Origin of the sequence: Micromonospora sp. NPDC023814 (genome assembly GCF_040639595.1) — a bacterium.
Lineage (GTDB): Bacteria > Actinomycetota > Actinomycetes > Mycobacteriales > Micromonosporaceae > Micromonospora.
On sequence record NZ_JBFAAF010000035.1, the window covers coordinates 1 to 56628 of the forward strand.

Consider the following 56628-nt stretch of genomic DNA (forward strand, 5'->3'; position numbering starts at 1 on the left):
CGGCGGCCTGGACGCCTTCGGTGTCCGTGCCCCGGGCGGGTACGGCGGGGGCCGGCGTGCTCACGCGACCTCACCCCGCTCGACGCCACCGTTCCTGGGGGAGACCGATCGACCGTGGACGTCACGCAACTGCTGACCCGTCTCTACAGCGACGAGGGCCGGCAGGACCCGTATCCCTGCTACGCCGGGCTGCACGAGCTGGGGCCGGTCAGCCCGGTGCCGGCGCGCGCCGAGCACCGGTCGGTCGCCGCCGTCGCCGTCGGCTACGACCTGGTCAGCCAGGTGCTGCGCGACCCGGAGTGGTACAAGCAGCCGCCGCCGGGCTGGCAGGAGCAGGAGGTGCTGCGCACCCTCCAGACCTCGATGATGTTCGTCAACCCGCCCGACCACACCCGGATGCGGGCGGTCTTCGCGAAGACCTTCACGCCGCGCCGGCTGGGCGCGCTGGAACCGGCCGTGCACCGGGTCGTGGACGGACTGCTGGACCGGATGGCCGACGCCGGGGAGACCGGGTTCGACTTCGTGGCGGAGTTCGCGTACCCGATGCCGGCTCTGGTGATGGCCGAGTTCATCGGCATCCCCGCCGGTGAGCTGGACTTCTACCGGCAGCGGGTGGAGCGGATCGACGAGTTCCTGGACGTGGCGGGCAAGACCCCGAAGCGGCTCGCCGCCGCCAACACCGCCGCCGCCGAGCTGCGCGACTTCTACGCCGACCTGATCGCCCACCGGCGCCGCCAGCCGGGCGAGGACCTGATCAGCGGGCTGGTGGAGGCGGCCGACTCCGGCGACGTGGGGCTCAGCGCCGACGAGCTGGTCAGCAACCTGATCGTGCTGTTCAACGCCGCCTTCGTCACCACCGTCTACATGTTCAGCAACGGCCTGCCGCTGCTGCTGGCGCACCCCGACGTGGCCGCCGCGCTGCCCGGCGACGACGCGCTGGCCCGGGGCGCCGTCGACGAGATCCTGCGGCTGGAGGCCCCGGTGCACTTCCTGGCCCGGGCCGCGCCCCGGGACACCGAGCTGGGCGGGGTGCCGGTCGCGCGGGACGAGAACGTCCTGCTGATCATCGCCGCCGCCAACCGCGATCCGGCCCGGTTCCCCGAGCCGGACCGCTTCGACCCGCGTCGGCCCGGCCCGCCGTCGCTCGCCTTCGGCGTCGGCCTGCACTTCTGCCTCGGCGCGGCGGTGTCCCGGCTGGAGGGGCGGCTCGCGCTGCCGAAGCTGCTGGCCCGCTTCCCCCGGCTCGCGGTCGCCGAGCCGCCCACGTACAGCGGCAGCCTGTTCCTGCGCGGCATCGACAAGCTGCTGGTCCACACCGGAGGGGAGGCCGCGTGAGCGCCCACCCGCAGGTGGCGGCGTACCGGGCCGCCCGCGAGGCGGCCGGCACACCGCCGCTGTACACGCAGACCCTCGCCGAGGCCCGCGCCGCCGACCTCGCCGCGATCCGCGCCGGCGGCGGCGCGGTCGAGCCGGTGCACGAGGTACGCGACACGCACGTGCCCGGCCCGGCCGGCGACCTGCCGGTGCGGATCCACCGGCCGGCGGGGGAGGGCCCCCTGCCCACCCTGGTCTACTTCTTCGGCGGCGGCTGGACGCTGGGCAGCGTCGACACCGCCGACGGCATCTGCCGGCGGCTGGCCAACGCGGTGCCCTGCCAGGTGGTCACCGTCGGCTACCGGCTGGCCCCGGAGCACCCGTTCCCGGCCGCCGTGCACGACTGCCACGCGGCGGCCCGGTGGATCGCCACGCATCCCGAGGAGTTCGGCGTCGACCCGCAGCGGCTGGCGGTCGGTGGGGACAGCGCCGGGGGCAACCTCGCGGCGGCCGTCACCCTGCTGGCCCGCTACGGCGGCGGGCCCACGCTCGCCGCCCAGTTGCTGGTGTACCCGAACACCGACCAGACCGGGGAGCCCGGCGGCGACGGCGAGGACCCGCTGCTGTTCAACCGCCGCTCGGTCGCCTGGTACCGCGGCCACTACTTCGCCGACCCCGCCGACGCGCGGCACCCGCTGGCCTCGCCGCTGCTGGCCGAGGACCTGAGTGGCCTGCCGCCGGCGCTGGTGATCACCGCCGAGCACGACCCGCTGTGCGAGGAGGGGGAGCGGTACGCCCACCGGCTGCGCGACGCGGGCGTGCCCACCACCCTCGCCCGGTACGCCGGCATGATCCACGGCTTCTTCGCCATGCCCGGGGCGTTCGACGACGGCCGCCACGCCCAGGACCGGGCCGCCGAATTCCTGCGGGCGCGGTTCGGCCTCCCGACCGGCGATGCCGGCCCGGGAACGGTGGCGGCGGCTGCGGGTTCCCGCCCGGCGTCGACCCGGCCGGCGGCGGGGACGGGGGCGAGCGATGGCTGAGACGATGCTGCCCCGGCAGGACGTGCCGCCCGGCGAGCCGCCCGCGCCCGCCGGCCTGACCGACTTCGCCGAGCGGGCCCGGGCGGTGCTTCCGCCCGAGGTGTGGGACTTCGTCGACGGCGGCAGCGGCACGGAGACCACGCTCGCCGCCAACCGGCGCGCCCTCGACCGGGTGGCCGTGCTGCCCCGCGTGCTGCGCGGCGTGGCCGCCCCGCGTACCGACGCGCGGCTGCTCGGCGCCCCCTGCGCCCTGCCGGTGGCGGTGGCGCCGATGGCGTACCAGCGGCTGGTGCACCCCGACGGGGAGACGGCGCTCGCGGCGGCGGCCGGCGCGGCCGGTGTGCCGTACGCGGCCAGCACGCTGAGCAGCGTGCCGATCGAGGAGATCGCGGCGACCGGCGCGGCCGTCTGGTTCCAGCTCTACTGGCTGCGGGACCGGGCCCTCGTCGCGGATCTGCTGGACCGGGCGCACGCGGCCGGGTGCAGCGCGCTGATGGTCACCGTGGACGTGCCGATCCTGGGCCGGCGGCTGCGCGACGTCCGCAACTCCTTCGCCATCCCGCCGCACGTCGTCGCCGCCAACCTGCCGGCCGGGCGGGACGCGCTCGCGCACGCCGCCACCCCGGGCGTCTCGGCCGTCGCGGCGCACACCGGCGAGGTCTTCGCGCCCGCGCTGAGCTGGGCCGACCTGGACTGGCTGCGGGGCCGTACCGCCCTGCCGCTGGTGGTGAAGGGCATCCTGGACCCGCGCGACGCGGAGCTGGCGGCGGCCGCCGGGGCGGACGCGGTGGTGGTCTCCAACCACGGCGGCCGGCAGCTCGACGGCGCACCGGCCACCGCCACCGTGCTGCCCGAGGTGGTGACGGCGGTGGCCGACCGGTGCGAGGTGCTGCTGGACAGCGGCGTGCGCGGCGGCGTGGACGTGCTGCGCGCGCTCGCCCTCGGCGCGCGGGGGGTGCTGGTCGGCCGGCCGTTGCTGTGGGCGCTCGCCGCCGGGGGCCGGGCGGGGGCGGAGACGGCGCTGGAGTTGCTGGCCGGGGAGTTCCGCGACGCGCTGGCGCTGGCCGGCTGTGCCGACCCGGCGGCCGTCCGCGAGCTGCGCGTGCTGAGGGAGGGCTGAGCGGTGGCCGAACCGGTGGACCTGCACGTCGGCGACCTGCATCCGGCGGTCGACGACCCGGCGCTGAACTCGATGAACTTCCTCAACGAGGTGGCCCAGCACTATCCCGACGCGGTGTCGCTGGCGGCCGGCCGGCCGTACGAGGAGTTCTTCGACGTCGCCGCGCCGCACCGGCACCTGGAGACGTTCCGCCGGCACCTGGCCGACGACCTCGGGCAGAGCCCCGCGCAGGTGCACCGGACCCTGTTCCAGTACGGCCGCACCAAGGGCATCGTGCACCACCTCGTCGCCCGCAACCTCGCCGTCGACGAGAACATCACGGTCGACCCGGAGGCGGTCGTGGTGACCGTCGGCTGCCAGGAGGCGATGTTCCTGGTGCTGCGGGCGCTGCGGGCCGACCCCCGCGACGTGCTGCTCGCCGTCGCCCCGACGTACGTCGGGCTGACCGGCGCCGCGCGGCTGCTGGACCTGCCGGTGCGGCCGGTGGCCGGCGGCCCGGCCGGGGTGGACCTGGCCGACCTGCGGGAGCAGGTGCGCCGGGCCCGGGCGGCGGGGCGGCGCCCGCGCGCCTGTTACGTGATGCCGGACTTCGCCAACCCGTCGGGCACGAGCATCGGGCTGGCCGACCGGAGGCGGCTGCTCGACCTCGCCGCCGAGGAGGACCTGCTGCTGCTGGAGGACAACCCGTACGGTCTCTTCCCGGCCGGGGACGCGGGGCGGCTGCCGACGCTCAAGGCGCTGGACACCGCGCGGCGGGTGGTCTACCTGGGTTCGTTCGCCAAGACGGTGCTGCCCGGCGCGCGAGTGGGCTACGTGGTCGCCGACCAGCGCGTCGCCGGCTCCGACGGCTCGGTGGGCCTGTTCGCCGACCAGCTCGCCAAGATCAAGAGCATGGTCACGGTGAACACCTCGGCGATCGCCCAGGCGGTGGTCGGCGGCGCGCTGCTGGAGCACGGGTGCAGCCTGGTGGCCGCCACCGCCCGGGAGCGGGCCGCGTACGGCCGGAACCTGCGCCACCTCGTCGACGGCCTGGCGCGGCGCTTCCCGCCGGGCGCGTCGCCGGTGCGCTGGAACGTGCCGGCCGGCGGGTTCTTCGTGGTGGTCACGGTGCCGTTCGCGGTCGACGACGCGTTGCTGCACCGCTCCGCCCGCGAGTACGGGCTGCTCTGGACGCCGATGGCGCACTTCTACGACGACGGCGCCCCGGTCGACGCGCTGCGGCTGTCGGTCAGCGCGGTCACCCCGGAGCAGATCGACCTGGGTCTGGACCGGCTGGCGGCGCTGGTCGCCGACGAGACGGCCGCGCGGTCGCGGGCGCTCGCCGTCACCCCGCAACCGGCCCGGTGATCTCGCCGGAGCCGCGCGGGATCAACCGGATCGCGACCACGGACCGGTGGGCGCCCGTGGGGGAGGGTGTCCACAGTCGGCGGTGGCGGCGCGCCGTCTCGGCGCTGACACACCGCGTTCACCGCATGGCAAAGCGCGACTGCCCGTGTTTCGCCGTCCTTCGTGGACACCCATAATGGACGTCATGATCGCTTGGGAGTACGCGTTGCTGGTCCGCCGCTATCAGGGGCAGGGCCGCAACTTCCATGTCAGCTTCATCTGGTACGGCCCGGACGGGACGCGCCGGGACATCACCGCGTACGGCGACACCGCGATCGCGCACCTCAACCGGGCCGGCCGGGAAGGCTGGGAGCTGGTCTCCGCCGCCGAGGACGTGAACAACATCCAGGGCAGCACCGAGGTGCACCGCTACCACCTGAAACGGCCCATCGCCTGACCCGGCGGGGAACGGACGGTCAATCCCAGCGGTCCTCATCCGTGGGGTGACGACCGGGTGGCGGGGTGCGAGACGACGTGGATCCACGAATGGGGATCAATGGCTGCGGTAGCGTTGCCTCCCGCCGCCGCCGACCGGCCGCCCCGCCCGGGCGCCGGAGCGGCGCGGCCGGAGGAGGAGCGGTGACGCAGCCGGCAGCCGGGGCGCCCCGGCACGTCGTCGGGGTCGACTTCGGCACCCTCTCCGGCCGGGCAGTCGTGGTGGACGTCGCCGACGGCGTCGTGCGCGGCGAGGCCGTGCACGCGTACCGGCACGGAGTGATCACGGAGCGGCTGCCCGACGGGACGCCGCTGCCGCCGGACTGGGCGTTGCAGCACGCGGACGACCACCGCGAGGTGCTCCGGGTCGCGGTGCCCGCCGCGCTGCGGGCCGCCGGCGTACGCCCCGAGGACGTTGGCGGCATCGGCGTCGACGCCACCTCCTGCACGATGCTGCCCACCCGCGCCGACGGCACCCCGCTCTGCGAGCTGCCCGAGCTGGCCGGTCGGCCGCACGCGTACCCGAAGCTGTGGCGGCACCACGCGGCCCAGCGGCAGGCCGCCCGGATCAACGACGTCGCCGCCGCGCGCGGCGAGACCTGGCTGCCCCGCTACGGCGGGCGGGTCTCCGCCGAGTGGCAGCTCGCCAAGGCGCTGGAGGTGCTGGAGGAGGACCCGGCGGTCTTCGACCGCGCGGAGCGCTTCATCGAGACGGCGGACTGGCTGGTCTGGCAGCTCTGCGGGCGGGAGACCCGCAACGTCTCCGCCGCCGGCTTCAAGGGGCTGCGGCAGGACGGGCGGTACCCGTCGGCGGAGTTCCTGCGCGCCGTGCACCCCCGCCTCGACGGGCTGCTGCCCCGGATCGACGGCCCGCTCGCGCCGCTGGGCGCCCGGGCGGGCGGGCTGACCGCCGAGGCGGCCCGGTGGACCGGGCTGCCGGTGGGCACCGCCGTCGCGGTCGGGTCCATCGACGCGCACGTCACCGCCGCGGCTGCCCGCGCGGTCGAGCCGGGCCGGATGCTCGCCGTCCTCGGCACCTCCACCTGCCTGATCATGAACGCGGCGGCGTACCACGAGGTGCCCGGGGTCTGCGGCGTGGTCGACGGCGGCGTCACCACCGGTTCCTGGGGCTACGAGGCGGGGCAGAGTGGCGTCGGGGACATCTTCGCCTGGTACGTCCGCACCGGCCTGCCGGCCGACTACGCCGACGAGGCGCGCCGCCGCGGGCTGAGCCCGTACGAGCTGCTGGACGCCCTCGCCGCCGAGCAGCCGGTGGGCGGGCACGGGCTGCTGGCGCTGGACTGGCACAGCGGCAACCGGTCGGTGCTCATGGACCACGAGCTGAGCGGGGTGCTGGTGGGGCTGACCCTGGCCACCCGGCCGGAGGAGATCTGGCGGGCGCTGCTGGAGGCCACCGCGTTCGGCGCCCGGACGGTGGTCGACGCGTTCACCGCCGCCGGGGTGGCCGTCGACGAGCTGACCGTGGCCGGCGGGCTGACCCGCAACCGGCTGCTGCTGCGGATCTACGCCGACGTCATCGGCCGGCCGCTGCACGTGGTCGACTCCGCGCACCCGGCGGCGCTGGGCGCGGCGATCCACGCGGCGGTCGCCGCCGGGGCGTACCCGGACGTGCCGGCCGCCTCGGCGGCGATGGGCGCCGCCCGCCGCGAGACCTGGCACCCCGACCCGGCCCGGGCGGCCGCCTACGACGAGCTGTACGCGGACTACCGCGCGCTGCACGACCACTTCGGCCGGGGCGGCACCGACGTCCTGCACCGCCTCCGCGCCCGCCGCCACCGCACCCACCGCCCCTGACGCTCCCACCCCCGCGCGGCCGGACGGGGACGAGGGCGGGACGGGGACGAGGGCGGGACGGGGACGCCCCCGCGCGGCGGGGCCGGGCGGGGGCGTCGGGGCGGGTGCCCGGGTCAGCCGAGGTCGACGGCCGGGTAGAGCGGGAAGCCCGTGAGCAGGTCGCTGGCCTGCTTGCCGACCCGGTCGGCGACGGCCGGGTCGAGGACGTACTTGGCCTTCGACGGGGTGCCGTCCGGGTTCGCGCCCGGCCGGGTCTGGCTGAGCACGGTGTGGATCAGCTCGGCCGTCTCGTCCATCTGCGCCGGGCCCAGCCCCCGGGTGGTCAGCGCCGGGGTGCCGATGCGGATGCCGGAGGTGTACCAGGCGCCGTTCGGGTCCTGCGGGACGGAGTTGCGGTTGGTGACGATGCCCGAGTCGAGCAGGGCCTGCTCGGCCTGCCGGCCGGTCAGCCCGTAGCCGGTGACGTCGATGAGCACCAGGTGGTTGTCGGTGCCGCCGGTGACCAGCTTGCCGCCCCGGCGCAGCAGCCCCTCGGCGAGGGCCTGGGCGTTGGCGACGATCCGCTGGGCGTAGTCGGCGAAGTCGGGACGGCGGGCCTCGGCCAGGGCGACGGCCTTGGCGGCCATCACGTGCGGCAGCGGGCCGCCGAGCACCATCGGGCAGCCCCGGTCGACCTGGTCGGCCAGCTCGGGCTGGCAGAGCACCATGCCGCCGCGCGGGCCGCGCAGCGACTTGTGCGTGGTGGTGGTGACGATGTGCGCGTGCGGCACCGGGTCGAAGTCGCCGGTGAAGACCTTGCCGGCGACCAGGCCGGCGAAGTGCGCCATGTCGACCATGAAGGTGGCGCCGACCGAGTCGGCGATCTCCCGCATGATCCGGAAGTTGACCTTCCGGGGGTACGCCGAGTAGCCGGCGACCAGGATCAGCGGCTTGAACTCGCGGGCCGCCTCGGCGACCCTGTCGTAGTCGACCAGCCCGGTGGCCGGGTCGGTGCCGTAGCTGCGCTGGTCGAACATCTTGCCGGAGATGTTCGGGCGGAAACCGTGGGTGAGGTGGCCGCCCGCGTCCAGGGACATGCCGAGCATCCGCTGGTTGCCCAGCTCCCGGCGCAGCGCGAACCAGTCGGCCTCGGTGAGGTCGTTGACCTGCCGCACCTGGGCCTTCTTCAGCGCCGGGGACTCCACCCGGTCGGCCAGGATTGCCCAGAACGCGACCAGGTTGGCGTCGATGCCGGAGTGCGGCTGCACGTACGCGTGGGCGGCGCCGAACAGCTCCCGGGCGTGCTCGGCGGCGAGCGCCTCGACGGTGTCCACGTTCTGGCAGCCGGCGTAGAAGCGGCGGCCGACGGTGCCCTCGGCGTACTTGTCGCTGAACCAGTTGCCCATGGCCAGCAGGGTGGCCGGGGAGGCGTAGTTCTCGCTGGCGATGAGCTTGAGCGACTCGCGCTGGTCGGCGAGCTCGGCGCCGATGGCGTCGGCCACCCGCGGCTCGACGGCGCGGATCACCTCGAGGGCGCTGCGGAAGGCGGTGGATTCGGCGTTCGGCGACGACATGCGACCTCCAGTGACGTGCGGAAGGCCCAGGCGCTCGGCATGCGTCCTCATGACGGGACCGCTTCCCGATGGTTCTCCATCCCCACGCGCCAGTCACGGCCCACCGCCGATCCTACCGGGTCGGCCGGGCGCGCCCCGGCCCACCTGGGGACCGCCGCACCCGTGGTGCGGTACATCGATCGGCGCGCGCCCCGCGCGGTTCGCGGTCGTCCCCGGCGGCGCATAGGATCGCGGTCATGGCAGGGGAGGACGGCGGGGGCGGCAGCCTGCTCGCCATCAGCGACCTGCACGTGGGGCACCAGGGCAACCGGGCGGTGGTGGAGGGGCTGCGCCCGGGGTCGCCGGACGACTGGCTGATCGTCGCCGGGGACGTCGGCGACACCGTGGCCGACGTCGAGTGGGCCCTCGGGCTGCTCGGTGACCGCTTCGCGCGGGTGGTCTGGGCGCCGGGCAACCACGAGCTGTGGACCCCGCCGGCCGACCCGGTGGCGCTGCGCGGGGTCGCACGCTACCAGCACCTCGTCGACCTGTGCCGGCGCCTCGGCGTGCTGACCCCCGAGGATCCGTACCCGGTGTGGCGGGGGTCGGGCGGGCCGGTGCTGGTGGCGCCGCTGTTCCTGCTCTACGACCACAGCTGGCGCCCGGAGGGGTTCGACACTCCGGAGGCGGCGCTGGCCGAGGCGTACCGGACGGGGATCGTCTGCACCGACGAGTTCCTGCTGCACCCCGACCCGTACCCGAGCCGGTCGGCGTGGTCCGCCGCCCGGGTCGCCGAGACCGCCCGCCGGCTCGCCGCGCGGGAGCCGGGGCTGCCGACCGTGCTGGTCAACCACTGGCCGCTGCTGCGCGAGCCGACCCGGATCCTGCGTTATCCGATCTTCGCCCAGTGGTGCGGCACCGAGGCCACGGCCGACTGGCACCTGCGCTTCGACGCCGCCGCGGTGGTCTACGGCCACCTGCACATCCCGCGCACCACCTGGCACGACGGGGTGCGGTTCGAGGAGGTGTCGGTGGGCTACCCGAGGGAGTGGCGGTCCCGGGCCGTACCGCCGGCGCTGCGGCGGATCCTGCCCGCGTCCCCGGCGTGACGACGGGCCCCGGCGCACCGGGGCCCGTCGGAGGTGGTCGGCTCAGGCCGTGACGGCGTCGAGCGACTTCTTGATCGCCTTCGGGTCGGTCGGCTTGCGTGGCGCGTCCGCGCGCAGCTCGATCATCCGCTCGCCGATCTCCTGGAGCTGCTTACGGCCGAGCGCCTCGCGCACCTTCGGGAACCACTCCTGCTCCTCCTCCTCGACGTGGTGCAGGACGCTCTCGATCAGCACCGTGGTCTTGGCGTTGAAGCGCTCGTCGTCGGCGTCCATGGCGAACAGTTCGGCGCAGAGCACGTCGGCGACGTGGTGCTCCTCGTACGACTCGAGGATGTCGTCCTCCAGGTCGGGCAGGAGCTTGCGGACCTCCGGGTACATCACCTCGTTCTCCAGGTAGGTGTGCACCGTGAGGGCCTCCAGGATCTGGCTCACCAGCTTCTGCCGCTGCGCCGCCGGTCCCTCCTCGGCATCCTGGAACGCCTTGAACAGACGGCGCATCTCCTTGTGGTCCTCTTTCAACAGGACGATGGCATCGGTGGACACCGTTGACCTCCTCGGCTCGTCGGACGCCTCCTCCCGTACCCCGGCCGTGACCAGGAAAAACGGGTGGGGCCCGGCGGATCACCGCCGGGCCCCACCACGGGTCGTGCCGTGCTGCTACTTCACCACGTTGTACGCGTTGACCATGCCGGCGCCGTAGAACGAGTTGCGCTCGCCCCCGGTGCAGGTGGCCGGGTAGCCCGGCCGCGGCTCCCAGACGCCCTCCTCACAGGGGACCGACTCGGCGGTCCGCTCCAGGAAGGACGCCAGCTGGCCCGGCGTCAGGTCGGGGTGGGCCGACAGGGCCAGCGCCGCGACGCCGGCCGCGTGCGGGCTCGACATCGACGTGCCCTGCTTGTAACCCCAGCCGTTGGTCTTCGTCGCCGTGTTGAAGGTGGTCGACAGAATGCCGTCGGTCGGGGTCGAGCTGGCGCCGTTGGTGCGGAACCGGGTGTCGCCGCCCGGTGCGGTGACGTCCACGACGCCCAGGCCGTACGAGGAGTAGTAGCTCTTCTTGCCGGTCGGGGCGACCGCCGACACCGTCACCACACCCGGCGCCTCGCCCGGCAGGACGAGGCAGGAGTTGGTGAGGTCCTCGCGGTCCTCGGGCGTCCCGTTGTTCGGGCTGCCGGTGTCGGTGATCTTGTGGGCGAGGTCCCAGTTCGAGTTGCCCGCGGACGCGATGTTCAGCACGCCCTTGCTCTGCGAGTAGCGGATGGCCCGCTGGACGGCCTGCCACACCGGGCGCTGACGCGCGTCGTTGCGGCAGTTCAGCTCCCACGGGTCGATGAAGTAGCTGTTGTTGGTGACCCGAATGCCGTGGTCGGCCGCCCACATGAAGCCGCAGAGCGCGGCCTCGGGGTAGATGAACTGTTCGTCGTTGACGACCTTGACGGCGGCCACCTTGACACCCGGCGCCACACCGGTCACGCCGACGCCGTTGACGGCGGCGGCGATGGTGCCGGCCACGTGCGTGCCGTGGTCGGAGGTGGTCGGGTTCCAGGCGGACTCGGTGGTGTCCGCGACACCGCCGACGCAGGACGCGCTCTTGTCCTTCGCGATCTGGCTGGCCAGATCGGGGTGGCTGGAGGAGATGCCGCTGTCCAGCACGCCTACCACCACGCTGGCGCTGCCGGCGTTGACGGCGTGGGCCTGCGGGACGTCGATCATCGGCATGTCCCACTGCTGACCGAACATGGGTTCCTTGGTCGGGTCGGCGGTCGCGTTCGCCGCCACGGCCGCGGAGACCTCCAGGGTTTCGCCCTCCTCGAGGGCGGTGCCCAGGCCGGCGGTGGGTGCGGCCGACTCGACGCCCGCCCCCGCCACGTCCGTGACGAAGTCGGGGTTGGTCGACCGGACGACGAGTACGCCGATCTGGTCGTAGCTGGCCACCACGGTGCCCTTGGCGGCGGCCACGCGGGCGGCCGCCTTGTCGGTCTTCGCGCCCTGCGGGGCGAGGACCAGGAACGTGGTGTCCGGGCCGGCGGCCGACGCCGCCGGGGCGAGCCCGCCGGTGACGGCGAGGCCGACACCGAGTGTCACGGCGGACGCGGCAGCCAGTGTCTTGCGACGGAGGTTCTTCACACAGACTCCCAGGGGATGTTTCCAGCCGGGCACGCCCCCTGGCGGGGAGCGGACGGCGGGAGGCGGGCGGGGGTGCCCTCCTCCGACCCACCAGCGTAGGAGCCGAGTGTGGCGTTACACACAGCCGTTCGGTCAGACAAGGAAGTGTCAGACGGTGGCGAGGGTGTGCGGGATCTCGTCGAGCAGCTCCCGGGCGAGGAACCCGATCCGGCCGAACCGCGGCACCAGCCGCTGGCCGCTCACCGCGTGGGCGAACGCCGCCCAGCACGCGGCCTGGGCCGGCTCGGCGCCCCGGGACAGCAGCCCGGCCAGCAGTCCGGCGCGGACGTCCCCGCTGCCGGACGTGCCGAGCCCCGCGTCGCCGCTCTCCTCCCGCCAGCTCCGCCCGTCCGGTGTGGAGACGTGGCCGTAGAGCGAGACCACGGCGTCGTACCGGCCGGCCAGCTCGATGGCCTCGGCGTCCAGGTCGTCGCCGGGGTCCCGGCCGAGCAGGTGCCGCGCCTCGGTGAGGTTGGGGGTGAGCACCACCGGCCGTCCGGACCCGACCAGCAGGTCCGGGGCGTGGCTGAGCGCACCCAGGGCGTACGCGTCGAGCACCAGCGCCGTCTCCCGGGCGGCCGCGTCGAGCACCAGGCGCAGCAGCGCCGCCGTCTCGTCGATGTCCTTCAGGCCGGGGCCGAGGGCGACCACGTCCGCCTCGGCCACCAGGTCGCCCAGCAGCTCGCCGGGCCCGCCCGCGACCGCGCCGTCGGCGGTCTCGGGCAGGCCCACCACCAGCGCCTCGGGCACCTGGATGCTCAGCGCGGCGGCGGTGGACTCGGCGGCGGCGAGCTGGAGCACCCCGGCCCCGGCCCGCAGCGCGGCCACGCCGGCGAGCAGCACCGCCCCGGGGGTGAACCGGGAGCCGCCGACCACCAGCACCGTGCCCCGGGCCTGCTTGCCCCCGGTCGGCACCGGCAGCGCCCAGTCCCGCAGCAGCCTGGGGGTGATCACCAGCGTGTCAGACCGGTTCGGCATGGACCTCGTCCTCCCTGGTCGGCCGGGCGCCCTGGGCCCGCAGGTGGCCGACGTCGTTGAACACGTCCGGGCTCAGCCGGCCGTCGGCCCCGGCGGACCAGCCGGTGATCGAGCAGTTGGCGATGACGTGCTTCCGGGTCAGCGCCATCAGCTCCGCCTCGGTGAGCCCCTCCACCAGGTAACAGGTCAGGAAGACCAGGGCGTCGTGGCCGAACAGCAGCGCCCGCCGGCCCTCGTGGTCGCGGCGCAGGTCGCCGAGGAGGGCGCGCAGGCGCAGCGCCACGTCCGTCCAGGACTCGCCGCCCGGCGGCCGGTAGTAGAACTTGCCGAGCCGGTCCCGGCGCGCCGCCTCCTCCGGGTGGCGCCGGCGCGCCCCGTACCCGGTCAGCCCGTCCAGGATGCCGAGGTCCCGGTCGCGCAGCCGCTCGTCGCGGGTGAGCGGGATCCCGGTGCCGGCCAGGGCCAACTCGGCGGTCCGCACGGCCCGCAGGTACGGCGACACCACCGCGACGTCGGGCCGGCGGGCCTCGGGCAGCCCGGCCAACCAGCGCGCGGTGGCCCGGGCCTGCTCCTCCCCGGTCGGACTCAGCGGCACGTCCGCGTCCCGGTGGGTCAGGTCGATCAGCTCGGCGCCGGACGCCTCGGCCGCGGTGGCCGCCACGTTCGCCGTGCTCTCGCCGTGCCGGACGATCCAGAGCGCTGCCAGTTCCGCCATGCGGCAACCCCTACCCGAGGCCCGCCCCGGATAACCGCCCCCGGCACCCGCCCCAGGCGGCGGGACGCTCAGGCCGCCGGGCAGCGGGCGAAGAGGGTGGTGAAGCCCGACTCGACGCGCTCCACGCCGAGCATCAGGCCCGCGCCCTTCCCGGCGATCGTCAGCTCCAGATCCTCGTCCACCTGGACCGACTCGAAGGTCGCCCAGTCGAGCACGACGTGGTCGCGCCGGGCCTGGAACATGTCGCCGTGGTCCACGTGGACGCGCCACCGGCCGGCGCCGTGCCGCGGCACCGCACCCGCGTATTCGGTCTTCCGCCGGTAGCCCGGCACGAACTCCTCGTCATGCAGGACCTCGTCGATCAACGGGGTGGAGATGTCGGTGACGGTGAACCCGCCGGCGGCGTCGAGGGTGAGCACGTCCCGTTCCGGGCCGCACCAGACACCGGTGACGTCGGCGGCGGCGGTAGGCGGTGGCTCGCCCCCGCAGCCGGCGGCGAGGAGCACCAGCACCAGCGACGCGTACCCCGTCCGTCCGCGCACGATCGCCCCCTCCGCCCGGCATGGTAGTCCCGCCGCCGGGCGTGAACGGGACCAGGCCGGGTAAGCGCTGCTGCCACCGAACGGCGAAGAGCGAGATGGGGAGGTACGTCCGTGGCGACCATGACCAAGGAAATGATCAGCCCGGTCAAGGACCAGAACTACGACCTGATCCACGTCCTGCAGATGTCGTTGCAGCACATCTGGAAGCTGGACACCTACATCGCCGACGCGGAGTCGCGGGGCGACACGGAACTGGCCACCTGGTTCCGGAAGATGCAGGAGAACAACCGCAAGGCGGGTGAGCAGGGCAAGAAGATGCTCATGTCGCGCCTCCAGGAGGAGATGAGCTGAGTTCGGCCCGCGGTGGCCGGGCGGCCGGAGACGGGCCGCCCGGCCACCGCGCGTACGCCCGGCGCACGGGGCAGCGCGGACGGCCGCCGACCGGCAGAATGTCCATCCGGGTCGCACGGGATGGAGCCGCCGATGACGGTCGTCAGGGGTCTGCGGGAAGCACTGGTGCTGTTCGTGATCGCGCTCGTCGTGGTCGCGGCCGCTGCCGGGGTCTGGGTCGCCCTGGGCGGCGGCGACTTCGTCTACCGCTTCGGCATCTCCCTCGTGGTGGTCGGTGGGCTGCTCGGGATCACCGGTGACCTCACCCTGAGCCGAATCGGCATGATGGGGGCGCGCGCCACCTTCGGCGTGGCGCCCGAGCGCGAGGCCGCCGGCGAGGGGCGGGTGCTCACCGGGATCGGGATCTTCCTGTTCGTCGGTCTGCCGCTCATGGCCGTGGGCATCATGCTGATCGCCTGACCGGGCCCGACGGCCGCCGGCCGTGCCGGAGGCGCTTCGCCGGGGGCCGCGACGGGCCGTGCCGACCGGCCCGCCGGGTTACGGTGTGGAGCGTGGCGACGCCGGCCGAGGAGATCAAGGTGGGGGAGCGGCTGGTCCGCGTCTCCAGCCCCGACAAGCCGTACTTCCCCGAGCTGGGGCTGACCAAGCTGGACGTGGTGCGGTATTTCCTGGCCGTCGGCGACGGCGTCCTGCGCGCCCTGCGGGACCGGCCGACCATGTTGGAGCGGTGGCCGCGCGGCGTCTTCCCAGGGGCGAAGATCGGCACCCGGCAGGACAACCGGGGCGACGCCTTCTACCAGAAGCGGCTCCCGGCGGGGGCGCCCGAGTGGGTGCGCACCGCCCACATCACCTTTCCGAGCGGGCGCACGGCCGACGAGGTCGCGCCGAGCGAGCTGGCGGTGGTGATCTGGGCGGCGAATCTCGGCACGCTGCGGTTCCACCCGTGGCCGGTCTCCGCCGCCGACGTCGAGCGGCCCGACCAGCTCCGGATCGACCTCGACCCGATGCCGGGGGTGGGCTTCGACCAGGTGGTGCCGGTGGCCCACGAGGTGCGCGCGTTCCTCGACGAGCTGGGGCTGATGGGCTATCCGAAGACCACCGGCGGGCGGGGCCTGCACGTCTACCTGTCGATCGAGCCCCGGTGGAGCTTCGGCGAGTGCCGGCGGGCGGTGCTGGCGCTGGGCCGGGAGATGCAGCGCCGGCTGCCGGAGCTGGTCACCACCACCTGGTGGCGGGAGCAGCGGGACCGCCCGGTCTTCGTCGACTACAACCAGATGTCCCGGGACCACACGATGGCCTCGGCGTACTCCATCCGCCCCACCCCGCAGGCGCTGGTCTCCGCGCCCCTCGAATGGTCGGAGCTGGACGACGCGCGGCCGGAGGACTTCGACGTCACCACGATGCCGGCCCGGTTCGCCGAGCGCGGCGACCCGCACGCGGGCCTCGACGACCGGCGCTTCTCGCTCGAACCACTGCTGGAGTTGGCCGACCGGGAGGGGCTGGAGGCCCCGCCGGAGCGCTGAGCCCGCCGGCCACGGCGGACCGCGCCCGGAGTGCCGAGCCCGCCGGCGGCCGCGGGCCCGGCCGGCGGGCCGCCGGAGCGGTGCGCCTGCCCGGCCATCACGGCACGGCTCACTCCCACGGGCTGCGGTCGCCGTCGAACTCGTCGAAGACCAGCCAGGTGCGGGTGGACAGCACCCCGGCGATGCTCTGCACCCGGCCCAGCACCACGTCCCGCAGCGTGGCGTTGTCCGGCGCCCGGACCAGGGCCAGCACGTCGTGGTCGCCGCCGAGCAGCGCGGCGTGCTCGATGTAGCGCACCCGGGCCAGCTCCGCCGACACCTCCCGCCAGGTGTTCTGCTCGATCTTGAGCGCGACGTACGCCGAGGTGCCCAGCCCCGCTGCCTCGGGCGCGACCTGGGCCCGGAACCCGGTGATCACTCCGTCGCGCAGCAGCCGCTCCACCCGCGCGTACGCGTTGGTGCGGGAGATGTGGATCCGCTCGGCGAGGGTGCGCACGGAGGTGCGGCCGTCGCGGACCAGTTCGTCGAGGATCCGCCGGTCGACCTCGTCCAGGGGTCGGGCCGAACGTCCCGTTCCGGCGGCCGACTCCGCACTCGGCCCGGACTCCTGGCTCATCTCGATGCCTCCCGCATGCCACCCGTCCCGCGTTTGTCATGGATCTTGAGTCAATCATCCGACGGCAGGAGCATAGGCCCACCACACGTCCCAGGAGGTCCCGCCGTGACGACCACACCCGAGGCGGTCCGCAGGGCATCCCCGCGCAGGCGCCGGGCGGCCACCCCGCCCGACCCGGCCAAGCCGCTGCTGCCGGCCACCGAGCCGGTCCGCCTGCTCGATCCCGCCGGCACGCCGCTGCCCGCCCACGCCGACTACCCCGAGCCGCCCGTCGAGGCGCTCGCCGACATGTACCGGCGGATGGTCATCGGCCGCCGCTTCGACATCCAGGCCACCGCCCTGACCAAGCAGGGCCGGCTGGCGGTCTACCCGTCCTCGCGCGGTCAGGAGGCCTGCCAGGTCGGCGCGATCCTCGCCCTGCGCGAGGACGACTGGGTCTTCCCGACCTACCGGGAGTCGATGGCGCTGGTCTCCCGGGGCATCGACCCGGTCGAGGTGCTGACCCTGCTGCGCGGCGACTGGCACTGCGGGTACGACCCCGCGGCCCGGCACACCGCCCCGCAGTGCACCCCGCTGGCGACCCAGTGCGTGCACGCCGCCGGGCTGGCCTACGGCGAGGCGTACCAGGGGCGGGACACCGTCGCGCTGGCCTTCATCGGCGACGGGGCCACCAGCGAGGGCGACTTCCACGAGGGCGTGAACTTCGCCGCCGTGTTCAAGGCGCCGGTCGTCTACTTCGTGCAGAACAACAAGTACGCCATCAGCGTCCCGCTGTCCCGGCAGACCGCCGCCCCGTCGCTGGCCTACAAGGGCGTCGGCTACGGCGTGCCCAGCGAGCAGGTCGACGGCAACGACCCGGTCGCCGTCCTCGCGGTGCTCACCCGCGCGGTCGCGCACGCCCGCTCCGGCAAGGGGCCGTTCCTCGTCGAGGCGCACACCTACCGGATGGAGCCGCACACCAACGCCGACGACGCCACCCGCTACCGCGACGGCGCCGAGGTCGACGCCTGGCGGGACCGGGACCCGGTCGCCCGCCTGGAGACGTACCTGCGGGCGCGGGACGTGCTCGACGACGCGCGCGTCGCCGCCATCGCCGAGGAGGCCGAGGCGTACGCCGCCGACCTGCGCACCCGGATGAACGCGCAGCCGACGGTCGACCCGATGAGCCTCTTCGACCACGTCTACGCCGAGCCCACCCCGCAACTGGTCGAGCAGCGCGAGCAGGTCCGCGCCGAGCTGGCCGCCGCCCAGGACGAGGAGGGTGAGCGCTGATGGCCACCCTGACCATGGCGAAGGCGCTCAACGCCGCGCTCGCCGACGCGATGCTCGACGACGACCGGGTGGTCGTCTTCGGCGAGGACGTCGGGGCGCTCGGCGGCGTCTTCCGGATCACCGACGGCCTCCAGGCCCGCTTCGGCGACAAGCGCTGCTTCGACACGCCGCTCGCCGAGGCCGGCATCGTCGGCTTCGCCGTCGGCATGGCCATGTCCGGGTTGCGCCCGGTGGTGGAGATGCAGTTCGACGCGTTCGCGTACCCGGCGTTCGAGCAGATCGCCTCGCACGTGGCGAAGCTGCGCAACCGCACCCGGGGCGCGCTCAGCGTGCCGATCGTCATCCGGGTGCCGTACGCCGGCGGCATCGGCGGGGTCGAGCACCACTGCGACTCCAGCGAGGCGTACTACGCCCACACCCCCGGCCTGAAGGTGGTCACCCCGGCGACGGTCGAGGACGCGTACTCGCTGCTGCGCCAGGCGATCGACGACCCCGACCCGGTCGTGTTCATGGAGCCGAAGAAGCTCTACTTCTCCAGCGCCGACGCGGAGCTATCCGCAACCGCTCCGCCGATCGGCCGCGCGGTCGTGCGCCGCCCGGGCCGCGACGCCACCCTCGTCGCGTACGGGCCGGCGGTGCCGGTCGCGCTGGAGGCCGCCGAGGCCGCCCGCGAGGAGGGCTGGGACCTGGAGGTGGTGGACGTGCGCAGCATCGTGCCGTTCGACGACGAGACCGTCACCGCCTCGGTCCGCCGCACCGGCCGGTGCGTGGTGATCCAGGAGGCGCAGGGCTTCGCCGGGGTCGGCGCCGAGATCGCCGCCCGGGTGCAGGAACGCTGCTTCCACGCCCTGCACGCCCCGGTGCTGCGGGTGTCCGGCCTGGACATCCCCTACCCGGCGCCGATGCTGGAGCACACCCACCTGCCGTCGGTGGACCGGATCCTCGACACGGTGGCCCGACTCCAGTGGGACGACCAGCCGGACGGGCGCTGGCTGACCCGGGGGAGCGCGGCGTGACCACCGTGGACGGGGCGCTGGTCTTCCTCCTGCCCGACCTTGGGGAGGGGCTGAGCGAGGCCGAGATCGTCGAGTGGCGGGTCGCCGTGGGCGACGTGGTCACGGTGGACCAGACCGTCGTCGAGGTGGAGACCGCCAAGGCCGTCGTCGACGTGCCCTGCCCGTACGCCGGGCGGGTCGTCGCGCTGCACGGCGCGGCGGGTGAGGTCCGCCCGGTCGGCCAGCCGCTGGTCACCATCGCGCCGGTGGGCGGCGACGGCGGGGCCGGCGACGAGCCCGCCGGGCACGCCACCTACCGCGAGGAGGAGCGCGCCGGCTCCGGCAACGTCCTGATCGGGTACGGCACCGGCCACGGCGGATCGGGGCGGCGGCGTCGCCGGCCCCGCCTCGCGGTCGCCCCCGATCCCCGCCCGGCCGAGCCCCTGGCGGCGCCCGCCGCCCCGGCGGTGGCGGCGGACCGCCCGCACGACGCGGCGCCCCTGGTCATCTCGCCGATCGTGCGCCGGCTGGCCCGCGAGCACGGCCTCGACCTGGCCGCGCTGCGCGGCACCGGCCCCGGCGGGGTGGTGCGCCGCGCCGACGTGGAGGCCGCCGTGGCCGAGGCCGCCTCGCCGGCCGCCCGGCTCGCCGCGGTGCCGGACCAGCCCGCCGGGCCGGCCGCGCCGGACGCGGCGGACGTGGTCGTCCCGCTGACCGGCATCCGCAAGGCGATCGCCGACAAGCTCTCCCGCAGCCGGCGGGAGATCCCCGAGGTGACCATCTGGGTGGACGTCGACGCCACCGGGCTGCTGGAGACCCGGGCCGCGATCAACGCGGCGACCCCGGACGCGCCGGTGAGCATCCTGGCCCTGCTCGCCCGGATCTGCCTGTCCGGGCTGCGCCGGTTCCCACAGCTCAACGCCCGTGTCGACACCGAGGGCGAGCGGATCGTCCAGTCGGCCGGGGTGCACCTGGGCATCGCCGCCCAGACCGACCGGGGGCTGGTCGTGCCGGTGCTGCGGGACGCGCAGCGGCTCACCACCGCCGAGCTGGCGGCCGAGCTGACCGCGACCACCTCGGCGGCCCGGGCCGGCACGCTGCCCCCGGCCCGGCTCACCGGCGGCACCTTCACGCTGAACAACTACGGCGTCTTCGGCGTCGACGGATCCACGCCGATCATCAACCACCCCGAGGCGGCGCTGCTCGGGGTGGGGCGGATCGTGGACAAGCCGTGGGTGGTGGATGGGCAGCTCGCGGTGCGGAAGGTGACCCAGCTCAGCCTGACCTTCGACCACCGGGTCTGCGACGGCGGGGTGGCGGGCGGTTTCCTGCGGCACGTCGCCGACTGCGTCGAGCAGCCGGCGCTGCTGATCGCCAACGTCTGACCCGCCGCGACGGCCCCGGTTCCGCCTCGCGGCGGTGCCGGGGCCGTCGCCGTCGCGGCCGGCGTTTCCCCGAATGCGGTCCGGGAATGCGGGCCTGGCTGACCCGCCGAGGGGAGGACGAGGTGGCGTACCCGGACATGCCCTCCGCCGGCGGCGTGCGCCGCTACGCGGTCGCCGGTGCCCCGCTGCTCTGCGACGCCCGGGAGCACGGCCTGGTGGGCGACGGCGAGACCAACGACCAGCCGGCCCTGGCGGCGCTGGTGGACCGCCTCGGCGACGCGTACGCCGCCGACGGCCGGGTCCGGATCATCCACTGCCCGCCGGGGGTGTACTCGATGCGGGACTCGGGCACCGTCTGGCGTTCCGGGGTGTCGCTGATCGGGGCCGGCCCGGGGGCGACCCGCTTCGTGCTCAGCAACGCCGGCAACCGGGCCGATCCCGCGCCGCTGGCCTTCCACACCGCGCAGCAGCACGGGGCCGGCCGGGAGCGCCACCTGGCCGACTGCACGTTCGCCGACTTCGAGATCGACGGTTCGGGCGTGGCGTCGGCGGACTACAACCCGCTGGCCAAGGGTCTCGGCCTGCAGTACGTCGTCCGGGGCGTGTTCCGCAACCTGTACATCCACCACACCGCCGCCACCGGCCTGGGCTGCGACTTCCTCCAGGACTGCCTGATCGACGGGGTGCTGGTGGCGGGCTGCGGCCGGCTGGACAACGGCACCGAGATGGGCGGCGCGGGCATCGGCATCGGCGTCGGCGGCTGGGGCAGCGTCGAACGGTTCAACATCGTCAACTGCAGCGCGGTGGCCAACGCGACCAACGGGATCTTCCTGGAGTTGCAGGAGGCAGGTCACCTGCGTCCACGCGGGGTGCGGATCATCGGCTGCCACGCCCAGGGCAACCGGTTCGGCATCTCCGACTGGGGCGCGAACGGCCTGATCGTCTCCGCCTGCACGATGACCGGCAACCTGGAGGCGGGCTTCCACGTCTCGGCGAAGGGCACCACGCACACCGCCGGGCGGGGTGGCCTGCTCACCGACTGCGTGATCGACGGCAACCTGGGTGACGGGGTCAGCATCGGCAACACCCCGGGCCCCTACACGATCCGCGGCAACCGGATCAGCGGCAACGGCCGGTACGGCTACCACCAGCGCAACCTCGGCGGCGTGGAGGAGCGGATCGCCGAGGAGATCGTCATCGAGAGCAACGACTTCTACGGCAACAGCGCCGACGCCGTCCGCATCGACCGCCCGCTTCGCGACATGATCCTGGTCGGTAACCGGATCCGCAACAACGGGCGGCAGTGCGCGCCGGCGATGAGCGGGCACGGCGACTCGGTGCGCTACAGCGAGCGGAAGGTGGTGGACCGGCGGGCGACCTGGCCGAACGACGGTCACCGGGGCAAGGTGGTGCGTGTCGGCGATGGGATCGCCATGGTGGCCGCCAACGACGACACCGAGCTGACGCTCGCGCCGATCCGCCCCGACGCCTCCAGCGGGTGGAGCGGGGGCACGCCGCTGCCGGGAACGCCGTACGAGCTGCCGGCCGGCCCGCCGGTGCGGGCCGGCATCACGATCAACGCGGCGGTCGACTCGGCCACCATCCGGGGCAACCGGATCTGGGACAACAAGCACCCGAGCACCCAGAACCACGGCCTCTGGATCACCGACGAGGGCAGTTGCGTGGACTGCCGGGTGGAGGACAACGACCTCGCCGGCAACGCCGACTCCGCCATCCGCATGGACACCCCGCCGGTCGGCGGCCGGTGGGAACGCAACCACGGCGACGACGACTGGACCTGAGCCGGCGCCACGCGGGTGGCCGAGGTCGGCCCGGGCGTTGCCGTCGCCACCGGCACGAGGCCGGGGCGGGGCACCGGGGGTGGGTCGGGTGGGAACGGCGCGGGGCGGCGCAACCGGGACGCGGCGGCATGGCCGGGCTCCGGCGGTGCGGGTCCGGGCGATCCCGGACGGACCCGGAAACGAGGTCGCCCGGACTCATTCCGCACAGTCCGGCAAATGCCTCCCATAATTGCTTTTCCCTTTTCGCCGAAAATTGCGCGCCCATCCGGGGGGTATGGAGAGAATGTGGCGGAGGACGCCAATTAACGGGGGGACGCATCATGAAGTTGAGGCGGCGACTGACGGTTCTGGCCGTGACCATCGCGGCCACGCCGTTGGCCCTCGGCGGGTGCACCGCCGACCGCAAACCGGGTGCCGGGCCGGCCGAGGGCCGGGCGGCGGCCCCGGAGCTGGCCGTGACGCCCGCCGACCGCGCCCGCGAGGTGCCGGTCAGCGCCGAGGTGGGGACCGTCGTCAAGGGTGGACGGGTCACGTCGGTCCGGATCACCGACGACAAGGGCGCGCAGATCAAGGCGGAGCCCCGGGAGGACGGCTCGGGCTGGGTGCCGAGCCGGCCGTTGCAGCCGCGGCGCACCTACACCGCGGAGGTGACCGCCACGGGTGACTCGGGGAAGACCACCACCCGGAAGACCACCTTCACCACGATGCCGAAATCGTCGAAGCCGGAAATCACCAGCACGTTGTATTTCGCTGGCAACCGGACGTACGGCACCGCCATGCCGGTGACCGTCGCCTTCGACCCGCCCATTCCGAAAGAGGCCAGGGCGGACGTGCAGCGCCGATTGTTCGTGAAGACCGACCCGCCGCAGCCGGGCACCTGGTCGTGGGTGTCCGACGGCAGCCAGGTCTATTACCGGGCCCCCGATTTCTGGCGCCCGGGCACCACGATCAGCGTCCGGGCCGGGCTGGAGGGCCTGCCGATCGGCAAGGACCGGGTCGGCGACTCCGACCGGACCGCCACTTCCAAGATCGGCCGGCAGGTGGCTCTGGAGATCGACAACGCGACCAAGCAGATGTCCGTGGTGCGCGACGGCAAGGTCGTCCGCAAGATCCCGGTCAGCATGGGCAAGCCGAGCACGCCGACCTCCAGCGGCAAGATGGTGATCATGGAGAAGCACGAGCAGACGACGTTCGACACCCGGGGTTCGGCCGACCCCTACGTGGTCGATGTCGAGGACGCCCAGCGCCTCACCTGGGGCGGTGAGTTCATCCACGCGGCGCCGTGGTCGGTGGGGGACCAGGGCAACACGAACGTCTCGCACGGCTGCACCAACGTCTCCAACGAGGCCGCGGACTGGCTGATGGGCGTCACGCAGGTCGGCGACCTGGTCACCATCAAGGGCACCGAGGTCGAGTTGAACGAGGGCAACGGCTGGACCGCGTGGAACGTCGGCTGGGACGAGTTCGCCAAGGGCAGCGCGCTGCCGGTGCCGGCCGGGCTCCGGCCGGCCCCGTCGCAGGCCCCGCACCCGGGCGCCGTGGCCGGGGGCTCGCCGGTGCCGGCGCCGTCCGTCCGCGGCGGCTGACCCGGCCGTACGCACACCGGGGACCGGTCCGCCGCCAGGCGGGGCCGGTCCCCGACCTGCCGAGCCGGCGGGGCACCGTGTGGCACCCGTCGGCTCTCGACGCCGGGCGGCGGCGCGGGTGGGCCGGAGCTCATCGCGGCGGTGCGGTCCTCCTCCCTGAGGAGGATCAGGGAGGCCCTCGGGGGTGACCCTGGGTGGACCCGGATCCCGTCCCTGGGCAGGGCGGAAATGTCGGTGGTGGGGGCTAGATTCGTCGGCATGGGGCAGCGTGAGGACAGGTTCCACGTCGAGGTCAGCGTGGACGACTACGTGGTGGACGTGCGGGCGATCGGCGAGGTCGACATCGCCACGGTCGCCGCGTTCCGCTCCGCGCTCTGGGCGGCCCCCGCCCGGCCGGTGCTCCGGCTGGATCTCTCGGGCGTCCGCGTGCTCTCCGCCGCCGGGGTGCGGGCGCTGGTCGCCGCGCACCTGCGCATCCGCGCCCGGGGCGGCGAGTTGGTGCTGCTGCACCCCGGCCCGGTGGTCGCGCGGGTGTTGCGGGCCACCGGCCTGCACCGGGTCATCCCGATCGTCGACGCGTGCGCCGACCGGGAGCTCGTGGCCTGCTGACCACCCCCGGCCGATCGGGTGCGTGTGCGGCCCGGACCCCGGCCGATCGGGTGCGTGTGCGGCCCGGGACCGACCGTGCGTGCTGCGGGTCGGCCCCGGGCCCGTGCTCAACGGCTCAGCGCACGCCGACCAGGTCGACGACGAAGACCAGGGTCTCGCCCGGCTTGATGACGCCACCGGCGCCCCGGTTGCCGTAGCCCAGGTGCGGCGGGATGGTCAGCCGGCGCCGGCCGCCGACCCGCATGCCCACCACGCCCCGGTCCCAGCCGGCGATGACCTGCCCGGCGCCGAGCCCGAATTCGAACGTCTCGCCCCGGTTCCAGGAGGAGTCGAACTCGCGGCCGGTGGAGTGCGCGACCCCCACGTAGTGGACGTCGGCCAGCTGCCCCGGCTGGGCCTCCGGTCCCTCGCCGACGGTGATGTCCTCGATGACGAGATCGGCGGGCGGCGCGCCCTCGATCGGGCCCACCTCGGGCTTGCCGGAGCGGGCGCCTGCTGCCTGGTTCATACGGGAGTCTCCTGCCGTTTCGGTCCTGATGTCCCGGTCACCATCCTGCCGGATGGCGACCGGCCGGCGCGCGGCGGTCCCGGGGAGCCGCCCGCCCGCGTGCGTCGGCGTATCGGCGATGCGCGAGGCCTCGACGCCGCCGGGCGGGAAAGCCGGGGCCGGCCAGGCGCGACGACTTGGGCGTACGCACGGACCAGCGGGCGTCACCGGTGGTGACGCCGGCTGGGTGAGGTGCCGGACCAGGTCAGCGGAGCCAGGGGAGCCGCCGGACGAGGGGGAGCTTCGCCCAGGCCGCGCCCAGGCCCAGGGTGGCGCCGGCGTTGACCAGCGCGAGACCGACCAGCAGGGCCGCGTTGAGCAGGTGGTCGTCGATGAAGGGGTTGTTCTCGGGGGGCAGGACGACCGTCCACATCATCACGTAGAGCACCACGCCGGCGACGGCGGCGACGCGCATCCCGATGCCGAGCAGCAGCGCCACGCCGATCGCGGCCAGGCCGGCCATGAAGAGCACGTCCGCCCAGGCGGCCCCGGCGATGCCGTTGTAGAAGCCCTTGAAGGGGCCGGCCGCGCCGAAGGTCAGGAAGCCCTTGGTGGGGCTGCCGCCGTTGAGCCAGGCGTTCTTCGCCTCGGTGGCGTGCCCCAGGCCGAAGACCTTGTCCAGGAACGCCCAGAGGAAGGTCCAGCCGAGGGCGATTCGGATGCCGGCGAAGACGTACCGGGTCGCACGCTCCCGGGTGGTCTCGGCGGGGTGCCGGGTCCGTGTCGCAGGGGCGATGGTCCCGGCGGTGATCCGTTCGGTCGTGGTCATTGTCTCCACGTCCCTTCGTGTGCCTCGCACCGCGCTTCCCGGTGGCATCTTCATTGGACACCCGCCGACGCTCGCCGGGCAGGGCCGACCGGGCCCCGTCGGACCGGGACCTTGGGCCCCTTCCGCACCGGTCCACCCGGCCGTGCCGACCCGGTCTCGCGACCCTGACCCGGCGGGCGGTCGCGGCCATACCGTCGCAGGTGCCAACGGCAGGGAGGTCGTGATGAGGACGTGGCAGGTGGGCGACGTGATGACGCGGGACGTCGCGACGGTGGGGGAGGAGACCCCCTACCGCGAGATCGTCGACGCGCTGGTCCGGCGGGGCATCAGCGGCGTGCCCGTGGTGGACGGGTTCCGCCGGGTGCTCGGCGTGGTGTCCGAGTCGGATCTGCTGCACAAGGTGGAGCGGGCCGGGCACCCGGACGAGCGGCGGATCTTCGAGGGGCGGCGGCGCCGCAGCGCCCGGGAGAAGGCCGACGCGCTGCTGGCCCGCGAACTGATGACCGCGCCGCCGGTGACCACCTGGCCGGAGGCGACCATCTCCGCCGCCGCGCGGCAGATGGACCGGGAGTCGGTGAAGCGGCTGCCGGTGCTCGACGATCTGGGCCGGCTCGTCGGCATCGTCACCCGGGGCGACCTGCTGCGGGTGCACCTGCGTACGGACGCGGAGATCCGCGAGGACGTGGTGCAGGAGGTGCTGCGCCGGGTGCTCGCGGTGCGGGACGGCCTGGTCACCGTCCAGGTACGCGACGGTGAGGTGACGCTCGACGGCCGGCTGGACCGGCGCAGCGCGGTCGAGCTGGCGGGGCGGCTGGCCGGGCAGGTCAGCGGCGTGGTCCGGGTGACCAGCACCATCGCGTACGACGTCGACGACCGCACGCTCGTCGAGCGGGACGAGGGCCGGGCCACCCCGGTGGCCTGACCGGCGACGCCCGGGTCCCGCCGTCCGGGCGGGGCCCGTCGGCGTGCCGTCCGCCCGGGCCCGCGCTCCCCTCCGGCCGACGGCAGCCGGCACCTGAGGCCCGGGAGCCGGCGGGCAGCGGCGACCGGGCCTGGCCGGCGCCCGCCGACTTGCCCGGATGGCCGTCTGCCGGTGGGCGGCTCGCCTAGGCTCGGGGGCGGGCGCGGGGTGGCTCCGCCGCCGAGCCCCGCGTCGCGGGACCGCGCCCGCGCCGGAGCCGCCGGGCATGCGGCGCGCGCCGGGAGCGGAGCCGCCCTGTCCCGTCGCGGGTGGGGAGGGCGCCGGGTGGACGAGGCGACGTTCGCGGCGCCGCTGTGGGCCTGGGCGGCAGTGGGCGCGGTCATCGCCGTCATGCTGGCCGTGGACCTGCTCTCCCACCGCGACAACCACGTGATCGAGTTGCGCGAGGCGCTGGTGTGGAGCGGCGTCTGGATCACCGCCGGGCTCACCTTCGGCCTGCTGGTCTGGCTCTGGTGGGGCGGCGAGCCGGCCGTGGCGTACTTCTCCGGCTACCTGCTGGAGAAGGCGCTCTCGGTCGACAACGTCTTCGTCTTCGCGCTGCTGTTCGGCTACTTCCGGGTGCCCGCCGGTTACCAGCACAAGGTGCTCTTCTGGGGGGTCGTCGGGGCCCTCGCGTTCCGGCTGGCCTTCATCTTCGCCGGTGCCGCGCTGCTGGAGCGGCTGGCCTGGGCCGGGGTCGTGCTCGGCGCCTTCCTGGTCTGGACCGGGTGGCGGCTCGCGGTGCGCGGCGAGCCGGACGTCGAACCGGATCGCAACGTCGCGGTCCGGGTGTTCCGGCGGCTGGTCCCCACCGAGCCGCGCTACCACGGCGGCCGGTTCACCGTCCGGGCCGACGGCCGGCGCAGGGCCACCCTGCTGCTGGTCGCGCTGATCGCGATCGAGGCCACCGACGTGGTCTTCGCGATCGACTCGGTGGCGGCGATCCTGGCCATCACCACCGACACGTTCCTGGTCTGGACGGCGACGGCGTTCGCCGTGCTCGGGCTGCGCAGTCTCTACTTCTGCCTGGCCGGGCTGCTGCGGCACTTCGGCTACCTGCGGTACGGGCTGGCCGTGCTGCTGGCCTTCGCCGGGGCGAAGCTGATCCTGGCCGAGACGCCGGTGGGGAAGCTGCCGGTCTGGCTCACCCTCGCGGTGGTGGTGCTGACCCTGTCGGTCGCGATCGGCTGGAGCGTGCTCGCCGCCCGTCGGGAGCGCCGGCACGCGGGCGCCTGACCCGACCGGCGCGTCGACCGGCCGGGCGACGTGCCCGGGCGGTCAGCCCGGCCGGACGACCGGGGCGGCGAGCTGGGCGGACAGCAGGGCGGGCGCCGCGGCCAGGGACGGGCCGTACCAGGTGAGGTGCCGCCCGGAGAGCAGCGCGCACGGGACGCCGGGAAACGCCTCCGGCCCGTCGTCGGCGGTGAACCGGTACGGCTCGTCCGGCAGCACCACCAGCTCCGGCTCCCGGGCGCGCAGCTCGTCGAGGCTCGGTCGGGGATAACGTTCGGCGTCGTCGGCGTACAGGTTGGTGACGCCGAGTCGGCGCAGCACGTCCCCGGCGAACGTGTCGGCGCCCAGCACCACCCACGGGCGACGCCAGACCGGCACCACCGCCCGGCGGGGCGGCCCGGCCGTGGGCGGGGCGGCCCACGCCCGGCGGGCCGCCGCCAGCCACTCCGGCTCCGCCGGCGCGCCCAACTCGCGGAGCAGGTCGCCCAGCTCGGTCAGGGCCTCGTCGACGGTCCGCGGGTAGGTGACCCGCACCGGCACGCCGGCCGCGGCCAGGGCCTCGGCGTCGACGCGGCGGTTCTCCTCGACGTTGAGCAGCACCACGTCCGGTCGTAGCGCGAGCACCCGGTCCAGGTCGGGGTACTTGCTGCCGCCGACCCGCGCCACGTCCAGCCCCGCCGGGTGGGTGCACCAGTCGGTGGCCCCGACCAGCAGGTGGGGCAGGGTCAGCGCCACCGCCTCGGTCAGCGACGGCACCAGCGACACGACCCGCACCGCGCACCCCCTGTCGACAACCGGTTCCGCTCGATCATGCCCCGGCGCCGGGGGAAAGCCACTCCTGCCGGGTCAGCGCGTACTCGACCTCGCCGTGCTCCGCCCCGTCGATCATCTCCGGCCAGTCCCCGACGTACGTGCGCACGAAGCGCAGCCCGGACTTCTCCATCACCCGGCGGGAGGCCGCGTTGACGGTCATCGTGTTCGCGGTGACCCGTTCCACGCCCAGCTCGGTGAAGCCCTTGTCGACCAGCGCCCGGCAGCCCTCGGTGGCGAGGCCGCCGCCCCAGGCCGCCCGGCGCAGGCGGTAGCCCAGCTCCACCTCGCGGGCGTCGAGGTCGCGCGTCGGGCGGAACTCGAACCAGCCCAGGAACTCGCCCGACCCCCGGCCCAGGGCCGCCCACCAGCCCAGCCCCGGCGGCCGCCGGTAGTGGGCGAGGATCCGGGGCAGGGTGCGCTCCCGGACCACCTCCGGCGGGGTGGGACGCCCGCCGGTGAGGTATCGCATCACCTCGGGGTCGCCGTCCAGCTCGACGAGGAGTTCCGCGTCGTCGGGGGTGAACTCGCGCAGCACCAGCCGGTCGGTGCTCAGGAAGAGTGTCACCGGCCCATCCCATCGGGCGGCCCCGGCCGGCTCAACCGAATTCCCCGCCCGTGCCGCCCCGCCGCACCACCCCGGCTCCGGCCATGATCGACGGCCTAGACTCGCCCCGGGCCGACTCGTCGGCCCGGGGCGACGGCAGGACGGATCACACGCATGACGAGCACCGGTGGCGGGGACGGTTCCTGGCTGCGCGCGGTGACCGGGGACGGCGGTCGCGGCCCGCTGCTCACCCGGGCCGGCCAGCTCGTGTACGGCGCCCGCCGCCTCGGCGAACTCGCACACCGGCGTCCGACCGGCATCACCGGCCACCAGTGGAGCACGGCCACCCGGGAGGGCTACGACTTCGTCGTCTGCGCCGCCGACACGGCCCGGCCGGTCTTCGCCGTCGAGGTCGGCCCGGTCGCGCCCGCCGGCTCCGCCGGGCAGCGCGCCGAGCGGATGAAGAACGTGGTCGCCGAGGCGGTCGGCCTAGCGGTGCTGCGGATCGGGTCGCCCACGCTGCGCGCCGACGAGCACGGGCGGCGGATCGTGGCGTACGTGCTCGACGCCCGCGCCTACACGGCGCTCGGCGCGGGGGAGCCGGAGGCGGGGGACGTGCCCCCGCTCGGGTTCCGCGACATCTTCGGCCGGCTGCCCGACGGGCGGACGGGCCACGTCAACGACCTCGGCGCGTTGGCCCGGGCCGCGGCGGTCGACGCGTACGTGTCGCGGAGGCTGGTGGACCCGATCGTCCGGGGGCTGCACCTGACCTGGCGGGGCGGGCCGGCCGAGGGGTGGAGTTGGGTCGAGGTGCGTCCCGGTGCCTGTCTCGTGGAGCGGGTGACGGTGCACGAGCAGCGGGTCTCCGCCGGCGTGGACCCGGCCCGCCTGGCCGAGGACCTGGCGGCGATGGCCGTCGGCCAACGGCTGCGCGAGCTGGAGACGGCCGAGCCGGTCCTGACGCCCCGCGAGGAGCTGCTCGCCGACATCCGGCTGCTCGAATCGCGGCGCGACGAGATGGCGCACGGGTTCGCCTTCGCGCACCTCTGCGCGGACTGACCGCCCCCGCGCCGCACGGGCGTACCCCGGGTCCCCGGCCGTCGTCAGGCCAGCGCTGCCGCCGTCCGGCCGGGGGCGGCGGCCGAGGTGGCACCGGCCCGCAGGGCCTCGATCCGCCTGGCCCGGGGGCGGACCGCGAGGAGGTTGCCGGCGGCCACCAGCAGGGCCAGACCGAACAGGCCCAGCCAGAGGGCGTCGGTGGAGAACCGGGCGGCGACCAGCCCGCCGAGGGTCGGCCCGGCGAAGCTGGCGAAGGCGTAGCCGAGCGAGTAGACCCCCTGGTAACGGCCGCGCTGCGCCGCCGGCGACAGGTCCGCCGTCAGCGCCGAGTTCGCCGGGGTCATCAGCATCTCGCCGAGCGTCCAGACGGCGACCGTGAACGCGTAGAACCACACCGCGTCGGCCAGCGCGGTCAGCGCGAAGCCGGCGCCGACCACCACGACGGCGGCGGCGATGGTGCGGGACCGGTCGAAGCGGCCGACCAGCCGGGGCACGAAGAGTTGCCCCAGCACGATCATCAGCCCGTTGACCGCGATGACCGGCCCGTACGCCGACGCCGGCAGGCCGTCGGCCTGCAACGCGACGGGGAGCATCACGCTGCCCTGGATGCAGAGCCAGGCCAGCCCGGTGAGGGCGGTGAAGGTCAGGAAGACCCGGTCGCGCAGCACGGTGCCGAGCCCGCCGGAGTCGGCGCGGGTGAACTGCCCGACGGTGACCGGGGCGGGGCGCGACTCGGGCACCTTCAACCCGATCAGCGCGGCGGTGCCGAGCAGCACCGCCGCGTTGACCACGAACAGCAGCAGCGGATCGGCGCGGACCAGCAGGCCGGCGACGGTCGCGGCGACGGCGAACCCGATGTTGATCGCCCAGTAGTTGAGCGTCAGGGCGCGCAGCCGGTCCCGCTCGCCCACCACGTCGATGATGGTGGCGGTGAAGGCCGGCCGGGCGACGCCGAGGAAGAGCCCGAGCAGGAGGGTGAGCGCCGCGACCGCCGTGGGGTGGTTGCTCAGGCCCAGCGACACCGCCGCGGCGGCGGCGGCCACGTTGCCGACCAGCATCGCCGGCCGCCGCCCCCACCGGTCCGCGACGACCCCGCCGAGCACGCTCCCCGCTGCGCTGCCGGCCCCGTGCAACCCGATCACCACTCCGGCGTACGCGGGGCTGAAGCCCCGCACCGAGACCAGGTAGACGCCGAGGTAGATGGCGACGAAGCTACCCAGCCGGTTGATCAGCGTGGCCGTCCAGAGGTACCAGAACGTGCGGGGCAGCCCGCCGGCCGTCTGGCTCCACCAGCGCGTCATCCGCCACCCCCGAGATGCGTTTGCGTAATGCCCGACAAAGCTGTCGCTCATTACACTCCGGGGGTGCGACGGTCTCGGGTCGCGCGGGCACGAATCGTGGCGGTGATCACGCGCGGCCGGAGCCGCCCGGGTCACCACCGGCCGCTTCGCCGCCCGGGTGGGTTGCCGGTCCTCGGGCGGATCCCGTTTCCGTCCGACGCGGAATCCGCCCGGCGCGGCCACTCGGGGGTCGCCCGGCGACAGTCGGGGCCGCTCGGCGAATGCGCCGCCCGCGAATGCGTCCGCCGCCGGACGCGGGCCGTGCGAATGGGCGGCCGTGGGAAAAGACCGGCGGGGCCCCGCTGATTCCGCAGCGTGACCCCGCGTGGACGCGAGCGTGAACCCGGCGCCAGGTCAGCGGTTCTTGTACGCCTCGGCGACCTCGACCGGGATGCGGCCGCGCTCGGAAATCTTGTAGCCGTTCTTGACGGCCCATTCCCGGATGGCCCGGTTCTGCTCCCGGTCCATTCCCGCGCCGCCCGGGGTGCCCGCCCGGCGGGGCGCCCGCCCGACGTCGACGGTGCCGCGCCCGATCCGTCGGCCAGCGCTGATGTACGGGTCGAGAGCCTTGCGCAGCACGCCCGCGTTCTCGTCGGAGACGTCGATGGTGTACGCCACGCCGTCCAGACTGAACTCGACGGTCCGGTCGGCCTTTCCGCCGTCGAGGTCGTCGGTCAGAACAGTGATTACTTTTCTCGCCATCGCCAATTACTCCCTGTGTGGGGCGGGGTGTGGTCAAAGTTTGACCTATCGCACGGCAATTGCGCAACAATACGCGTCGTTTTCATTTCGGCGGGTCGCGTTATCGCGGGAAATCGGCGCGGCCGGCGCAAAGGCGGGGGAGTTCGGTCGCCCAGCATGCCGGCGTGGCGAGGCGGCCGGTGGCGCGGGGAAGTGGTCTGGGTCACAGTGCGGAACAAGGGGAACGCTTTGTTACTTGAGTTGGACACGCTCAACTCAACGCGATAGCAGGTGTTCGATGGCAACTCTTCCGGTACTGCCCCTGACCGACGCCGTGCTGCTGCCCGGCATGGTCATCCCGGTGACCCTCGACCCGACCACCCAGGCCGCCGTCGACGCGGCCCGCGCCACCGGCGAAGGCAAGCTGCTCGCCGTTCCCCGCCTCGACGGCGAGTACGGCCCGGTCGGCGCGGTCGCCACCATCGAGAAGGTGGGCCGGCTGCCCAGCGGCGAACCGGCCGCCGTCGTCCGCGGCCTCTCCCGCGCCCGCATCGGCTCCGGGGTCCCGGGACCCGGCGCCGCCCTCTGGGTCGAGGCGACCGAACTCGACGAGCCCGCCCCCGCCGGCCGCGCCCGCGAACTCGCCCGCGAGTACCGCGCCCTGATGACGTCCGTGCTCCAGCAGCGCGGCGCCTGGCAGGTCATCGACGCGATCGAGCGGATGACCGACCTCTCCGAGCTGGCCGACTCCGCCGGCTACGTCTCCTGGCTCAGCCTCGCCCAGAAGACCGAGCTGCTCGCCGCGCCGGACGTCACCGCCCGGCTGGAACTGCTCGTCGGCTGGGTGAAGGACCACCTGGCCGAGCAGGAGATCGCCGAGCAGATCAACACCGACGTCCGCGAGGGGCTGGAGAAGTCCCAGCGGGAGTTCCTGCTCCGCCAGCAGCTCGCCGCCATCCGCAAGGAACTCGGCGAGGACGAGCCGGACGGCTCCGCCGACTACCGGGCCCGCGTCGAGGCCGCCGACCTGCCCGAGAAGGTCCGCGAGGCGGCGCTGCGCGAGGTCGGCAAGCTGGAGCGGGCCAGCGACGCCTCCCCGGAGGCGGGCTGGATCCGCACCTGGCTCGACACGGTGCTGGAGATGCCGTGGAGCACCCGTACCGAGGACAACACCGACCTGGCCGCGGCCCGCGCGGTGCTCGACGCCGACCACGCCGGCCTGGCCGACGTGAAGGACCGCATCCTGGAGTACCTCGCGGTGCGCAACCGGCGGGCCGAGCGGAACCTGGGCGTCGTCGGTGGCCGCGGCTCCGGCGCGGTGCTCGCCCTGGCCGGCCCGCCCGGCGTCGGCAAGACCAGCCTCGGCGAGTCGGTCGCCCGCGCGCTCGGGCGCAACTTCGTCCGGGTCTCCCTCGGCGGCGTCCGCGACGAGGCCGAGATCCGCGGCCACCGCCGCACGTACGTCGGCGCGCTGCCCGGCCGGATCGTGCGCGCCCTGCGCGAGGCCGGCTCGATGAACCCGGTCGTGCTCCTCGACGAGGTCGACAAGCTGGCCGTCGGCTACTCCGGCGACCCGGCCGCCGCCCTGCTGGAGGTGCTCGACCCGGCGCAGAACCACACCTTCCGCGACCACTACCTGGAGGTCGACCTCGACCTCTCCGACGTGCTCTTCCTGGCCACCGCCAACGTGGTGGAGACCATCCCCGGCCCGCTGCTGGACCGGATGGAGCTGGTCACCCTGGACGGGTACACCGAGGAGGAAAAGGTCGCCATCGCCCGGGACCACCTGCTGCCCCGGCAGCGGGAGCGGGCCGGGTTGACCGTCGAGGAGGTCGGCGTCGGCGACGACGCCCTCGCCCGGATCGCCGGCGAGTACACCCGGGAGGCCGGCGTGCGCCAGCTCGAACGGTCGCTGGCGAAGATCCTCCGCAAGGTCGCGGTGGCCCTGGCCACCGACCCGGCGCCGGTCCGCGTCGACGCCGACAACCTCGCCACCTATCTCGGGCGGCCGAAGTTCACCCCGGAGTCGGCGGAGCGGACGGCGGTGCCCGGCGTGGCGACCGGCCTGGCGGTCACCGGCGCCGGCGGCGACGTGCTCTTCATCGAGGCCACCAGCATGGAGGGCGAGCCGGGGCTGACCCTGACCGGCCAGCTCGGCGACGTGATGAAGGAGTCCGCGCACATCGCGCTGTCGTACCTGCGCTCCAACGGGCGCCGGCTCGGGCTGGACCCGAACGCCCTCGCCGGGCGGCGGATCCACCTGCACGTGCCGGCGGGCGCGGTGCCCAAGGACGGTCCCAGCGCCGGCATCACCATGGTCACCGCCCTCGCCTCGCTGGCCGGCGGCCGGCCGGTGCGGCCCGAGTTCGGGATGACCGGCGAGGTGACCCTCTCCGGCCGGGTGCTGCCCATCGGCGGGGTGAAGCAGAAGCTGCTCGCCGCCCACCGGGCCGGCCTGACCGAGGTGATCATCCCGGCCCGCAACGAGCCGGACCTCGACGACCTGCCGGCCGAGGTCCGTGAGGCGCTGACGGTCCACACCCTCGCCGACGTCGCCGACGTGCTCGCCCTGGCGCTGCGCCCCGCCGAGGTCGACGCGGACGCCCTGGGCGGCCAGGCGTTGACCGCGGCCTGACCGGCCCGTCGCCCGGCGGCCCCCGACGCCCCGCGGGCGTCGGGGGTCGCCGCGTGTGCGGGGCCCGCCGGTCAGGCGCGGCCCAGCCCGAGCCGTCGGGCGTACCGCCCCATCGTGCGGGACAGCCGGGCCGGTGCGGAGTCGGGCGCGGGGATCCCTATCGGGCGGACCCGACCGTTGTGCAGCGCGGTGAACCGCCATCCGGTCGGCGTCCGCACGGCGACCAGGGTCTGGCGGGACAGCCGGCGCCGGGGCAGCCGGGTGCGCCAGGGCATCAGCACCGAGCCGGTGCCGTGCACGACGGCCACGTCGGCGGTCACCGCCCGGATCGACTCCACCTCGCCGACCAGCGCCGATCCGGCGAGTACGCCCCGGAAGAGCCGGTCGTGCGCGTCCTGCATCGGTGCCCGCCCGGCCGCCCGGGTGCCGTCGTACGACACGTAGTCGGAGTCCTCGGTGAAGCAGGCGCCGTACGCGACCGCGTCGTTGTCGGTCCACGCCCGCAGCAGCCGGTCGAACAGCTCGCGGATCTCCCTGCGGTCGTTCTCGGTCATGGTCACTCCCTGCTAAAGTTCGACTGTCGAAATCTAAGCTAGCAGGAAGATTCGAATGTCGAAAAGTGAGCTGGTGTACCACGTGGCCCGGGAGATCCGGCTGCTGCAGCAGAGCTTCGACGCCTTCGACGAGGCGGCCGCCGGCCGGCTGGGGATCAACCGGACGGACCTGCGGGCGCTGGACGTCGTCCTCGGCCGCGGGCCGGTGACGGCCGGCGAGTTGACGGCGGCGCTGCGGCTCAGCCCGGCGGCCACCACCACCGTCATTGACCGGCTGGAACGGGTCGGCCTGGTGGCGCGTACCCGGGACGCCGCCAACCGGCGTCGGGTGCTGGTCGAGGCGACCGAAGCGGCCCGGGCGGCCGAGCGGAGGATCTACCGGCCGGTCGGCGAGGCCGGCCTGCGGGCGCTGACGCGGTACGACCGCGGACAGCTCGAGACGATCGTCGACTTCCTCACCACCGCTCGCGCGGTGCAGCAGGAGCACGCCGAACGGGTGGCCACGGAGCCGGCCGGCTGACCGCTGCGCGGACGCGACGAGACCCCCGCCCGGAACAGCGGGGGCCTCGGTGCATCAGTGCTGCCGGGGTTGCCGGTGGGGACGGTGTCGTCGTCAGCGCCGGTCGCGCCGGTCGCCGAAGTCGCGGTCGCGGCGCTCGCGCCGGTCGGCCCCGTCGAAGCGGCGCTCGCCGCCGCCGTCACCGTCACGATCCCGGCGTACGGTCGCCTTGCGGCCCTTGATCGTGCTGCCGCGCAGCCCCGCGATCACCTCGTCGGCCACGGCGTAGGGCACCTCCACCAGCGAGAACCGGTCGGCGATCTCGATCGAGCCGATGTCCCGGCCGCTGACCCCCGTCTCGCCGGTGATCGCGCCGACGAGGTCCTGCGGCCGGACCCCGGCACGCCGGCCGAGGCCGATGAAGACCTGCGTGGTGCCGCCGGTGCGGGGCCGGCCACCGCCGCGCCGCTCGCCCCGGCCGCCGCCCTCCGGCCGCCCCTCGCGCGGAGCCCGGACCGGGACCTGCGGGATCTCCTCCTCGTCGTCGGCGCCCGGCGAGGTCGCCTCGTGCGCCAGCTTCACCGCCGCGAGCGCCACCTCCACCAGGTCGAACTCGTCGGTCAACGACTCCACGATCGCCCGGTACGGGTCGAGGTCGTCCTCCAGCAGGCTCTCCCGCAGCGCGCCCTGGGTCAGCTCCAGCCGCCGGGTGCGCATGTCCGCCACCGTCGGGATCTTGTCGATGGTGATCCGCTGGCCGGTGACCCGCTCGATGGTCTTGAGCATCCGGTGCTCGCGCGGCTCCGCGAGGGTGATCGCCACGCCCTCCCGCCCGGCGCGGCCCACCCGGCCGATCCGGTGCACGTACGACTCGGGGGCCGACGGCACGTCGTAGTTGACGACGTGGGTGAGCTGCTCGACGTCGAGGCCGCGGGCGGCCACGTCGGTGGCCACCAGCAGGTCCGCGGTGCCCGTGCGCAGCCGGCCCATCACCCGGTCGCGCTGCTCCTGGCTCATCCCGCCGTGCAGCGCCTCGGCCCGGTAGCCCCGGCCGTTCATGGTCTCGGTGAGCCGGTCGACCTCCTCCCGGCTGCGGCAGAAGACGATCGCCGCGGTGGGGGACTCCACGTCCAGCACCCGGCCCAGCGCCGCCGGCTTGTGCGCCCGGGCGACGATGTACGCGCTCTGCCGCACCCGGGGCGCCTCCCCGGCCACCGGCTGCTCCCGCGCGATGAGGATGCGCACCGGGTCGGTCAGGTGCTGGCGGGCCAGCCCGTCGATCCGCGCCGGCATCGTCGCCGAGAACAGCACCGTCTGCCGCTGCGCGGGCGTGTGCTCCAGGATCGCCTCGATGTCCTCGGCGAAGCCCATGTCGAGCATCTCGTCGGCCTCGTCGAGCACGACCGTGGCCAGCGAGCCCAGGTTGAGCGTGCCCCGGGCGATGTGGTCCAGCGCCCGGCCCGGGGTCGCCACCACCACGTCCACGCCCATGTCCAGAGCGCGCAGCTGCCGGCCGATCGGCTGGCCGCCGTAGATGGGCAGCACCCGGGTGCCCAGGTCCTTGCCGTAGCGGTGGAACGCCTCCGACACCTGCACCGCCAGCTCCCGGGTCGGGACCAGCACCAGCGCCACCGGGTCGCCGGGCCGCTCGTCGGGCATCCGCTGCAGCAGCGGCAGGGCGAACGCGGCGGTCTTGCCCGTACCGGTGGCCGCCTGCCCGAGCAGGTCCCGACCGGCCAGCAGGGGAGGGATGGCCTCCCGCTGGATCGGCGTGGGCTCCTCGTAGCCGAGGGCGGACAGCGCGCCCAGCAGCTCGGCGCGCAGCCCGAGATCCGCGAAGGCGGTCGCCTCGTCGGGGGCGTCCGGGGAGGGGTCGGTCGGTGGGTCGTGCCGTACGGGTGCGGAACTCATGCGGCAAGCTTTTCATCATCACCGCCCGGCGGTTCCGCCGACCGGCACAAGAGCCCGTCGGGGTGGGTCGCCGCCCCGTGTCGGCGACCCACCCCGATCGGGGGGTCAGCGGCTCAGCAGGGCCAGCACGACCGAGAGCCCGACGACCGTGTCGAAGACCGCGCACCACTCGGCGTAGCCGCGCGGGACGACCCGGTTCGCGCGGTGGTGCACCACGTCCCAGGCCGCGTGTCCGAGCCAGCCGGCGGCCACCAGCCAGCCCGCCAGCCCTTGGTCGACCACGGTGGCGACCAGCGCCAGCGCTGCCCAGCCGGCCAGCCCGGCCAACTGGAGGACGAGCATCCGGCGCTCGCCCAGCTGCCCCGGCGCCGTGCCGATGACCAGGTATGCCGCCGGCAGCGCCAGCAGGAACAGCGCCGGGGGCACCCACGGGGAGAGGAGCATGTCCAGCGTTATCAGCAGGGCGAGCCCGGTCGGCCAGCGGCGCGCCAGCGCCGCGACCAGCCGGTGCCGCGGAACCACGCGGGCGGCGGCCGGGTGCCGGGCGTACTCGGCCCGCCGACGCAGCACCGCGAGCGCCATCGCCGGGAGCATCAACAGGTGGCTGCCGAGGAGCAGGGCGTCCGCGCCGACCAGCCCGGCCCGGAACGGTACGAACAGCACCAGCACCGGCAGGTACATCGCCACGGTCATCTCCCCGACGGCGGCCCAGGAGTGTCTCCGGTACCGCATCCACACCGCCATGCCGACGCTCATGTCCGTCGCCATGAGCACGGCGCCGACGTCGGCCCGTCCGAGGTCCGGGGAGAAGCCGAGCGACGTGCCCACGGCCGCGCGGAGCTGCCCGAGCAGCAGCATTCCGGCGATCATGGCCAGCGCCATCTCCAGCAGGTGCCGCAGCAGCGCGGCGCGCGGTTGCGCGCGACCGACGTGCGGTGTTGTCGGGTTGGCGTTCGCCGTCGTCTCCGTCATGCCATCGAGCCTGCGCGCGGGCGGGCGCGCCGGACACCCGCGCCGTGTCACCGGTCGGCCGTGCGGAACGCACCGCCGATCCGTGCATCCCGCGTACGGCGGTGGGCCGGTGTCGCGCCCTACCATTCGGACCGTGGCGTTTGACCCGACGGTGTCCGGACCGGACCGGCGCCTGCGCCGGGCCCGGGCCGGCGCGACGGCGTCCCTCGCCACCGGGGTGGCCTCCGGCCTGTTCCTGCCCGCGGTCGGGCTGACCCGGGAGCCGTCGGGCCTGCGGGTGGCGCTCGGTGCGGTCGGGCTCGCCGCGGTCGCCGTGGTGCTGGCGGTGGCCCTGTACGCGACCGTGACACCGGACGTGGCGGAGCGGGTCCGCCGCCGCTGCCGCGTGGCGTTCGCCGCCGTGGCGGTGCTGAGCGTCCCGCTGGTGGCGCCGGTCGCTGCCGGAGCGTGGCCCACGTGGGCCTGGCTGGGCGCGGCGGTCGTCGGCGCGGTGCCGCTGGTCGCCCGAGCGCGGATGGTGGTCCCCGTGGCGGCCGCCACCCTGCCGGTCGCCGCGGCGGTGGCGACGGCGACCGGGACGCCCGTGGGCCGGTCCCTGGTGATCAGCGGCGGCGTCGGCCTCGGCATCGCCGCGGTGAACGGATTCCAGGTGTGGTTCTGGGAGTTGCTGGTGCAGGCCGGCCGAGGGCAGATCGCCCAGGCGAGCCTCGCGGCGGCGCAGGAGCGGCTGCGCTTCGCCGGCGACGTGCACGACCTGCTCGGGCACCACCTCACCGTCATCGCGCTGAAGGCCGAACTCGCCGCCCGGCTCGCGGCGACCGACGCGGAGCGGGCCGGCCGGGAGGCGGCCGAGGCGCAGCGGCTGGCCGCCACCGCGCTGACCGAGCTGCGCCGCACGGTGCACGGCTACCGCCGCGTCGACCTCGCCGAGCAGGTCGCCGCGGTCGGGCAGGTGCTGCGCTCCTCCGGGGTGCGGTGCACCGTGGTGCCGCCCGCCGGCGAGCTGCCGGCGGAGGCGGCCGCCCAGCTCGCGGCGGTGCTGCGCGAGGCCGGCACCAACGTGCTGCGGCACAGCCGGGCCGGCTGGTGCCGGATCGAGATCGACCAGGAGGCGGAAGTGGCGCGGATGACGGTGACCAACGACGGCGCGGGCGCGGCCGGCGCGCCCGACCGGCACAGTTACGGCCTGCGCGGGCTGGCCGAGCGGCTGGCCGCCGCCGGCGGGGAACTGCGCACGTACCGGGAGGACGGCGTCTTCACCGTCGAGGCGACCGTCCCGACGGCGTCATGATCCGGGTCCTGCTCGCCGACGACGAGGAGCTGATCCGGGCCGCCCTCGCCGCCCTGCTCGACCTGGAGGAGGACCTGACGGTGGTGGCGCAGGCGGCCGACGGCGGGGCCGCCGTGACCGCCGCCCTGGCGCACCGCCCCGACGTGGCCGTCGTCGACCTGGCGATGCCCGGCCCCGACGGCTTCCAGGTCGCCGCCGAGCTGGCCCGGGTGCTGCCGTCCTGCGCGGTGGTGATCCTCACCGGCCAGGGTCGGCCGGCACACCTGGCCCGCGCGCTCACCGCCGGGGCCCGCGGGTTCCTGCCCAAGGGCGCGCCCGGCGGGGCGCTCGCCGACGTGATCCGGCGGGTGCACGCCGGCGGCCGGTACGTCGACCCGGCGCTGGCCGCCGACGCGCTGACCATCCCGCCGTGCCCGCTGACCCCGCGCGAGCTGGACACGCTGCGGCTGGCCGAGGACGGCGCCTCGGTTGCGGTGGTCGCCCGCCGGGCCCACCTGTCCAGCGGCACGGTCCGCAACTACCTCGCCGCGGCGGTGCAGAAGCTCGGTGCGACGAGCCGGGCGGAGGCAGCGCGGACGGCCCGGGACAACGGCTGGCTCTGACCGGGCCGCCCGCGACCGGTCGGGTCGAGGCGGCGCACGGCGACGGCTGGCACCGGCCGGGCCGCGGATAGCCTGGCGGCGTGCGTACGGTCGAACTGGTCTGCTCGCCCGGCCTGGAGGCGGCGGTGCGCGGGGCGTGCGTACAGGCCGGACCGCCCCTGCTGCGAGAAGCTCCGGCCGGCGGGCCCCCCGCCGCTCCTCGACGGCAGGGGCCCCGACCCGATCAGCGGTGGAAGCGCACGTAGTCGAACCGCGCGGTGAGCGCCGGCTCGGCGCCGCCGTGGGCGACCAGCCCGATCCGCGGGGTGGTGTCGGCCGGGAAGGTCCACACCCCGCCCCACGTCCAGTTCCGCCCGTCCCGGCTGGAGCCGGCCCGGAACTCGTGCTCGCCGGTGGCCGGGTCGACCCGGTGCGCCAGCCGCAGCCAGGTGGTGGTCGCCGGGGTGCCGACGATGTTGCCGCCGTAGACCGGCCGGCCGGCGAAGGGCAGCTCGTAGCCGTACTCGACCTGGCGGGTGTTCCAGATGGCGACCTGCGCCAACCGGGCGAAGCGGTCGTCGTCGACGTAGGCGACCAGGCCGGCCTGCTGGTAGTTGCGCACGGTCTCCTCGCCGAGGTCGAGCGTCACCTTCGTCTCCACGACGTAGTCGCCCGTCGGCGCGTCGCGCAGCAGCACGCCGGCGTTGTTGCCGGTGCCGGTCAGGTCGGCGCCCTGCACGGGCCAGCGCAGCGCCCCGCCGGACACGGTGGCCGCCGGGTCCGGCCGGACCCACCGCCACGCCGGGTCGAGTCCGTCGGTGAACTCGTCGGAGAACGCCGGCAGCAGGCCGCCGGCCCGGGGCTCGGGCGCGGCGTGCCGCACCGGCCGGTGCAGCCGGGCGACGCTGACGTTGTCGAACCCGGCGGCCCCGCCGGTGGCGGTCAGCGCGATCCGGCCGACGACCGGCCGGTCCAGCCGCAGCGACAGTGCCGCCACCTGGTCCCCGAGCCGGGCCGGGCTCAGCTCGGCCGTGAGCTGCCGGCCGCGTACCTCGACGGCGAGGTTGTGCCCGGCCGCCGAGTCGAAGCCGGCAGGCAGCGGCGCGCTCGCGGTGCGGGCGCCGTCCCGGGCGACCAGCCTGCCGGCGGCGGTGTCCACCCGCACCGCGACGCGGTCGCCGAGGGTGAGCCCGGCCGCCCCGGTGGCGGCGGGCCGCAGGTCGACCTCCGCGCGCACGTCCCCGCCGACGGTCGTACGGCCGGTCAGCGTGCCGCTGCCGGTGAGCCGGCCGTCGGCGACCCGCCAGTCCCCGACGGTGCCGCGCCAGCCGGCGAGACCGGCGTCGAAGCGTTCGTCCACCCGGCCGGTGGTGACCGGTGCGGGCCGGGCGCCCTCCGACGGGCCGGCGCCGGCGTTCACGGTCGGCCAACCGTCGATCCAGTCGAGGCGGTCCAGCAGCATCGGCCGCTCGTTGATGCCGAACGGCTCGTCCAGGTACGGGTCGGCCCGGTCGATGGCGTGGTAGACGATCCAGTCCTGGCCGGACAGGTCGGTCAGGAAGCCGTTGTGGCCGGTGCCGATCCAGCGGTTGCCGTTCTGGGCGAGCACGGGGGTGCCGCCGGCCCGGGAGGCGGTCAGCGGGATGCCGTCGCGGTCCACGAAGGGCCCGCGCGGGCTGCGCGATCGGCCGACGTGGACGGAGTAGCCGGTGGCCGGACCGGCACAGCAGTTGGCGGTGGAGGCGAACAGGTAGTACCAGCCGTCGCGGCGCAGCACGTAGCTGCCCTCGAACTTGTTGTCGACGGCGACCGGCGTCGGCGCGTCGACGGCGCGCAGCCCGTCGGGGGAGAGTTCGGTGACGGAGATGCCGCCGTAGTAGCTGCCGTAGTAGAGGTAGTGCCGGCCGTCGACGTCGGTGAACTGGCTCGGGTCGATGGTCCACAGCCAGCCGCCGCCACCGCCGGGGCGGGGCGCGACCACGGGCTTGTCGGCGAAGGTCCACGGGCCGGTCGGGGTGGGCGCGGTGGCCGCGCCGACGGCGAAGTCGCCGCCGTCGGGGGAGACGGTGGTGTCGGTGACGGTCACGTACATGACCCAGCGGTCGCCGACCCGGCGCACGTCGGGGGCCCAGAAGCCGGCGCCGGGCGCCGCGTACGCCGGGCGCTGGTCGGCGCCGAAGGCGTCCCCGACGTACGTCCAGTCGACCAGGTCGGCGGAGCGGGCGGTGGGCACCCGGTGGAAGGTCCCCTCGCCCTCGCGCAACGGATCGGTGGTGCCGTACGCGTACCAGAAACCGTCCTCGCCACGGACGACCACCGGGTCGGCGAAGGTGTCGGCGAACCCGGCCGAGACCGGGTTGCGGTAACGGGTGTCGGGCGCGGCGGCGGCCGGCGCGGACGCCGTTCCGGCCAGGGCCAGACCGATGACGGCGGCGAGCGCGCCGGCGCGGCGGAGATGTCCCATCAGACCTGCCTCGGGTGGGGAGAAGTCGACCTGGATCACTGGGTCCGTTTCTACAACGTTGGATACAACGTTGTAAAGGCGCGGGCGACGCTTCGGTGGGCACCGGAACGTGCCCGTGCCAGCATGGGTGCGTGACCACCACCGCCACGGACGGCCCGACCCTGGCCCGGCTCGCCGCCCTGCTCGCCGACGACACCCGGGCCCGCATCTGCCTGGCCCTGCTCGACGGCCGGGCGTGGGCGGCCGGCGAGCTGGCCCGGCTCGCCGGGGTGGCGCCCTCCACCGTCAGTGACCACCTCACCCGCCTGGTCCGGGGCGGGCTGCTGGTCGAGCAGCGGCAGGGGCGGCACCGCTACGTCCGGCTCGCCGGCCCCTCGGTGGCCCAGTTGATCGAGGACCTGGCCGGCCACGCGCCGGCGCGGCCCCGGCCCGTCCGCTCGTTGCGCGCCGCCCGCGCCGACGCCGCCCTGGCGTACGCCCGCACCTGCTACGACCACCTGGCCGGCCGCCTCGGCGTGCTGCTGCGGGACACGATGCTCGACCGCGGGCTGCTCGACGGCGCCGACGGCCTGGCGCTGACCCCGGCCGGGCTGGATTGGCTGGACGGGCTCGGCGTGCCGGTCGCGCCGCTGCGGGCCGCCCGCCGCCCCCTGATGCGCGACTGCCTCGACTGGACCGAACGCCGCCCGCACCTGGCCGGTGCGCTGGGTGCCGCGCTGTGCGACCGCTTCTTCGAGGTGGGCTGGCTGACCCGGGGCGGTGGCCGGGCCGTCCGGCTGACCCAGGCCGGCGGTCCCGCGCTGGCCGCCGCGCTCGGCCTCGCCCCGGCCGACCTGGCGCCCGCCGCCGCACCGGAGACCGGCGGCGGCCGGGCCTGACCGGCCCGCGTCCGCCCGACCCGGGGTCCGTGCCGCCCGGCGGGGGCCGACGGTTCGGCGGAAACGAAGGAATCCGGCTGCGGCGCCGGTGCCGGACGGCCGCCGCCCCGGTGACGTACCAACCGCACGCGCTGCCGTGCGTCCCGACGAGTACCGAGGTGGGAACCCCGATGAACGAGCGCTGCGCCGCCTTCCACGCCCTGCACCACGCCGACCGGCCGCTGCTGCTGCCCAACGCCTGGGACCACGCCAGCGCCGCCGCGTTCGCCGCGCGCGGACACCCGGCGGTCGGCACCACGAGCCTCGGGGTCGCCGCCGCCGCCGGGCTGCCGGACGCGGCGGCGGCCACCCGGGCGGAGAACCTCCGGCTGGCCCGGGCGCTGCGCGGCCTCCCGGTGCTGCTGAGCGTCGACGTGGAGGCGGGCTGCGCCGACGACCCGGCGGCCGTGGCCGACCTGGCGGCCGAGCTGGCCGCCCTCGGGGTGGTCGGGATCAACATCGAGGACGGCCGGGCCGACGGCACCCTCGACCCGCCGGCGCTGACCGCGGCCAAGGTGGCCGCCGTCAAGGACGCGGCGCCGGCCCTGTTCGTCAACGCCCGCACCGACACGTGGTGGCTGGGGACGCCCGACCCGCTGCCGGCGACCCTGGCCCGGGCCAGGGCCTACGCGGATGCCGGCGCCGACGGGATCTTCGTGCCCGCAGCACCGGACGCCGACACCATCGGCGCCCTCGTCGCGGGGATCGACCTGCCGCTGAACGTGCTGTACCGCCCGGGCGGGCCCACCCTCGACGAGCTGCGGGCGCTCGGCGTGGCCCGGGTGAGCACGGGCTCGCTGCTGTTCCGGGCCGCGCTCGGCGCCGCCCTGGACGCCCTGGACGCCGTCCGGTCCGGCACCGCGCCGCACCGGGAACCGCCCTCGTACGCCGAGGTGCAGCGGTTGAGTGCCGCGTCCCGGCCCTAGCCGTTCGTGCCCGCCCACGCCCCGGAGCCGCCCCCTAGGAGGAGATAAGAGGATTGTTCGCACTTATCCCGTCGCGCCTGGTTACGGTATGCGCAGGGCGATGCACACAGTGATGTCGTGACGGGAGAGAGGACCCGACCATGCGAGTGCCCAGCCGAAGTCCCGGGCAGCAGCCCGGGCCCTCCGTCACACCCGCAGCCCGCGCCCGCCGGCGGGTGCCCGGCACGCCGCCCCGCCCCGCCCCGCCGGACCTCGACGCCTACCGGGCGGCCGTCGCCGACCTGCTGGTCGAGGTGGGCGCCCTGGCCGGGGCGTCCTGCACGGCGGCGCGGCAGGTGCTGATCGACGACCGGCTGCGCGAACCCGCGATCGCCGCGGTGCTCGACGCCACCCCCCAGGGGCTCGTCGGCGCCCGCGAGACGCTGCTGCTGGAGATGGCCCGCTACCAGCCCAACCCGCGCAGCTCCGCCGCCGACCTCACCGCACTGGTCCGCATCTACCTGCTCTCCCGCGTCGACGTGATGTGGTGGCGCGACGCGCCGACCTTCCTCACCGACGCCCAGGTCGACGCCAGCCCCGACCTGGTCGACCTGGAGTGGCTGCGCCGCCGCGACCTGCTCCGCTTCTGCTACACCGAGCAGCCGAAGACGCTGTTTGGACGCGGGATGCGGGCGGCCCGGCGCCGGCTGCGGCCCGACGCCACGCCGCGCACCGCCGGGCTGCGCTTCCGGCGGGCCCGCCGGGAGGTCGTGGCGCTGCTCAACGACATCGGCCGGGAGTTCGCCGCCAACACCCCGCCCGCCACCCCGCCGCTGTGGGTGACCAGCCTGGTCCGCAGCGCCGAGCACCAGCACCGGCTGCGCCGCCTCGGGTACGCCGCCATGGTCCCCAGCGGCCACTGCCTGGGCTGGGCGGTCGACGTCGAGCTGGCGTGGTTCGACCGCTTCGGCGTCCGGGACACCCTCGCCGAGCTGCTGCTGGCCAGGCAACGGGCCGGCGAGGTCAACGTGGTCGACGAGGGGCAGGCGTGGCACCTGTGCCTCGCGCCCGGCAGCGGCCGGCGGCTGCGCCGGGCGTACGAAGCCGAGATGGGGGTCTGAGTCGGTGTGCGGCATCGCGTTGAGCCTCGGCCCCGAGGCCGACCCGGCGATCTTCCGGCGGATGCTCGCCACCCTGGCCCCCCGCGGCGAGGTCACCGAGGCCCGCTACGAGAACGGCCTGCTCGCCGGCACCCGACGGCTGAAGGTGGTGGACCGGGAGCGCGCCGTGCAGCCGTGGACCTCCGTCGACGAGCGGTGGCTGCTCTGCTACAACGGCGAGGTCTTCAACCACCACGAGCTGCGCGCGGAGCTGGTCCGGCTCGGGCACCGCTTCCGCAGCGCCAGCGACACGGAGGTCGTGCTCGCCGCGTTCCTGCAGTGGGGCGAGGGCATGGTCACCCGGCTGCGTGGCGAGTACGCCTTCGCCGTCGTGGAACGGGCCACGGGCCGCGCCTGGCTGGTCCGGGACCCGCTCGGCGTGAAGCCCCTGTACTGGGCCCGGACGCCCGGCTGCCTGCACGTCGCCAGCGAGGTGAAGGCGCTGGTCGGGCACGGCGTCCCGATCGGCGAGGTGCCGCCCGGGCACCACGGCTGGGCCGAGCCCGACGGGCAGGTCCGGCTGCGCGCGTACGTCGACCTGCTCGCCCTCGGTGACGGGCTGTCGGTGGTGGACGACCCGGACGAGGCCGCCCTGCTCGTCCGTGCCGCCCTCACCGACAGCATCCGAATGCGCGTCGACACCGACCTCACCGTCGGGGTGGTGCTCTCCGGCGGGCTGGACAGCTCGCTGGTCCTGCTGCACGTGCGCGAGACGCACCCCGACTGCGTCGCGGTCACCGTCGGGGTGCCGGACAGCCCCGACGTGGCGTACGCGCGGCGGTTGGCGCGGGACCTGGGGGTGCCGCACGAGGTGGTCGAGCTGCGCCCGCGCGACATCCGGCTGGCCGACATCCGGGAGGCCATCCGGATCTCCGAGCTGACCGAGTACGGCGACATCATCAACGCGGTGGTCTCCGTGCCGCTCTTCCGCCGGCTGCGCGAGCTGGGCGTGAAGGTGGTGCTGACCGGGGACGGCTCGGACGAGCTGTTCGGCGGCTACCCCATGTACCACGAGGTCGGCCCCGAGGCGTCCCGCCGGCTCTTCCTGCACAAGATCCGCAACCTCTGCCGTACGGAGTTGCAGCGCGTCGACCGGGCCAGCATGGGGTACGGGGTGGAGGCCCGCGTGCCGTTCCTCGACCTGAGCGTGGTCGAGCTGGCGATGCGGCTGCCGATCGGGCTGAAGATGCGCGAGGGGCAGGAGAAGTGGATCGTCCGGCGGGCCTTCGCCGACCTGCTGCCCGACTACGTCCGGCGTCGGCCGAAGAACCCGATGTCGTACTCGTCCGGCCTGCACGAGCGGGCCCGGCTGTACAAGCCGCTCTTCGCCCGGCTGCACCGGTCGTTCGGCTACCACCTGCTGGAACCGGTCCGCCGCGACTTCGACAGCGTGCTCACCCGCTGCGGCAACGACCTCGACCGGGCGCTCGCGGCCGGCCGGGCCCGGCCCGACTACACGGTGCTGGAGCACGCCCGGGACCTGGTGGGCGCGGCGAAGTGGAACGCCGCGCCGATGGTGCGCCGGCTGGTCGGCCCGCGCCGCACCCGGGGCGACGAGGCCCCGCTGCCGGGGTGAGGTGACGCCTCGGGTCGACTCTGGCACCGGGCCGGCGTCGATCGTAGGGGCCATGTTCACCGTCGGAGATCGGGCCGGCGCCGGTCGGCGTGCCCCCTCTGCGCGTGGCAGATCGGGCCGGGGGTAACACCGGAGCCATGACGGAACTGGACGTGGTGGTGGTCGGGCAGGTGGCGCGGGACCTCGTGCTGCTGGTCGACGAGGTCCCGGAGGCCGGCGGCACGGCCCCCGTGCGGCGCCGGCGCGAGCTGCTCGGCGGCAAGGGGGCCAATCAGGCCGTCGGGCTCGCCCAGCTCGGCGCGTCGGTCGGGCTGCTCGCCGTGGTCGGCGACGACGAGGTGGGGGAGCGGCTGCTGGCGCAGGCGCGGGCCGACGGGATCGACGTTGCGCGGGTGCTGCGCCGGCCGGGCACCCGTACCGGGCTCATCGTCGACGTGGTCGACGCGGAGGCCCACTGGCGCTACCTGGAGGACCTGCCCGAGGCCACCCTGCTCACCCCCGAGGACGTGGCCGGGGCGGCCGACGCGCTGCGCGCCGCGCGGGCCGTCCTGGTGCAGCTGCAACAACCGGCGCGGGCCGCCCTGGTCGCGGCCCGGACCGCCCGGGAGGCCGGCCGGCTGGTCGTGCTCGACGGCGCCCCGACCGACCCGGCCGACGCCGACGAGTTGCTCGCTCTCGCCGACGTGCTGCGGGCCGACGCGCAGGAGGTCGAGCTGATCACCGGCGACGCGCCGCGGGACGCCGAGGGCGGGCTCGCCGCCGGGCGCAAGCTGCTGCGGCGCGGCCCGTCCCTGCTGGCGATCGAGGTGGCCGGGGAAGGTAACGCGTTCGTCTGGCCGGACGGCGAACTGTTCCTGCCGCTGAGCCGGACACCCACGGTGGACAGCACCGGCGCCGGGGACGCGTTCGTCGCCGCGTTGGCCGTCGGTCTGCTGCGTGGCGAGCCTCGCGACCGGGTCGCCCGTCACGCCGTGGCGGCCGCCGGCGCCACCGTCGGCCACCCGGGCGGCCGCCCGGCGCTGACCGACGAGGCGATCCGGGAGCAGCTCGACCGGATCCCCGCCGGCTGACCGTCCGGGCGCCGGTCCCGCGCCGGGGCGACCGTTCGGCCGGTGGACAACCCTCGATTCCTGCCCTAGCGTCCAGAGGATATGCGGAGGACTCTCCTGGGCGCCGGTGTCGCCCTGCTGCTCGCCTTGACCGCCTGTTCCAGTGTGGAGTCCGGCCCGCCGGCGCCGGGAGCAGCGACGCCCGCCGGCACGCCCAGCGCCTCCCGGCAGGAGCCGGGCGAGGTCGAGAAGACCCTGGCCAGCCTGCGCAAGGTCAACGACCTTCCGCTGTACGAGATGACCTACGTCGGGGCGTACGACGCGACGGTCGGCACCGACGCGCGTCCGGCGAAGGCGTTCGGCTGCTCCCTCTTCGCCGCCACCGGCGACCCGGCCCGGCCGTTGTTCGCCCGCAACTTCGACTGGGACGCCAACCCGGCGCTGGTGCTGCGCACCGATCCTCCCGACGGGTACGCCTCGATCTCGGTGGTGGACATGTCCTACCTCGGGGTGGGCCCAGACCCGACCGGCGACCGGCGGCTGCTCAACGCGCCGCTGCTGCCCTTCGACGGGATGAACGAGCGGGGGCTGGCAATCGGGCTGGCCGCCGACGACGGCGCGCGGGCCGTCGCCGACCCCGGCAAGGCCACCGTCGGGTCGGTTCGCATCCAGCGTCTGGTGCTCGACCAGGCGGCTACGGTGGACGAGGCGGTGGCCGTGTTCGGGCGGTACAACCTCGACTTCACGGACGGGCCGCCGCTGCACTACCTGCTCGCCGACGCGACCGGGGCGTCGGCCGTGGTCGAGTTCGTCGACGGGAAGATGTCGGTCGAGAAGGGGCGGGGCGACTGGCGGGCGCTGACCAACGTGCCGGTCGTCGGGGTGGACGAGCAGCGTCGCCGGGCCGACCACCGCTACGGCGTGATCGCCGCGGCCCTCGACCGGACGGGCGGCACGGCGGACGCCCCGGCGGCGTTCGAGATCCTCAACGACGTACGCCAGTCGCACACCCGCTGGTCGGTGACGTACGACCTGCGCAGCGGCGAGGTCCGGCTGACCACCGCGACCGGCGGCGGCGAGCGGCGTTACCAGCTCCCGGTGAGCTGACTTCCGCACGTCCCCGGCGACGGAACTGGCTGCACCCGGAACGCGGGCGGGCCCGGCCCCCTGAGGTGGGGGCCGGGCCCGTCGGCGCGGTGTGCGACTACCAGCCCAGGTAGCTGGGCTGGGTCTGCACGTTCAGCTCGCGGTACCGGATGAGGTTCGCCGTCCAGGTCCGCCAGTCGGTCAGCTTCAGGACGTCGAAGCCCTTCTGCATGTCGTTGGAGTAGATGTAGCCGTTGTAGTAGTACGCGGACCAGGAACCGCCCCCGGTCAGCCGCTCGGTCGACAGCGGCCCCCGCTCCCAGAACGCGATCTCCTCGGGGTTGGCCGAGTCGGTGAAGTCGAAGACCGAGATGCCGCCCTGGTACCACGCCTGGACCATGATGTCGCGCCCGAGCACCGGGATCAGCGAGCCGTTGTGCGCCACGCAGGTCTCGGTGTCCGCGTTGGGCCGGGGGATCTTGAAGTAGCTGCGGAAGACCATCGTCCGGGCGTCGCCGCTACCGGTGACGTCGTAGATGGCGTCGGCGCCCCGGTTGGGACCGATGGCCTCGTTGCAGGTGGCCGCGCCGCCGCCGCCCAGCTCGTCGGTGAAGATCACCTTGGTGCCGGAGTTGTTGAACGTGGCCGAGTGCCAGAACGCGAAGTTGACCGTGTCGCGGACCTGGTTGATGACCCGCGGGGCCTCCCGGTTCGAGATGTCCATCAGGATGCCGTCGCCCATGCAGGCGCCGGCGGCCAGGTTCTTCTCCGGGTACGCGGTGATGTCGTGGCAGCCGGTGGTCGCCGACCCGCCCGGGCGGCCCTCGTAGCCGCCGTCCGGGAAGAGGTTCGGCGTGGCCACGACCGCCGCGTCGGTGGGCTTCTTCAGCGGCACCTTGACGATGGAGATGGAGTCGTGCGGCGGCTGGCAGTCCGGGAACTCCGCCCGCGGGCTGTACGACGAGACGTACAGGTAGACCGTCTTGCGGTCCGTGCCCGGCACGAGGGTGTGCGTGTGCGAGCCGCAGGCCGTCTCCACCGCCTTGATGTAGCGCGGGTTGGCCTTGTCGCTGATGTCGAAGACCTTGATGCCCTCCCAGGACTCCTTGACCGTCGCCGACGATCCGGTGCTGTTGCAGGAGTCGTCGCTGCGGGGCGCGTCGGTGGAGAGGAAGAGCAGGTCGCCGTGGACGGAGATGTCGTTCTGCGACCCGGGGCAGTAGACCTGCGACACCACCGTCGGCGCGGTCGGCCGGGAGATGTCGTAGACGACGAACCCGTTGTAGTTGCCGGCGAAGGCGTAGCGGCCCTGGAAGGCGAGGTCGCTGTTCGTGGCGTCCAGCGGGGCCTGCTTCGGCAGGTTGGCGACCTGCCGAAGGTTGGGGCTGCTGACGATCTCGTCGACGCCGGGGATGGTGTAGGTGGTGTCCACCGTGCCGGAGGGCGCCGAGGGTGCCGCGACCCCGGCATTCCCCGGTGGGGCGGTGGCGACGCTGGCGAGGAGGAGGCCGGCCGCGGCCAGGCTCACGGTGGTGAGCCGCCGGGCCCGCGGCGTGCGAAGTGTGATCATCGGCGAGGCCCTTCGCAAGGGGGTGACGATTGTCGACACCTTACCGTCCGATGAGGTGCGTCGATGTGACCTGGGTCACATGTTGGTGTCTCCGTCAATGGATACGATCGCCATGACCTCTACCGGGGGAGTGGCCCATGACCAACCGACGCGCACGGATCCTGTCCGTCGTCACATCCGTGTTCGTGGTGTCGGTGGTGGCCGTCGTCCTGTCCCGGTCCGGCGACGACTCGACCGCGCCCCGCGCGCAGCCGGTCGCCGCACCCGCCTCGGCGTCGGCGCCCGTCGATCCGGCCCGGCCCGCCGTGATCGTGCCGGGCCGACCGGGGGAGACCGCCGCGGTCCGCCCCGCCGAGGAGCTGCGCGACGCCGCCCCCACGTCCCGGCACAACTCCATGGACGTCTGGTTCGTCCGGATGATGATCCCGCACCACGCCCAGGCCCTGGAGATGGCCGCGCTGGCCCCGGACCGCGTCGCCGACCCGGACCTGCGCGCCCTCGCCGAGCGGATCCGGGCCAGCCAGGGCCCGGAGATCGGCATGATGCGGGGTTGGCTGGAGACCCGCGGGCTCTCCCCGGACGTGCCGGGGCACGACCACGGGACCATGCGGGGCATGCAGGCGCCCGAGGCGATGCGCCAGCTCGCGGCCGCCCGGGGCGCCGAGTTCGACCGGCTCTTCGTCCGGATGATGACCGAGCACCACCGGGGCGCGGTCCAGATGGCCACCGACCTGCTCAAGGTCGGCGCCGACCTCACCCTGTCGGAGTTCGCCAACTCCGTCGCCACCGAGCAGGCCGTCGAGATCGACCGGATGCGCGACGTGCTGGCCCCCTGACCCGGCCGGGCGGTCCCGCCGGGCGCGCGGTGACCCGGAGGCGGCGGCACGTACGCTGGGTGACCGTGAACCGCACGATCTTCGGCCGCCCGCTGCGCAGCGTCGCCTTCGACGTCTTCGTCGCTGGCCTGGTGGTGCTCTTCGGCCTCGCCGGCCTGGTGAACCAGCCCGGCGGGTGGAAGGCCGCCCTCGTCGGCGCCGCGATGGCGGTGGCGCTGCTGTTCCGCCGGTCCCACCCGTCGGCGGTCGCCGCCGTCGTGGCGGTGCTCGCGCTGGTCCAGGTGTTCGCCGGCTGGGGCCCACTGGCCTTCGACGTCGCGGTGCTGGTCGCCCTCTACAGCGTCGTGAAGTACGCCGACCGGCTCCGCGACGGCGTCCTCGCCGGAATCACCGCCGCCGTCGGGGTGATCCTCGCCGCCCTCCAGACCGAGAGCACCGTCGCCTGGTGGGCGACCGCGATCTATATCGGGCTGGTCACCGGGGCGGTCTGGCTGGTCGCGCTCAACGTGCGGACCCGCCGGCTCTACGTGCTCAGCCTGGAGGAGCGGGCCGCCACCCTGGAGCGGGAACGCGAGGCGGAGGCGCGCGCCGCCGTCGCCGGGGAGCGCACCCGCATCGCCCGCGAGCTGCACGACGTGGTGGCGCACAGCATGGCGGTCATGATCGTGCAGGCCGACGGGGCGCGGTTCATGCTCGACCGCGACCCGGAGACCGCCAGGAACGCGGTGAAGGTGGTCGCCGACACCGGCCGTCAGGCGCTAGAGGAGATGCGCCGGCTGGTCGGCGTACTGCGGGAGCCGAGTCCACCTGACGCGGCGGCCGGCCCCGGCCCGACGGACGAGCCCGACGGCGCGGGGGTGGCCGCCGACCCGGAGCACCGCCGGCTGGCGCTGACCGAGCTGCCCGCCCTGCTCGACCGGTTCCGCGCCGCCGGCCTGCGGGTGCACCACACGGTCACCGGGCAGCCCGTGCCGCTGCCGGCCGGCCTGGAGCTGACCCTCTACCGGGTCGTGCAGGAGGGGCTGACCAACGCGCTCAAGCACGCCGGGGTCGGCGCCGGCGTCGAGGTCACCCTCGACCACGCCCGCGACGCCGTGGTGGTCCGGCTGCTCGACGACGGGCGCGGCCGCCCGCCGGTCAGCCCGGCCCCGTCCGGCGGGCACGGCCTGGTCGGCATGCGCGAGCGGGTGAGCGTGTACGACGGCAGCCTCACCGCCGGTCCGCGACTGGCCGGGGGCTGGCAGGTCGAGGCGCGGCTGCCGCTACCGTCGACGCCCGGGACGACGGAGGTGATCGCGGCATGACGGTCCGCGTGGTGATCGTGGACGACCAGGCGCTGGTCCGCGCCGGCTTCCGGATGGTGCTGGACTCCCAGCCCGACCTGGAGGTCGTCGGCGAGGCGATCGACGGCGCCGACGCGCTGCGGGTGCTGACCCGGGTCGAGGCCGACGTGGTGGTGATGGACGTCCGGATGCCGACCATGGACGGGGTGGAGGCGACGCGCCGGATCTGCCAGGACCGTCCCGCCGGGTCGCCCCGCGTGCTCGTGCTCACCACCTTCGACACCGAGGAGGACGCCTTCGCCGCGCTCCAGGCCGGCGCCAGCGGCTTCCTGCTCAAGAACGTCCCGCCGGAGGAGCTGCTCGCCGCCATCCGGGTGGTCGCCCAGGGCGACTCCGTGGTCGCCCCGTCCATCACCCGCCGGCTGCTCGACCGCTTCGCCGGCAGGCTCGGCCCGGGCCCCGCCGAGGACCCGCGCCTCGCCCAGCTCACCGAACGGGAACGGGAGATCCTCCTGCTGGTGGCGCAGGGGCTCTCCAACGCCGAGATCGCCGCCCGGGTGCACGTCGCCGAGGCGACCGTGAAGACGCACGTCGGGCGGATCCTGGCCAAGCTCCAGCTCCGCGACCGGGTGCAGGCGGTGGTGCTGGCGTACGAGAGCGGCCTGGTCACCCCCGGCGGCTGACCCGGCGTACGACCCAGGTCGTACGGGTCCGCCCCGTCAGGGCCACCTGCGGTCGCAGCAGGGTCGAGCGCGTGGGTGGACGCCCGCGGGCCGCCGCGCCCATAGCGTCGGAGACGTCCCAGTCACGATCTCCACGGGGAGTTCCACGTGTCCGTCGCACCTCCCGCGCACGCCACCGCCGGCGTCGCGGTCTCCGCCCGCGGCCTGTCCAAGCGGTACGGCGCCGGCCAGGCCGCCGTCGTCGCCCTCGACGCCGTCGACGTCGACTTCGCCGCCGGCCGGTTCACCGCCATCATGGGCCCGTCCGGCTCCGGCAAGTCCACCCTGATGCACTGCCTCGCCGGCCTGGACCGTCCCACCGCGGGCAGCGTACGCATCGGCGACGCCGACCTCTCCCGGCTCAACGACAAGCGGCTCACCCTGCTGCGCCGCGACCGGGTCGGCTTCGTGTTCCAGAAGTTCAACCTGCTGCCGGCGCTGACGGCCGAGGAGAACATCGTGCTGCCGCTGGCGATCGCCGGCCGCCGGCCGGAGCGGGCCTGGCTGCGCCAGGTCGTCGCCGCGGTGGGGCTCGCCGACCGGCTCGGCCACCGGCCGGCCGAACTCTCCGGCGGGCAGCAGCAGCGGGTGGCGGTCGCCCGCGCGCTGATCACCAAGCCGTGGGTGATCTTCGCCGACGAGCCGACCGGCAACCTGGACTCACGCTCCGGCGCGGAGGTGCTGCGCCTGCTCCGCGAGGCCGTCGACACCCTCGGCCAGACCGTGATCATGGTCACCCACGACCCGACGGCCGCCGCGCACGCCGACCGGGTGGTCTTCCTGGCCGACGGCCGGCCGGTGCGGGACCTCACCGCGCCGACCGCCGAGCGGGTGCTCGACACCCTCGCCGGCCTCGACTCGGCGCGCGTGCCGGCCGCCGGCCGCGAGGCGGTGGCCCGATGATCCGGCTGACCCTGCGCCAGCTCCGCGCCGAGGCGCTGCGCCTGCTGCTCTCCTCGCTGGCCATCGTGCTCGGCGTCGCCTTCATCGCCGGCACGCTGATCTTCGTCGACGGAATGCGCGCGGGAGCGTACGACCGGGCCGGGACGTTCGACCGGCACACCGACCTCGCCGTGTACTCCGCCACCAAGGACCCGCTGCCGACCGCGCTGGTCGACCGCGTGCGCGCGCTCGACGGGGTCGCCGCCGCCGAGGGGGAACTGCTCGGCTCCGGCGGGATCGTCGGCGCCGACGACCGCCCCGTGCTCGGCTACGCCGTCCTCGCGGCGGTCCCCGTCGACCCGGCGCTGCGCTCGTACGACGTGGTGGCCGGGCGGCTGCCCGACCGCCCCGGCGAGGTGGTGCTGGACGCGCCCACCGTGGCCGAGGAGGGCTTCACCCTCGGCGGGCCGGTACGCGTCGGCGGCAGCGGGGGAGCGGCCCGCCCGTACACCCTGGTCGGCACGGTCGACGTGGCCGGCACCCCCCGCGACGTCGGCGGCCCGTTCATCGGCCTGGTCGGTGCGGACGCCATGGCCGTGACCGGGCAGCGGGGCTACGACCGGATCATGGTGGCCGCCGACCCGGGCGTGACCGACGCGGCGCTGGCCGACCGGGCCGCCGAGGCGGCCGGAGCCGCCGCGACCGTCAAGACGCGCCAGCGCATCCTCGACGACGCGGTCGAGGACGCGGTCCGCGACCTGCAGCAGTTCAACATGGTGCTGCTGACCTTCGCCGGGGTCGCGGTGGTGGTCGCCGGGTTCGTCATCGCCAACACCTTCGCCATCGTGCTCGCCCAGCGGACCCGGCGCACGGCGCTGCTGCGGCTCGTCGGCGCGACCCGGGGGCAGCTGTTCCGGGCGGCGCTGCTGGAGTCCGCCGTGATCGGCGCCGCCGCCTCCGCGGCCGGCGTGCTGCTGGGCGTCGCCCTGGCCGGCGGCATGAACCAGCTCATGACGCGGCTGGACGCGCCGGTCTCCGGCGGGCTCACCCTCACCGCCCCGACCGTGCTGCTCAGCCTGCTGCTGGGCACCGCGATCACGGTCGGCGCCGCCCTGCTGCCCGCGTGGCGGGGCACCCGGGTGCCGCCGGTCGCCGCGCTCACCGACGCGGCGGTCCAGCCCGCCCGCGGCGCCGGCCGGCTCCGGCTCGCCGTCGGTGCGCTGGTCTTCGTCGCCGGCATCGCCGCGCTGGTGGTGGCCGCGTCCGCCGTCCAGGTGGTGCTGGTGGCGCTCGGCGGGGTGCTGACCTTCTTCGGCCTCGTGCTGTTCGGGCCGGTGCTCGTCCCGGCGCTGGTGCGGGTGCTGGGCTGGCCCGCCCGGAAGCTGTTCGGCGCCACCGCCGGCCTGGCCGTGGCCAACGCGGTACGCAACCCGCGCCGCATCGCGGCGACCGCGACCGCCCTGGTCATCGGCATCGGGCTGGTGTCGGCGTTCGTGG

51 protein-coding genes, 1 pseudogene and 1 riboswitch (1 of these 53 only partly in view) are annotated in these 56628 nt (G+C 74.9%); of the genes and pseudogenes, 34 read left to right on the forward strand and 18 right to left on the reverse strand.

Annotation, left to right across the window (positions count from 1 at the left end):
- Positions 1-114: 114 nt before the first annotated feature.
- From AB0G14_RS19835 to araB, 6 genes and pseudogenes are all read left to right on the forward strand, one after another.
- A complete protein-coding gene (locus AB0G14_RS19835) occupies positions 115-1335 on the forward strand; it encodes a cytochrome P450 (protein WP_357699346.1) in 1221 nt (406 codons plus the stop codon).
- Positions 1332-2252 (forward strand): annotated as a pseudogene (locus AB0G14_RS19840) (alpha/beta hydrolase); the annotation flags it as partial. The gene AB0G14_RS19835 and the pseudogene AB0G14_RS19840, both read left to right, overlap by 4 nt.
- 97 nt (positions 2253-2349) lie before the next feature.
- Complete coding sequence (locus AB0G14_RS19845; RefSeq protein ID WP_357699348.1) at positions 2350-3477, forward strand: alpha-hydroxy acid oxidase; 1128 nt, start codon at positions 2350-2352, stop codon at positions 3475-3477.
- 3 nt (positions 3478-3480) lie between these two features.
- Positions 3481-4824, forward strand: a complete 1344-nt coding sequence (locus AB0G14_RS19850) for a PLP-dependent aminotransferase family protein (RefSeq protein WP_357699350.1) — start codon at positions 3481-3483, stop codon at positions 4822-4824.
- Between the two features lie 175 nt (positions 4825-4999).
- A complete protein-coding gene (locus tag AB0G14_RS19855) occupies positions 5000-5260 on the forward strand; it encodes a hypothetical protein (protein ID WP_357699352.1) in 261 nt (86 codons plus the stop codon).
- Positions 5261-5442: 182 nt separating this feature from the next.
- Positions 5443-7113, forward strand: a complete 1671-nt coding sequence (araB, locus tag AB0G14_RS19860; RefSeq protein ID WP_357699354.1) for a ribulokinase — start codon at positions 5443-5445, stop codon at positions 7111-7113.
- A gap of 113 nt (positions 7114-7226) precedes the next feature.
- On the opposite strand, the gene AB0G14_RS19865 is transcribed toward araB, so the two are convergent.
- Positions 7227-8666 carry a glycine hydroxymethyltransferase gene (locus AB0G14_RS19865; RefSeq protein ID WP_350684684.1) on the reverse strand — a complete coding sequence of 480 codons (1440 nt, stop codon included), beginning with the start codon at positions 8664-8666 and terminating at the stop codon, positions 7227-7229.
- Positions 8667-8683: 17 nt separating this feature from the next.
- Positions 8684-8773, reverse strand: a riboswitch (ZMP/ZTP riboswitch).
- Positions 8774-8902: 129 nt separating this feature from the next.
- Between AB0G14_RS19865 and AB0G14_RS19870 the strand changes: the two genes are divergently transcribed.
- A complete protein-coding gene (locus AB0G14_RS19870) occupies positions 8903-9754 on the forward strand; it encodes a metallophosphoesterase (protein ID WP_357699357.1) in 852 nt (283 codons plus the stop codon).
- A gap of 42 nt (positions 9755-9796) precedes the next feature.
- Here AB0G14_RS19870 and AB0G14_RS19875 read toward each other — a convergent pair whose 3' ends face one another.
- The 5 genes from AB0G14_RS19875 to AB0G14_RS19895 all read right to left on the reverse strand — a co-directional run bounded on the left by AB0G14_RS19875 (position 9797) and on the right by AB0G14_RS19895 (position 14152).
- A complete protein-coding gene (locus AB0G14_RS19875; RefSeq protein WP_357699359.1) occupies positions 9797-10297 on the reverse strand; it encodes a hemerythrin domain-containing protein in 501 nt (166 codons plus the stop codon).
- Positions 10298-10411: 114 nt separating this feature from the next.
- Complete coding sequence (locus AB0G14_RS19880; RefSeq protein ID WP_357699361.1) at positions 10412-11878, reverse strand: S8 family serine peptidase; 1467 nt, start codon at positions 11876-11878, stop codon at positions 10412-10414.
- Positions 11879-12025: 147 nt separating this feature from the next.
- Positions 12026-12895, reverse strand: a complete 870-nt coding sequence (locus AB0G14_RS19885; protein ID WP_357699363.1) for an NAD(P)H-hydrate dehydratase — start codon at positions 12893-12895, stop codon at positions 12026-12028.
- Complete coding sequence (locus tag AB0G14_RS19890; protein WP_357699365.1) at positions 12879-13610, reverse strand: histidine phosphatase family protein; 732 nt, start codon at positions 13608-13610, stop codon at positions 12879-12881. The genes AB0G14_RS19885 and AB0G14_RS19890 overlap by 17 nt, the downstream gene beginning before the upstream one ends.
- Positions 13611-13678: 68 nt before the next feature.
- On the reverse strand, positions 13679-14152 hold the full coding sequence (locus tag AB0G14_RS19895; RefSeq protein WP_357699367.1) for a hypothetical protein: 474 nt from the start codon (positions 14150-14152) through the stop codon (positions 13679-13681).
- Between the two features lie 120 nt (positions 14153-14272).
- On the opposite strand from AB0G14_RS19895, the gene AB0G14_RS19900 reads away from it, so the two are divergent.
- From AB0G14_RS19900 to AB0G14_RS19910, 3 genes are all read left to right on the forward strand, one after another.
- Positions 14273-14503: a hypothetical protein gene (locus AB0G14_RS19900; RefSeq protein WP_357699478.1), complete on the forward strand. Its 231-nt coding sequence runs from the start codon at positions 14273-14275 to the stop codon at positions 14501-14503.
- A 132-nt stretch (positions 14504-14635) separates the two neighbouring features.
- Positions 14636-14962, forward strand: coding sequence for a hypothetical protein (locus AB0G14_RS19905; protein WP_357699369.1), 327 nt, complete (start codon positions 14636-14638; stop codon positions 14960-14962).
- 92 nt (positions 14963-15054) lie between these two features.
- Positions 15055-16026 carry a DNA primase small subunit domain-containing protein gene (locus tag AB0G14_RS19910; protein ID WP_357699371.1) on the forward strand — a complete coding sequence of 324 codons (972 nt, stop codon included), beginning with the start codon at positions 15055-15057 and terminating at the stop codon, positions 16024-16026.
- 109 nt (positions 16027-16135) lie between these two features.
- Here AB0G14_RS19910 and AB0G14_RS19915 read toward each other — a convergent pair whose 3' ends face one another.
- Positions 16136-16642 (reverse strand): Lrp/AsnC family transcriptional regulator, encoded by a 507-nt coding sequence (locus AB0G14_RS19915; protein WP_357699373.1) that lies wholly within the window; start codon positions 16640-16642, stop codon positions 16136-16138.
- A gap of 105 nt (positions 16643-16747) precedes the next feature.
- On the opposite strand from AB0G14_RS19915, the gene pdhA reads away from it, so the two are divergent.
- The 6 genes from pdhA to AB0G14_RS19945 all read left to right on the forward strand — a co-directional run bounded on the left by pdhA (position 16748) and on the right by AB0G14_RS19945 (position 24291).
- Complete coding sequence (pdhA, locus tag AB0G14_RS19920; protein WP_357699375.1) at positions 16748-17914, forward strand: pyruvate dehydrogenase (acetyl-transferring) E1 component subunit alpha; 1167 nt, start codon at positions 16748-16750, stop codon at positions 17912-17914.
- The gene (locus AB0G14_RS19925) at positions 17914-18930 is read left to right on the forward strand and encodes an alpha-ketoacid dehydrogenase subunit beta (protein ID WP_357699377.1); all 1017 of its coding nucleotides are present in this window, start codon (positions 17914-17916) and stop codon (positions 18928-18930) included. Before pdhA ends, AB0G14_RS19925 begins: the two co-directional genes overlap by 1 nt.
- On the forward strand, positions 18927-20294 hold the full coding sequence (locus tag AB0G14_RS19930) for a dihydrolipoamide acetyltransferase family protein (RefSeq protein ID WP_357699379.1): 1368 nt from the start codon (positions 18927-18929) through the stop codon (positions 20292-20294). Before AB0G14_RS19925 ends, AB0G14_RS19930 begins: the two co-directional genes overlap by 4 nt.
- A 137-nt stretch (positions 20295-20431) precedes the next feature.
- Positions 20432-22096 (forward strand): right-handed parallel beta-helix repeat-containing protein, encoded by a 1665-nt coding sequence (locus tag AB0G14_RS19935; RefSeq protein ID WP_357699479.1) that lies wholly within the window; start codon positions 20432-20434, stop codon positions 22094-22096.
- Between the two features lie 320 nt (positions 22097-22416).
- The gene (locus AB0G14_RS19940; protein ID WP_357699381.1) at positions 22417-23682 is read left to right on the forward strand and encodes an Ig-like domain-containing protein; all 1266 of its coding nucleotides are present in this window, start codon (positions 22417-22419) and stop codon (positions 23680-23682) included.
- A gap of 258 nt (positions 23683-23940) precedes the next feature.
- Positions 23941-24291: an STAS domain-containing protein gene (locus AB0G14_RS19945; protein ID WP_357699383.1), complete on the forward strand. Its 351-nt coding sequence runs from the start codon at positions 23941-23943 to the stop codon at positions 24289-24291.
- 115 nt (positions 24292-24406) lie between these two features.
- On the opposite strand, the gene AB0G14_RS19950 is transcribed toward AB0G14_RS19945, so the two are convergent.
- Both AB0G14_RS19950 and AB0G14_RS19955 read right to left on the reverse strand, forming a co-directional pair.
- Positions 24407-24799: an FKBP-type peptidyl-prolyl cis-trans isomerase gene (locus AB0G14_RS19950; RefSeq protein ID WP_357699385.1), complete on the reverse strand. Its 393-nt coding sequence runs from the start codon at positions 24797-24799 to the stop codon at positions 24407-24409.
- A 244-nt stretch (positions 24800-25043) separates the two neighbouring features.
- On the reverse strand, positions 25044-25616 hold the full coding sequence (locus AB0G14_RS19955) for a hypothetical protein (protein ID WP_357699387.1): 573 nt from the start codon (positions 25614-25616) through the stop codon (positions 25044-25046).
- Between the two features lie 214 nt (positions 25617-25830).
- Between AB0G14_RS19955 and AB0G14_RS19960 the strand changes: the two genes are divergently transcribed.
- Both AB0G14_RS19960 and AB0G14_RS19965 read left to right on the forward strand, forming a co-directional pair.
- The gene (locus tag AB0G14_RS19960; RefSeq protein WP_357699389.1) at positions 25831-26529 is read left to right on the forward strand and encodes a CBS domain-containing protein; all 699 of its coding nucleotides are present in this window, start codon (positions 25831-25833) and stop codon (positions 26527-26529) included.
- Positions 26530-26853: 324 nt separating this feature from the next.
- Positions 26854-27804 (forward strand): TerC family protein, encoded by a 951-nt coding sequence (locus AB0G14_RS19965; RefSeq protein ID WP_357699391.1) that lies wholly within the window; start codon positions 26854-26856, stop codon positions 27802-27804.
- Positions 27805-27846: 42 nt separating this feature from the next.
- Here AB0G14_RS19965 and AB0G14_RS19970 read toward each other — a convergent pair whose 3' ends face one another.
- Both AB0G14_RS19970 and AB0G14_RS19975 read right to left on the reverse strand, forming a co-directional pair.
- Positions 27847-28575: a helical backbone metal receptor gene (locus AB0G14_RS19970; protein WP_357699393.1), complete on the reverse strand. Its 729-nt coding sequence runs from the start codon at positions 28573-28575 to the stop codon at positions 27847-27849.
- Between the two features lie 34 nt (positions 28576-28609).
- Positions 28610-29179, reverse strand: a complete 570-nt coding sequence (locus AB0G14_RS19975) for a GNAT family N-acetyltransferase (RefSeq protein ID WP_357699395.1) — start codon at positions 29177-29179, stop codon at positions 28610-28612.
- Between the two features lie 153 nt (positions 29180-29332).
- Here AB0G14_RS19975 and AB0G14_RS19980 point away from each other — a divergent pair, with 153 nt between their 5' ends.
- Positions 29333-30217 carry a hypothetical protein gene (locus AB0G14_RS19980; RefSeq protein ID WP_357699397.1) on the forward strand — a complete coding sequence of 295 codons (885 nt, stop codon included), beginning with the start codon at positions 29333-29335 and terminating at the stop codon, positions 30215-30217.
- Between the two features lie 44 nt (positions 30218-30261).
- On the opposite strand, the gene AB0G14_RS19985 is transcribed toward AB0G14_RS19980, so the two are convergent.
- A complete protein-coding gene (locus AB0G14_RS19985) occupies positions 30262-31518 on the reverse strand; it encodes an MFS transporter (protein ID WP_357699399.1) in 1257 nt (418 codons plus the stop codon).
- 393 nt (positions 31519-31911) lie between these two features.
- Positions 31912-32259 carry an Lsr2 family protein gene (locus AB0G14_RS19990; protein WP_357699401.1) on the reverse strand — a complete coding sequence of 116 codons (348 nt, stop codon included), beginning with the start codon at positions 32257-32259 and terminating at the stop codon, positions 31912-31914.
- Between the two features lie 277 nt (positions 32260-32536).
- Here AB0G14_RS19990 and lon point away from each other — a divergent pair, with 277 nt between their 5' ends.
- A complete protein-coding gene (gene lon / locus AB0G14_RS19995) occupies positions 32537-34873 on the forward strand; it encodes an endopeptidase La (RefSeq protein WP_357699403.1) in 2337 nt (778 codons plus the stop codon).
- Between the two features lie 71 nt (positions 34874-34944).
- Here the strand turns inward: lon and AB0G14_RS20000 are convergent, their stop codons facing one another.
- Entirely contained in the window at positions 34945-35427 is a 483-nt protein-coding gene (locus tag AB0G14_RS20000) for an SgcJ/EcaC family oxidoreductase (protein ID WP_357699405.1), read from the reverse strand.
- Positions 35428-35482: 55 nt separating this feature from the next.
- On the opposite strand from AB0G14_RS20000, the gene AB0G14_RS20005 reads away from it, so the two are divergent.
- Positions 35483-35947, forward strand: coding sequence for a MarR family transcriptional regulator (locus AB0G14_RS20005; protein WP_357699407.1), 465 nt, complete (start codon positions 35483-35485; stop codon positions 35945-35947).
- A gap of 93 nt (positions 35948-36040) precedes the next feature.
- On the opposite strand, the gene AB0G14_RS20010 is transcribed toward AB0G14_RS20005, so the two are convergent.
- The gene (locus AB0G14_RS20010) at positions 36041-37837 is read right to left on the reverse strand and encodes a DEAD/DEAH box helicase (protein ID WP_357699409.1); all 1797 of its coding nucleotides are present in this window, start codon (positions 37835-37837) and stop codon (positions 36041-36043) included.
- A 105-nt stretch (positions 37838-37942) separates the two neighbouring features.
- A complete protein-coding gene (locus AB0G14_RS20015; protein ID WP_357699411.1) occupies positions 37943-38809 on the reverse strand; it encodes a hypothetical protein in 867 nt (288 codons plus the stop codon).
- A 133-nt stretch (positions 38810-38942) separates the two neighbouring features.
- Here AB0G14_RS20015 and AB0G14_RS20020 point away from each other — a divergent pair, with 133 nt between their 5' ends.
- Positions 38943-40100 (forward strand): histidine kinase, encoded by a 1158-nt coding sequence (locus tag AB0G14_RS20020; RefSeq protein ID WP_357699413.1) that lies wholly within the window; start codon positions 38943-38945, stop codon positions 40098-40100.
- A complete protein-coding gene (locus AB0G14_RS20025; RefSeq protein ID WP_357699415.1) occupies positions 40097-40702 on the forward strand; it encodes a response regulator transcription factor in 606 nt (201 codons plus the stop codon). Before AB0G14_RS20020 ends, AB0G14_RS20025 begins: the two co-directional genes overlap by 4 nt.
- 223 nt (positions 40703-40925) lie before the next feature.
- Here the strand turns inward: AB0G14_RS20025 and AB0G14_RS20030 are convergent, their stop codons facing one another.
- Entirely contained in the window at positions 40926-43145 is a 2220-nt protein-coding gene (locus AB0G14_RS20030; RefSeq protein ID WP_357699418.1) for a family 43 glycosylhydrolase, read from the reverse strand.
- Positions 43146-43276: 131 nt separating this feature from the next.
- Between AB0G14_RS20030 and AB0G14_RS20035 the strand changes: the two genes are divergently transcribed.
- From AB0G14_RS20035 to AB0G14_RS20060, 6 genes are all read left to right on the forward strand, one after another.
- A complete protein-coding gene (locus tag AB0G14_RS20035) occupies positions 43277-44023 on the forward strand; it encodes a winged helix-turn-helix domain-containing protein (protein ID WP_357699420.1) in 747 nt (248 codons plus the stop codon).
- Between the two features lie 170 nt (positions 44024-44193).
- Positions 44194-44988 (forward strand): isocitrate lyase/phosphoenolpyruvate mutase family protein, encoded by a 795-nt coding sequence (locus AB0G14_RS20040; protein ID WP_357699422.1) that lies wholly within the window; start codon positions 44194-44196, stop codon positions 44986-44988.
- 140 nt (positions 44989-45128) lie between these two features.
- Positions 45129-46088, forward strand: a complete 960-nt coding sequence (locus AB0G14_RS20045; RefSeq protein ID WP_357699424.1) for a DUF5715 family protein — start codon at positions 45129-45131, stop codon at positions 46086-46088.
- A 4-nt stretch (positions 46089-46092) separates the two neighbouring features.
- On the forward strand, positions 46093-47703 hold the full coding sequence (locus AB0G14_RS20050; protein WP_357699426.1) for an asparagine synthase-related protein: 1611 nt from the start codon (positions 46093-46095) through the stop codon (positions 47701-47703).
- 137 nt (positions 47704-47840) lie between these two features.
- Positions 47841-48773, forward strand: coding sequence for a PfkB family carbohydrate kinase (locus AB0G14_RS20055; protein WP_357699428.1), 933 nt, complete (start codon positions 47841-47843; stop codon positions 48771-48773).
- A gap of 81 nt (positions 48774-48854) precedes the next feature.
- Complete coding sequence (locus AB0G14_RS20060) at positions 48855-49859, forward strand: linear amide C-N hydrolase (protein WP_357699430.1); 1005 nt, start codon at positions 48855-48857, stop codon at positions 49857-49859.
- A 97-nt stretch (positions 49860-49956) separates the two neighbouring features.
- Here AB0G14_RS20060 and AB0G14_RS20065 read toward each other — a convergent pair whose 3' ends face one another.
- Positions 49957-51408, reverse strand: coding sequence for a hypothetical protein (locus tag AB0G14_RS20065; protein ID WP_357699432.1), 1452 nt, complete (start codon positions 51406-51408; stop codon positions 49957-49959).
- Positions 51409-51545: 137 nt separating this feature from the next.
- Here AB0G14_RS20065 and AB0G14_RS20070 point away from each other — a divergent pair, with 137 nt between their 5' ends.
- The 5 genes from AB0G14_RS20070 to AB0G14_RS20090 form a co-directional block, all read left to right on the forward strand.
- The gene (locus AB0G14_RS20070; protein ID WP_357699434.1) at positions 51546-52244 is read left to right on the forward strand and encodes a DUF305 domain-containing protein; all 699 of its coding nucleotides are present in this window, start codon (positions 51546-51548) and stop codon (positions 52242-52244) included.
- Between the two features lie 59 nt (positions 52245-52303).
- The gene (locus AB0G14_RS20075; protein ID WP_357699436.1) at positions 52304-53548 is read left to right on the forward strand and encodes a sensor histidine kinase; all 1245 of its coding nucleotides are present in this window, start codon (positions 52304-52306) and stop codon (positions 53546-53548) included.
- The gene (locus AB0G14_RS20080; protein ID WP_357699438.1) at positions 53545-54210 is read left to right on the forward strand and encodes a response regulator transcription factor; all 666 of its coding nucleotides are present in this window, start codon (positions 53545-53547) and stop codon (positions 54208-54210) included. The genes AB0G14_RS20075 and AB0G14_RS20080 overlap by 4 nt, the downstream gene beginning before the upstream one ends.
- 147 nt (positions 54211-54357) lie before the next feature.
- The gene (locus tag AB0G14_RS20085; protein ID WP_357699440.1) at positions 54358-55152 is read left to right on the forward strand and encodes an ABC transporter ATP-binding protein; all 795 of its coding nucleotides are present in this window, start codon (positions 54358-54360) and stop codon (positions 55150-55152) included.
- Positions 55149-56628, forward strand: partial view of an FtsX-like permease family protein gene (locus AB0G14_RS20090; RefSeq protein WP_357699442.1) — the 5' portion only. 1004 nt of this gene lie beyond the right edge of the window; 1480 of the gene's 2484 nt are visible here — the first part of the coding sequence; the start codon lies at positions 55149-55151; its stop codon lies beyond the right edge, outside the window. The genes AB0G14_RS20085 and AB0G14_RS20090 overlap by 4 nt, the downstream gene beginning before the upstream one ends.

Coding starts and splice junctions, on each gene's coding strand:
- AB0G14_RS20030 (WP_357699418.1), bottom strand. CDS start 43,145: ATGGGACATCTCCGCCGCGCCGGCGCGCTCGCCGCCGTCATCGGTCTG.
- AB0G14_RS19905 (WP_357699369.1), top strand. CDS start 14,636: ATGACGGTCGTCAGGGGTCTGCGGGAAGCACTGGTGCTGTTCGTGATC.
- AB0G14_RS19985 (WP_357699399.1), bottom strand. CDS start 31,518: ATGACGCGCTGGTGGAGCCAGACGGCCGGCGGGCTGCCCCGCACGTTC.
- AB0G14_RS19845 (WP_357699348.1), top strand. CDS start 2,350: ATGGCTGAGACGATGCTGCCCCGGCAGGACGTGCCGCCCGGCGAGCCG.
- AB0G14_RS20015 (WP_357699411.1), bottom strand. CDS start 38,809: ATGACGGAGACGACGGCGAACGCCAACCCGACAACACCGCACGTCGGT.
- AB0G14_RS20065 (WP_357699432.1), bottom strand. CDS start 51,408: ATGATCACACTTCGCACGCCGCGGGCCCGGCGGCTCACCACCGTGAGC.
- AB0G14_RS20000 (WP_357699405.1), bottom strand. CDS start 35,427: ATGACCGAGAACGACCGCAGGGAGATCCGCGAGCTGTTCGACCGGCTG.
- AB0G14_RS19870 (WP_357699357.1), top strand. CDS start 8,903: ATGGCAGGGGAGGACGGCGGGGGCGGCAGCCTGCTCGCCATCAGCGAC.
- AB0G14_RS20070 (WP_357699434.1), top strand. CDS start 51,546: ATGACCAACCGACGCGCACGGATCCTGTCCGTCGTCACATCCGTGTTC.
- AB0G14_RS19885 (WP_357699363.1), bottom strand. CDS start 12,895: ATGCCGAACCGGTCTGACACGCTGGTGATCACCCCCAGGCTGCTGCGG.
- AB0G14_RS20045 (WP_357699424.1), top strand. CDS start 45,129: ATGCGAGTGCCCAGCCGAAGTCCCGGGCAGCAGCCCGGGCCCTCCGTC.
- lon (WP_357699403.1), top strand. CDS start 32,537: ATGGCAACTCTTCCGGTACTGCCCCTGACCGACGCCGTGCTGCTGCCC.
- AB0G14_RS19900 (WP_357699478.1), top strand. CDS start 14,273: ATGACCAAGGAAATGATCAGCCCGGTCAAGGACCAGAACTACGACCTG.
- AB0G14_RS19950 (WP_357699385.1), bottom strand. CDS start 24,799: ATGAACCAGGCAGCAGGCGCCCGCTCCGGCAAGCCCGAGGTGGGCCCG.
- AB0G14_RS19935 (WP_357699479.1), top strand. CDS start 20,432: ATGCCCTCCGCCGGCGGCGTGCGCCGCTACGCGGTCGCCGGTGCCCCG.
- AB0G14_RS19960 (WP_357699389.1), top strand. CDS start 25,831: ATGAGGACGTGGCAGGTGGGCGACGTGATGACGCGGGACGTCGCGACG.
- AB0G14_RS19915 (WP_357699373.1), bottom strand. CDS start 16,642: ATGAGCCAGGAGTCCGGGCCGAGTGCGGAGTCGGCCGCCGGAACGGGA.
- AB0G14_RS20080 (WP_357699438.1), top strand. CDS start 53,545: ATGACGGTCCGCGTGGTGATCGTGGACGACCAGGCGCTGGTCCGCGCC.
- AB0G14_RS19925 (WP_357699377.1), top strand. CDS start 17,914: ATGGCCACCCTGACCATGGCGAAGGCGCTCAACGCCGCGCTCGCCGAC.
- AB0G14_RS19890 (WP_357699365.1), bottom strand. CDS start 13,610: ATGGCGGAACTGGCAGCGCTCTGGATCGTCCGGCACGGCGAGAGCACG.
- AB0G14_RS19980 (WP_357699397.1), top strand. CDS start 29,333: ATGACGAGCACCGGTGGCGGGGACGGTTCCTGGCTGCGCGCGGTGACC.
- AB0G14_RS19855 (WP_357699352.1), top strand. CDS start 5,000: ATGGACGTCATGATCGCTTGGGAGTACGCGTTGCTGGTCCGCCGCTAT.
- AB0G14_RS19945 (WP_357699383.1), top strand. CDS start 23,941: ATGGGGCAGCGTGAGGACAGGTTCCACGTCGAGGTCAGCGTGGACGAC.
- AB0G14_RS20010 (WP_357699409.1), bottom strand. CDS start 37,837: ATGAGTTCCGCACCCGTACGGCACGACCCACCGACCGACCCCTCCCCG.
- AB0G14_RS20005 (WP_357699407.1), top strand. CDS start 35,483: ATGTCGAAAAGTGAGCTGGTGTACCACGTGGCCCGGGAGATCCGGCTG.
- AB0G14_RS19865 (WP_350684684.1), bottom strand. CDS start 8,666: ATGTCGTCGCCGAACGCCGAATCCACCGCCTTCCGCAGCGCCCTCGAG.
- AB0G14_RS20040 (WP_357699422.1), top strand. CDS start 44,194: ATGAACGAGCGCTGCGCCGCCTTCCACGCCCTGCACCACGCCGACCGG.
- AB0G14_RS19940 (WP_357699381.1), top strand. CDS start 22,417: ATGAAGTTGAGGCGGCGACTGACGGTTCTGGCCGTGACCATCGCGGCC.
- AB0G14_RS19990 (WP_357699401.1), bottom strand. CDS start 32,259: ATGGCGAGAAAAGTAATCACTGTTCTGACCGACGACCTCGACGGCGGA.
- AB0G14_RS20060 (WP_357699430.1), top strand. CDS start 48,855: ATGCGGAGGACTCTCCTGGGCGCCGGTGTCGCCCTGCTGCTCGCCTTG.
- AB0G14_RS20025 (WP_357699415.1), top strand. CDS start 40,097: ATGATCCGGGTCCTGCTCGCCGACGACGAGGAGCTGATCCGGGCCGCC.
- AB0G14_RS20055 (WP_357699428.1), top strand. CDS start 47,841: ATGACGGAACTGGACGTGGTGGTGGTCGGGCAGGTGGCGCGGGACCTC.